The 55190-nt window shown below is 67.2% G+C and carries 57 protein-coding genes and 1 riboswitch (1 of these 58 only partly in view); of the genes, 31 read left to right on the forward strand and 26 right to left on the reverse strand.

Annotated features, from left to right (window positions below; genetic code table 11):
- Positions 1-1077: the 3' portion of an MFS transporter gene (locus J7I89_RS15170; protein ID WP_308159926.1), read on the forward strand. The gene continues 237 nt to the left of window position 1, outside the view; the window shows 1077 of its 1314 coding nt (coding positions 238-1314); its start codon lies beyond the left edge, outside the window; it ends in the stop codon at positions 1075-1077.
- A 6-nt stretch (positions 1078-1083) separates the two neighbouring features.
- Here J7I89_RS15170 and J7I89_RS15175 read toward each other — a convergent pair whose 3' ends face one another.
- On the reverse strand, positions 1084-1329 hold the full coding sequence (locus J7I89_RS15175; protein WP_308159927.1) for a hypothetical protein: 246 nt from the start codon (positions 1327-1329) through the stop codon (positions 1084-1086).
- 152 nt (positions 1330-1481) lie between these two features.
- Here J7I89_RS15175 and fdxA point away from each other — a divergent pair, with 152 nt between their 5' ends.
- The 3 genes from fdxA to J7I89_RS15190 all read left to right on the forward strand — a co-directional run bounded on the left by fdxA (position 1482) and on the right by J7I89_RS15190 (position 4500).
- Positions 1482-1808: a ferredoxin gene (gene fdxA / locus J7I89_RS15180; protein WP_056636113.1), complete on the forward strand. Its 327-nt coding sequence runs from the start codon at positions 1482-1484 to the stop codon at positions 1806-1808.
- Between the two features lie 13 nt (positions 1809-1821).
- The gene (dapC, locus tag J7I89_RS15185) at positions 1822-2970 is read left to right on the forward strand and encodes a succinyldiaminopimelate transaminase (protein WP_214971912.1); all 1149 of its coding nucleotides are present in this window, start codon (positions 1822-1824) and stop codon (positions 2968-2970) included.
- Positions 2971-3216: 246 nt separating this feature from the next.
- Entirely contained in the window at positions 3217-4500 is a 1284-nt protein-coding gene (locus J7I89_RS15190; RefSeq protein ID WP_078028110.1) for a citrate synthase, read from the forward strand.
- Between the two features lie 123 nt (positions 4501-4623).
- On the opposite strand, the gene galE is transcribed toward J7I89_RS15190, so the two are convergent.
- Positions 4624-5637: a UDP-glucose 4-epimerase GalE gene (gene galE / locus J7I89_RS15195; RefSeq protein ID WP_214971915.1), complete on the reverse strand. Its 1014-nt coding sequence runs from the start codon at positions 5635-5637 to the stop codon at positions 4624-4626.
- 117 nt (positions 5638-5754) lie between these two features.
- Here galE and J7I89_RS15200 point away from each other — a divergent pair, with 117 nt between their 5' ends.
- Together J7I89_RS15200 and J7I89_RS15205 are read left to right on the forward strand one after the other, a co-directional pair.
- Entirely contained in the window at positions 5755-6438 is a 684-nt protein-coding gene (locus J7I89_RS15200) for a TetR/AcrR family transcriptional regulator (RefSeq protein WP_214971918.1), read from the forward strand.
- A gap of 89 nt (positions 6439-6527) precedes the next feature.
- The gene (locus tag J7I89_RS15205; protein ID WP_214971920.1) at positions 6528-7139 is read left to right on the forward strand and encodes a hypothetical protein; all 612 of its coding nucleotides are present in this window, start codon (positions 6528-6530) and stop codon (positions 7137-7139) included.
- Here J7I89_RS15205 and J7I89_RS15210 read toward each other — a convergent pair.
- Both J7I89_RS15210 and dapD read right to left on the reverse strand, forming a co-directional pair.
- Entirely contained in the window at positions 7136-7987 is an 852-nt protein-coding gene (locus tag J7I89_RS15210) for a hypothetical protein (protein WP_214971923.1), read from the reverse strand. The two genes, J7I89_RS15205 and J7I89_RS15210, sit on opposite strands and share 4 nt — an antisense overlap.
- Positions 7988-8049: 62 nt before the next feature.
- Entirely contained in the window at positions 8050-9078 is a 1029-nt protein-coding gene (gene dapD, locus J7I89_RS15215) for a 2,3,4,5-tetrahydropyridine-2,6-dicarboxylate N-succinyltransferase (protein ID WP_214971926.1), read from the reverse strand.
- A gap of 125 nt (positions 9079-9203) precedes the next feature.
- Here dapD and dapE point away from each other — a divergent pair, with 125 nt between their 5' ends.
- A complete protein-coding gene (dapE, locus tag J7I89_RS15220) occupies positions 9204-10325 on the forward strand; it encodes a succinyl-diaminopimelate desuccinylase (protein WP_214971929.1) in 1122 nt (373 codons plus the stop codon).
- Between the two features lie 115 nt (positions 10326-10440).
- Here the strand turns inward: dapE and J7I89_RS15225 are convergent, their stop codons facing one another.
- The 4 genes from J7I89_RS15225 to J7I89_RS15240 all read right to left on the reverse strand — a co-directional run bounded on the left by J7I89_RS15225 (position 10441) and on the right by J7I89_RS15240 (position 13727).
- Positions 10441-11280: an amino acid ABC transporter permease gene (locus J7I89_RS15225; RefSeq protein ID WP_214971931.1), complete on the reverse strand. Its 840-nt coding sequence runs from the start codon at positions 11278-11280 to the stop codon at positions 10441-10443.
- Positions 11277-11927 (reverse strand): amino acid ABC transporter permease, encoded by a 651-nt coding sequence (locus J7I89_RS15230; RefSeq protein ID WP_056636138.1) that lies wholly within the window; start codon positions 11925-11927, stop codon positions 11277-11279. The genes J7I89_RS15225 and J7I89_RS15230 overlap by 4 nt, the downstream gene beginning before the upstream one ends.
- Positions 11928-12025: 98 nt before the next feature.
- Positions 12026-12913: a glutamate ABC transporter substrate-binding protein gene (locus tag J7I89_RS15235; protein WP_214971934.1), complete on the reverse strand. Its 888-nt coding sequence runs from the start codon at positions 12911-12913 to the stop codon at positions 12026-12028.
- Positions 12914-12971: 58 nt separating this feature from the next.
- Positions 12972-13727 (reverse strand): amino acid ABC transporter ATP-binding protein, encoded by a 756-nt coding sequence (locus J7I89_RS15240; RefSeq protein ID WP_214971942.1) that lies wholly within the window; start codon positions 13725-13727, stop codon positions 12972-12974.
- Between the two features lie 106 nt (positions 13728-13833).
- Between J7I89_RS15240 and J7I89_RS15245 the strand changes: the two genes are divergently transcribed.
- The 4 genes from J7I89_RS15245 to J7I89_RS15260 all read left to right on the forward strand — a co-directional run bounded on the left by J7I89_RS15245 (position 13834) and on the right by J7I89_RS15260 (position 16814).
- Positions 13834-14619, forward strand: coding sequence for a TIGR00730 family Rossman fold protein (locus J7I89_RS15245; RefSeq protein WP_214971944.1), 786 nt, complete (start codon positions 13834-13836; stop codon positions 14617-14619).
- A 23-nt stretch (positions 14620-14642) separates the two neighbouring features.
- Positions 14643-15050, forward strand: coding sequence for a DivIVA domain-containing protein (locus J7I89_RS15250; protein ID WP_214971946.1), 408 nt, complete (start codon positions 14643-14645; stop codon positions 15048-15050).
- A gap of 95 nt (positions 15051-15145) precedes the next feature.
- Positions 15146-16411, forward strand: a complete 1266-nt coding sequence (locus J7I89_RS15255) for a hypothetical protein (RefSeq protein ID WP_308159931.1) — start codon at positions 15146-15148, stop codon at positions 16409-16411.
- Positions 16412-16646: 235 nt separating this feature from the next.
- Complete coding sequence (locus J7I89_RS15260; protein ID WP_009357720.1) at positions 16647-16814, forward strand: DUF3117 domain-containing protein; 168 nt, start codon at positions 16647-16649, stop codon at positions 16812-16814.
- 44 nt (positions 16815-16858) lie between these two features.
- Here J7I89_RS15260 and J7I89_RS15265 read toward each other — a convergent pair whose 3' ends face one another.
- Positions 16859-17491, reverse strand: coding sequence for an O-methyltransferase (locus J7I89_RS15265; RefSeq protein WP_214971948.1), 633 nt, complete (start codon positions 17489-17491; stop codon positions 16859-16861).
- Positions 17492-17811: 320 nt separating this feature from the next.
- Between J7I89_RS15265 and sigE the strand changes: the two genes are divergently transcribed.
- The 3 genes from sigE to J7I89_RS15280 all read left to right on the forward strand — a co-directional run bounded on the left by sigE (position 17812) and on the right by J7I89_RS15280 (position 19999).
- Positions 17812-18429 (forward strand): RNA polymerase sigma factor SigE, encoded by a 618-nt coding sequence (sigE, locus tag J7I89_RS15270; protein ID WP_214971950.1) that lies wholly within the window; start codon positions 17812-17814, stop codon positions 18427-18429.
- 8 nt (positions 18430-18437) lie between these two features.
- A complete protein-coding gene (locus tag J7I89_RS15275; protein ID WP_251045380.1) occupies positions 18438-19487 on the forward strand; it encodes a hypothetical protein in 1050 nt (349 codons plus the stop codon).
- A gap of 89 nt (positions 19488-19576) precedes the next feature.
- A complete protein-coding gene (locus J7I89_RS15280; protein WP_214971952.1) occupies positions 19577-19999 on the forward strand; it encodes a Sec-independent protein translocase TatB in 423 nt (140 codons plus the stop codon).
- 26 nt (positions 20000-20025) lie between these two features.
- Here J7I89_RS15280 and J7I89_RS15285 read toward each other — a convergent pair whose 3' ends face one another.
- Genes J7I89_RS15285 through J7I89_RS15295 form a run of 3 tightly spaced genes read right to left on the reverse strand, consistent with a single transcriptional unit; the run spans position 20026 to position 23160 of the window.
- Complete coding sequence (locus tag J7I89_RS15285; protein ID WP_214971955.1) at positions 20026-21153, reverse strand: Mrp/NBP35 family ATP-binding protein; 1128 nt, start codon at positions 21151-21153, stop codon at positions 20026-20028.
- Positions 21154-21164: 11 nt separating this feature from the next.
- Complete coding sequence (locus tag J7I89_RS15290) at positions 21165-21896, reverse strand: DUF1003 domain-containing protein (RefSeq protein ID WP_214971958.1); 732 nt, start codon at positions 21894-21896, stop codon at positions 21165-21167.
- A complete protein-coding gene (locus tag J7I89_RS15295) occupies positions 21877-23160 on the reverse strand; it encodes a magnesium transporter MgtE N-terminal domain-containing protein (RefSeq protein WP_214971960.1) in 1284 nt (427 codons plus the stop codon). The genes J7I89_RS15290 and J7I89_RS15295 overlap by 20 nt, the downstream gene beginning before the upstream one ends.
- A 76-nt stretch (positions 23161-23236) precedes the next feature.
- Here J7I89_RS15295 and J7I89_RS15300 point away from each other — a divergent pair, with 76 nt between their 5' ends.
- On the forward strand, positions 23237-24181 hold the full coding sequence (locus tag J7I89_RS15300) for a general stress protein (protein WP_214971963.1): 945 nt from the start codon (positions 23237-23239) through the stop codon (positions 24179-24181).
- Between the two features lie 83 nt (positions 24182-24264).
- On the opposite strand, the gene J7I89_RS15305 is transcribed toward J7I89_RS15300, so the two are convergent.
- Positions 24265-25842: an aminopeptidase P family protein gene (locus J7I89_RS15305; RefSeq protein ID WP_214971966.1), complete on the reverse strand. Its 1578-nt coding sequence runs from the start codon at positions 25840-25842 to the stop codon at positions 24265-24267.
- Positions 25843-25945: 103 nt separating this feature from the next.
- On the opposite strand from J7I89_RS15305, the gene J7I89_RS15310 reads away from it, so the two are divergent.
- Positions 25946-26791: a PHP domain-containing protein gene (locus J7I89_RS15310; RefSeq protein WP_214971970.1), complete on the forward strand. Its 846-nt coding sequence runs from the start codon at positions 25946-25948 to the stop codon at positions 26789-26791.
- 70 nt (positions 26792-26861) lie between these two features.
- On the opposite strand, the gene J7I89_RS15315 is transcribed toward J7I89_RS15310, so the two are convergent.
- From J7I89_RS15315 to J7I89_RS15325, 3 genes are all read right to left on the reverse strand, one after another.
- Entirely contained in the window at positions 26862-27734 is an 873-nt protein-coding gene (locus J7I89_RS15315; protein WP_214971972.1) for a site-specific DNA-methyltransferase, read from the reverse strand.
- Between the two features lie 8 nt (positions 27735-27742).
- Complete coding sequence (locus J7I89_RS15320; RefSeq protein ID WP_214971975.1) at positions 27743-29485, reverse strand: DEAD/DEAH box helicase; 1743 nt, start codon at positions 29483-29485, stop codon at positions 27743-27745.
- Between the two features lie 301 nt (positions 29486-29786).
- On the reverse strand, positions 29787-31316 hold the full coding sequence (locus J7I89_RS15325) for an RNB domain-containing ribonuclease (RefSeq protein ID WP_214971978.1): 1530 nt from the start codon (positions 31314-31316) through the stop codon (positions 29787-29789).
- Positions 31317-31357: 41 nt separating this feature from the next.
- On the opposite strand from J7I89_RS15325, the gene J7I89_RS15330 reads away from it, so the two are divergent.
- Complete coding sequence (locus tag J7I89_RS15330) at positions 31358-32044, forward strand: ferritin-like fold-containing protein (protein WP_214971981.1); 687 nt, start codon at positions 31358-31360, stop codon at positions 32042-32044.
- A 61-nt stretch (positions 32045-32105) separates the two neighbouring features.
- Here J7I89_RS15330 and thiE read toward each other — a convergent pair whose 3' ends face one another.
- Positions 32106-32810, reverse strand: coding sequence for a thiamine phosphate synthase (gene thiE, locus J7I89_RS15335; protein WP_214971984.1), 705 nt, complete (start codon positions 32808-32810; stop codon positions 32106-32108).
- 27 nt (positions 32811-32837) lie between these two features.
- Positions 32838-32959, forward strand: a riboswitch (TPP riboswitch).
- Between thiE and thiO the strand changes: the two genes are divergently transcribed.
- From thiO to J7I89_RS25800, 4 genes are all read left to right on the forward strand, one after another.
- The gene (thiO, locus tag J7I89_RS15340) at positions 32952-34277 is read left to right on the forward strand and encodes a glycine oxidase ThiO (protein ID WP_214971986.1); all 1326 of its coding nucleotides are present in this window, start codon (positions 32952-32954) and stop codon (positions 34275-34277) included. Its footprint overlaps the riboswitch before it by 8 nt.
- Positions 34274-34510, forward strand: a complete 237-nt coding sequence (thiS, locus tag J7I89_RS15345) for a sulfur carrier protein ThiS (RefSeq protein ID WP_056633019.1) — start codon at positions 34274-34276, stop codon at positions 34508-34510. Before thiO ends, thiS begins: the two co-directional genes overlap by 4 nt.
- Before the next feature lie 5 nt (positions 34511-34515).
- Positions 34516-35331, forward strand: a complete 816-nt coding sequence (locus J7I89_RS15350; protein ID WP_285290228.1) for a thiazole synthase — start codon at positions 34516-34518, stop codon at positions 35329-35331.
- Between the two features lie 71 nt (positions 35332-35402).
- Positions 35403-36068, forward strand: a complete 666-nt coding sequence (locus tag J7I89_RS25800; protein ID WP_214971989.1) for a 4a-hydroxytetrahydrobiopterin dehydratase — start codon at positions 35403-35405, stop codon at positions 36066-36068.
- A gap of 42 nt (positions 36069-36110) precedes the next feature.
- On the opposite strand, the gene J7I89_RS15360 is transcribed toward J7I89_RS25800, so the two are convergent.
- Genes J7I89_RS15360 through J7I89_RS15370 form a run of 3 tightly spaced genes read right to left on the reverse strand, consistent with a single transcriptional unit; the run spans position 36111 to position 37390 of the window.
- Positions 36111-36413, reverse strand: a complete 303-nt coding sequence (locus J7I89_RS15360; RefSeq protein WP_214971992.1) for a hypothetical protein — start codon at positions 36411-36413, stop codon at positions 36111-36113.
- Positions 36414-36421: 8 nt separating this feature from the next.
- A complete protein-coding gene (locus tag J7I89_RS15365; protein WP_214971994.1) occupies positions 36422-36646 on the reverse strand; it encodes a DUF3107 domain-containing protein in 225 nt (74 codons plus the stop codon).
- Between the two features lie 57 nt (positions 36647-36703).
- On the reverse strand, positions 36704-37390 hold the full coding sequence (locus J7I89_RS15370) for a TetR/AcrR family transcriptional regulator (RefSeq protein ID WP_214971996.1): 687 nt from the start codon (positions 37388-37390) through the stop codon (positions 36704-36706).
- Between the two features lie 66 nt (positions 37391-37456).
- Between J7I89_RS15370 and moeB the strand changes: the two genes are divergently transcribed.
- The gene (gene moeB, locus J7I89_RS15375; RefSeq protein WP_214971998.1) at positions 37457-38656 is read left to right on the forward strand and encodes a molybdopterin-synthase adenylyltransferase MoeB; all 1200 of its coding nucleotides are present in this window, start codon (positions 37457-37459) and stop codon (positions 38654-38656) included.
- Positions 38657-38800: 144 nt separating this feature from the next.
- On the opposite strand, the gene J7I89_RS15380 is transcribed toward moeB, so the two are convergent.
- Positions 38801-39478 carry a hypothetical protein gene (locus J7I89_RS15380; RefSeq protein WP_214972000.1) on the reverse strand — a complete coding sequence of 226 codons (678 nt, stop codon included), beginning with the start codon at positions 39476-39478 and terminating at the stop codon, positions 38801-38803.
- Positions 39479-39575: 97 nt separating this feature from the next.
- Positions 39576-40925, reverse strand: a complete 1350-nt coding sequence (locus J7I89_RS15385) for a glutamyl-tRNA reductase (protein ID WP_214972002.1) — start codon at positions 40923-40925, stop codon at positions 39576-39578.
- 158 nt (positions 40926-41083) lie between these two features.
- Between J7I89_RS15385 and hemE the strand changes: the two genes are divergently transcribed.
- Both hemE and hemG read left to right on the forward strand, forming a co-directional pair.
- The gene (hemE, locus tag J7I89_RS15390; RefSeq protein ID WP_214972005.1) at positions 41084-42178 is read left to right on the forward strand and encodes a uroporphyrinogen decarboxylase; all 1095 of its coding nucleotides are present in this window, start codon (positions 41084-41086) and stop codon (positions 42176-42178) included.
- A 4-nt stretch (positions 42179-42182) separates the two neighbouring features.
- A complete protein-coding gene (hemG, locus tag J7I89_RS15395) occupies positions 42183-43640 on the forward strand; it encodes a protoporphyrinogen oxidase (RefSeq protein ID WP_308159928.1) in 1458 nt (485 codons plus the stop codon).
- Positions 43641-43767: 127 nt separating this feature from the next.
- Here hemG and J7I89_RS15400 read toward each other — a convergent pair whose 3' ends face one another.
- Positions 43768-44592, reverse strand: coding sequence for a hypothetical protein (locus J7I89_RS15400; RefSeq protein ID WP_214972015.1), 825 nt, complete (start codon positions 44590-44592; stop codon positions 43768-43770).
- A 182-nt stretch (positions 44593-44774) separates the two neighbouring features.
- Between J7I89_RS15400 and hemQ the strand changes: the two genes are divergently transcribed.
- Genes hemQ through hemL form a run of 7 tightly spaced genes read left to right on the forward strand, consistent with a single transcriptional unit; the run spans position 44775 to position 52128 of the window.
- Entirely contained in the window at positions 44775-45476 is a 702-nt protein-coding gene (gene hemQ, locus J7I89_RS15405; RefSeq protein ID WP_214972018.1) for a hydrogen peroxide-dependent heme synthase, read from the forward strand.
- On the forward strand, positions 45473-46714 hold the full coding sequence (locus J7I89_RS15410) for a ferrochelatase (protein WP_214972021.1): 1242 nt from the start codon (positions 45473-45475) through the stop codon (positions 46712-46714). Before hemQ ends, J7I89_RS15410 begins: the two co-directional genes overlap by 4 nt.
- On the forward strand, positions 46711-47709 hold the full coding sequence (gene hemC, locus J7I89_RS15415; protein WP_214972023.1) for a hydroxymethylbilane synthase: 999 nt from the start codon (positions 46711-46713) through the stop codon (positions 47707-47709). Before J7I89_RS15410 ends, hemC begins: the two co-directional genes overlap by 4 nt.
- A gap of 20 nt (positions 47710-47729) precedes the next feature.
- Positions 47730-48704 (forward strand): uroporphyrinogen-III synthase, encoded by a 975-nt coding sequence (locus J7I89_RS15420; RefSeq protein ID WP_214972026.1) that lies wholly within the window; start codon positions 47730-47732, stop codon positions 48702-48704.
- A gap of 10 nt (positions 48705-48714) precedes the next feature.
- A complete protein-coding gene (gene hemB, locus J7I89_RS15425) occupies positions 48715-49695 on the forward strand; it encodes a porphobilinogen synthase (RefSeq protein ID WP_214972027.1) in 981 nt (326 codons plus the stop codon).
- Positions 49695-50783, forward strand: a complete 1089-nt coding sequence (locus J7I89_RS15430; protein ID WP_214972028.1) for an LLM class flavin-dependent oxidoreductase — start codon at positions 49695-49697, stop codon at positions 50781-50783. The genes hemB and J7I89_RS15430 overlap by 1 nt, the downstream gene beginning before the upstream one ends.
- A 13-nt stretch (positions 50784-50796) precedes the next feature.
- Complete coding sequence (gene hemL, locus J7I89_RS15435; protein ID WP_214972029.1) at positions 50797-52128, forward strand: glutamate-1-semialdehyde 2,1-aminomutase; 1332 nt, start codon at positions 50797-50799, stop codon at positions 52126-52128.
- Positions 52129-52244: 116 nt separating this feature from the next.
- On the opposite strand, the gene J7I89_RS15440 is transcribed toward hemL, so the two are convergent.
- The 3 genes from J7I89_RS15440 to J7I89_RS15450 all read right to left on the reverse strand — a co-directional run bounded on the left by J7I89_RS15440 (position 52245) and on the right by J7I89_RS15450 (position 54970).
- Positions 52245-53087, reverse strand: a complete 843-nt coding sequence (locus J7I89_RS15440; RefSeq protein WP_214972030.1) for a MetQ/NlpA family ABC transporter substrate-binding protein — start codon at positions 53085-53087, stop codon at positions 52245-52247.
- Between the two features lie 144 nt (positions 53088-53231).
- The gene (locus J7I89_RS15445; RefSeq protein ID WP_214972031.1) at positions 53232-53903 is read right to left on the reverse strand and encodes a methionine ABC transporter permease; all 672 of its coding nucleotides are present in this window, start codon (positions 53901-53903) and stop codon (positions 53232-53234) included.
- Positions 53900-54970: a methionine ABC transporter ATP-binding protein gene (locus J7I89_RS15450; RefSeq protein ID WP_214972033.1), complete on the reverse strand. Its 1071-nt coding sequence runs from the start codon at positions 54968-54970 to the stop codon at positions 53900-53902. Before J7I89_RS15450 ends, J7I89_RS15445 begins: the two co-directional genes overlap by 4 nt.
- Between the last annotated feature and the right edge of the window lie 220 nt (positions 54971-55190).

Below are 55190 nucleotides of genomic sequence, written 5' to 3' on the forward strand. Positions count from 1 at the left end.
GCGTTCCTTATTGTCGGACTTCCGGTCGGCGCGTGGGTGGACCGGTGGCTTAAGCGGCGAACCATGATCATCGCCGATCTGGCCCGGATGGCGGCCATGGCTGCTGTGACTTTGCTGTGGTGGGGCGGCATCCTGGAAATCTGGCACCTTTACGCCATTTCTGCCCTCGTGGGCACGGCCACGGTGTTCTTTGACGTCTCGTACCAGAGCTACGTGCCCGTCCTTGTGGGGTCCCCACATGTCACCGAGGCCAATTCCAAACTCGAATCCACCGCGCAGATAGCCAGGATTGGCGGACCCGCAGCGGGAGGGGCGCTCCTCACCGTTGTGTCGGCCCCGGTGCTGTTCCTGGGGGAGGCCGCCGGGTATCTCCTCTCGGCTCTCTTCCTCGCCCGGACCCGCGACAGCGAGGAACGCGCGACTCCGGCGGACAGGCGTCCGCTCGGCACCGAGATCAAGGAGGGCCTCGCGTTCGTTGTGAGGCACCCTTTGATCAGCCGCATCGCGGCCTGCACCGCGGGCATGAATTTCTGCGGCACACTGATCTTCACCCTCACGCCCGTGCTGGTACTGAGGGACCTCGGACTCGGACCCCAGGGCGTGGGATTGATCATGGCCGCCGGCGCAGCCGGTGGCCTCCTGGGCGCCGTGGCCGCGACGCGGCTGGCAGCCCGGATCGGCGAAGGCGCGGTGATACCGCTCTGCGCCGTGGCCAGTTCGGTGTTTCTGGTGCTCGTTCCGGCTGCCGCCGTCGTCGACCAGCCCGCTGTCTCGCTGGTGTTTCTGGTCATTTCCGAATTCGGCTTCGGCGTGCTCGTCTACAACATCATGCAGCTCACCATGCGCCAGCGGGTGTGTCCGCCCCGGCTGCTGGGCAGGATGAACGCATCCATCCGGTTCGCCGTCTGGGGCGTGATGCCGCTGGCGGCGCTGGCCTCCGGGTTCCTCGGCGAGCACATCGGCCTTGTTCCGGCCATCTCGATCGGCGCGGGGTGCAGCTTCCTCGCGGCCCTCCCGGTGCTGTTGTCGCCGCTGCGGGGAATGCGAAGGCTTCCGGACCAGGTGCTCGAAGCCTGATGGCTGTCAGCCCCCGGTGCGCGCCCTCCGCCGCGGCGGGGCCGGCGGCACCTGTTTGGCGGCCACCACCAGCTCCAGGGCAATGACGACGTCGGCACTCCGCGTCCGCACGGTGCACTCGCCTTCGCCGCACTCCAGGAGGTCTCCCAGCGCGTCCGTGAATCCGCCGTCGACCCTGTAACGCACCACCACACGGGTCCCGGACGGTGCGGCGGCCAGGAATTCCCGGGGCGAAGGCGTTGTCAGGCTCACGGGTTCATCGTATGACGCTTCCCCGAGTGTGACGCGCCGCTTCGTTCGCGGTGCGGGCCTGGGAGATAATAGGCTCGGAACCCGATAGTCCGGCAGCAGGCCGGAAGCAACAACCGGCCAGCCGCCGGAACCAACGTGGAGAGGCAAGGGACGTGACGTACGTAATCGCGCAGCCGTGTGTAGATGTCAAGGACAAGGCATGCATTGAGGAGTGCCCCGTCGATTGCATCTACGAAGGCGAGCGCTCCCTCTATATCCATCCCGATGAATGCGTCGACTGCGGTGCCTGCGAACCGGTCTGCCCGGTGGAAGCCATCTACTACGAGGACGACACCCCCGAAGAGTGGGCCGACTACTACAAGGCAAACGTGGAGTTCTTTGACGAGCTCGGTTCCCCGGGCGGTGCCGCGAAGGTGGGCAACACCCACACGGACCACCCGATGATTGCAGCACTGCCGCCGCAGAACCAAGACCACTGAGGCGGGCGCGTAGGTGACAACAGCTGTGCGTAGCTTCGGCCTGAGCCTTCCCGATTACCCGTGGGAGGCCATGGCGCCTTACCTCGCCAGAGCGGCGGAGCACCCGGGCGGAGCTGTCAACCTGTCCATCGGAACGCCCGTGGATCCCACGCCCGCGGTCATCCAGGAGGCACTCCGGGCTGCTGCGGACGCCCCCGGCTATCCCACGGTCCACGGCACTCCTGCGCTGCGGGAGGCAATCGCCGGATGGTTTGCACGCCGCCGTGGCGTTGAGGGGCTCGACCCCCGGGACGTCATGCCCACCGTCGGTTCCAAGGAGCTGGTGGCGTGGCTGCCGTTCCTGCTCGGCCTGAAGACCGGCGACGTCGTAGTCCGTCCCACGGTTGCGTACCCCACCTACGACATCGGCGCCACATTTTCCGGAGCCACCGCGGTGGCCGCGGACGACCTTGATGAACTGGACGCCGCCACCCGTGCAAAGGTCCGGCTGGTCTGGGTCAACTCCCCGGGCAACCCCACCGGCAGCGTCCGGGACGCTGCCTCCCTGAGGAAGATCGTGGACCAGGCCCGTGAAATCGGTGCCCTCGTGGCCTCGGACGAGTGCTATGCCGAACTTGGCTGGGGGGAGTGGGACGTGCAGCGCGGGGGAGAAGCTGTTCCGAGCATCCTTGATCCCCGGGTGGCAGGCGGCTCCCACGACGGTCTCCTCGCCGTCTATTCGCTGAGCAAGCAGTCGAACGTCGCAGGCTACCGGGCGGCATTCGTAGCGGGGGATTCAGCCATCATGGCCAACCTCGTCAACAGCCGCAAGCACGCAGGAATGATCGTCCCCTACCCAGTCCAGGAAGCCATGCGGGTGGCCCTGGGCGACGACGGGCACGTGCAGGCACAGAAGAACCTCTACCGCGGGCGCCGCGAGCGGATCCTGCCGGCCCTCGAAGGGTTCGGGCTGAAGATCCACGAGTCCTCGGCCGGCCTGTACCTGTGGTGCACCGCCGGCGAAGCAACCTGGGACACTGTCGCGCGCCTCGCGGAGCGGGGGATCGTCGTGGGACCGGGAGTGTTCTACGGCGACGCCGGCAACGGCTATGTGCGCGTGGCACTCACCGGATCCGATGAGCGCATCGACGCTGCGGTGGCCCGGCTGGCCGGGGCCGTGTAACAGCCGCCCCGTAACAATGGTGTGACACGCGCCACAAGTGGGGCGTTTTCGGGGCATTTCGGCACTACCGGATTAGTGCCACCTTGCCTAGGAGCTGTACTTTTTAACTGACTATCAATGGTGGCTTTCTACAAGAAGGTAGCCCGGCCGTTGGAATCCCTGTCCATGCAGGGTCCTCGGGCGGCTTCACCAGATGTTGGATCAAGCTTTCTACAGAGAGGCCCCGACGCCTCATGAGGAGACTCCATGACTGAGACCACCAGCGCAACCCTGCGCCATGCGGGCGGCGAACTCGAACTCCCGCGCATTAAGGTTGTAGAAGGAAACGAAGGCTATGACGTTTCCAAACTGCTGAAGCAGACAGGCGCCGTCGCCTTTGACCCCGGCTTCATGAACACCGCGGCCACCACTTCGGCGATCACCTACATCGACGGCGACGCCGGCATCCTGCGGTACCGGGGCTACCCGATCGAGCAGTTGGCGCAGCACTCCAGCTTCCTCGAAGTTTCCTACCTGCTCATCTACGGGAACCTGCCCACGCCCACCGAGCTGGATGCCTTCGACCAGCGGATCCGGCACCACACCCTGCTGCACGAAGAGCTCAAGGGCTTCTTCAGCGGCTTCCCGCGAGACGCCCACCCCATGCCGGTGCTGTCCTCGGCCGTGTCCGCCCTGTCGACCTTTTACCAGGATTCGCTGGACCCCTTCAACGCAGAGCAGGTGGAGGTCTCCACCATCCGCCTGATGGCCAAGATGCCGGTCATCGCCGCCTACGCGCACAAGAAGTCCATCGGTCAGCCCATGCTCTACCCGGACAACTCCCACAACCTCGTGGAGAACTTCCTGCGGCTGAGCTTCGGCCTGCCTGCCGAGCAGTACGAGATGGACCCGGTGATCGCCAAGGCACTGGACCTGCTGCTGATCCTGCATGCCGACCACGAGCAGAACTGCTCCACCTCCACGGTCCGGCTGGTCGGTTCCTCCAACGCCAACCTCTTCGCCTCCGTCTCCGCCGGCATCAACGCCCTCTTCGGCCCGGCCCACGGCGGCGCCAACGAGGCCGTCCTGAAGATGCTGCGCCAGATCCAGGCCGACGGCATCAAGCCGGAGGACTACATGGAGAAGGTCAAGAACAAGGAAGACGGCGTCCGCCTCATGGGCTTCGGGCACCGTGTCTACAAGAACTACGATCCGCGGGCCAAAATCATCAAGGCGACCGCGCACGAGGTCCTCAGCAAGCTCGGCGGCAACGACGAACTCCTGGACATCGCGATGCGCCTCGAAGAGAAGGCCCTGGGGGATGACTACTTCATCCAGCGCAAGCTCTACCCGAACGTGGACTTCTACACCGGCCTGATCTACAAGGCCATGGGCTTCCCGGAGAAGATGTTCACCGTACTGTTCGCAATCGGCCGCCTGCCGGGCTGGATCGCGCAGTGGCGTGAAATGATCAGCGATCCCAACACGAAGATCGGCCGCCCGCGGCAGCTCTACACAGGAGAGCCCGAGCGGCACTACCCGGCCCGCTAACTCCGAACGACGACGGCGGCCGCTCACCTTCCGAGGTGAGCGGCCGCCGTCGTACTTTTGTCATCGATTGCTCCGTACTTGCCCTTTTCCCCGCTCTAAAGGGCAGCTACGGAGCAATCGATGCTAGCCGTTGTAGCCGTGCGGGTTGTTTTTCTGCCAGCGCCAGTGGTCCTCGCACATCTCGTCGACGGTCTTGGTGGTGGACCAGGAGAGATCGGCAAGGGCCGAGGTCGCGTCCGCCCAGAAGGCGGGCAGGTCCCCGGCGCGGCGGCCCGTGACCTCGTACGGAAGCGGGTGGCCCACGGCTTTTTCGAAGGAGCGCAGGACCTCCAGCACGGAGGAGCCCTTGCCTGACCCGAGGTTCCAGCGGAACACGCCGTTGCGGCCGGCGATGTGGTCCAGCGCGGCGACATGGCCCTCGGCGAGGTCCACCACGTGGATGTAGTCGCGCAGGCACGTGCCGTCCTGGGTGTCGTAGTCGCCGCCGAACACCATGAGCTTCTCGCGCCGGCCGACGGCCACCTGGGCGATAAACGGGACGAGGTTGTTCGGAATGCCCTGCGGGTCTTCACCGATGCGGCCTGACGGGTGGGCGCCCACCGGGTTGAAGTAGCGCAGCAGTGCTATATGCCAGCGGTCGTCGGCGGCGCCGAGGTCGGACAGGATGTCCTCGATCTGCTCCTTGGTGCGGCCGTACGGGTTGTTCGCGCCGATTTCCATCTTCTCCACGTAGGGGACGGCATTGTGTTCGCCGTAGACGGTGGCGGAGGAACTGAAGACGATCGAGCGGACGCCGTGCCGGTCCATGGCCCTCATGAGGTTCAGGGTGCCGACAAGATTGTTGTGGTAGTACTTCAGCGGCTCGCGGACGGATTCGCCCACGGCCTTGAGGCCGGCAAAGTGGATGACGGCATCGATGCCGTGCCGGTCGAAAACGGCGTCGACGGCGGGCTCGTCCAGCAGGTCCACGTTGTGGAAGGCCGCTTCCTTCCCCGTGAGTTCGGCGACCCGGCGCAGGGACTCCTCGCTCGAGTTCACCAGGTTGTCGATGACAACCACCTCATGGCCGGCTTCCTGCAGGGACAATACGGTGTGCGAACCGATGTAACCGGTGCCGCCCGTGACCAGAATTTTCATGCTCCAACGTTATCCCAACCGCATCGGCGATTACCGACTGTGTCAGGCCCTGGCCGGGACGCCGGGGGCCGCGGCGGGCCTCCCCGGCGTCAGGGCACAAGCGTGCTAAAAACAGGGGTGCCCAAAATTGTGGATGCCGCGGCCCGGCGCCAGGAGATTGTTGACGCCGTCTGCCGGATCATCGCCACGGACGGGCTGGAACGGGCGTCCCTGCGCGAGGTGGCTGACGAGGCAGGCCTAGCCGTGGGCTCCGTGCGGCACTACTTCGCCAGCAGCGAGGAGCTGCTCGCCTTCAGCTTCTCGGCCGTGGTGGACCGCATCCTCGCGCGCCTTGCTGCTGCCCTTGCCGGAGTGTCCCGCACATCCGGCCCCGAGGAGCAGCACGAGGCCGTATTAACCCTGCTGAGCGAGTTCCTTCCGCTGGATGAAGAGCGCGCCCTGGACGCCTGTGCGTGGCTCGCCTTCAAGAATGCGGCGCGGATCAGGCCCTTCCTTGCCGCCGAGGCTGACCGGAGCCACCGGGCGGTGGCCGCCGTCGTCGGGCAGTTGATCACCCGCCTTCTGGCGGGGGACGATGTGGCAGGGAATGATCTGGCAGAGGATGCTCGGACAGGGAACACCCTGACGGCGGACGACGGCGGGGAGCATCTGGTCACCGAGGCGGAGCGCCTCCTTGCCACCCTGGACGGGCTGACGATGCACGCGCTCCTGCAACCGGCGTGGCTGACCCGGGAAATGTGCCGGGATGTGCTCGAATCGCATCTGGCGGGGCTTCGCAGGACCGCCGGCGCCAGCCATTAACCTCCCCGGGCTGGGGGAATAGACTGAAAGCCGGAGAGCGGGTTGCCGGTAAGCGGGGGCGGAGATCAAGATGCCAAGGAGGCATGCGGATGCAGCACACAGGCGGTCCAGGCTGGCGAATCACGATGGACACGTCAGGGCCCATGCTCATTGCCCTTTACATACGTGACGTCTCAGGCTTGGACGGTGCAGGCTTTCCGGCCCTTTCCCATGCCGCGCCCAAAGTCCGGCACGCCGATCACTCCCACCTGACCGCGGAGGTGGGTGGCATCAGCGCGCTCAAGACCGAGTGGGAAGCCTGGTGGGAGCAGCTCCTGAAGGCACATCCGCAGATGTCCCCGGAGATGTCGCCGCCGGGCTTCAGGTCCTTCGCCAATTCCCCTGCGCTCCGTCGGGTCCTGCAGGCGCACTTCGGGGCCGCCCTGACGTGGGCCCGGGAGCGCCGGACGGAATACGCGGAGCTGGAAGCCGAACGCGTGGCCGGGGGGTCCACGCACCTGCTGGAGGACATCGTGGAGGACCGGCTACTAGAGGTCGGCCGGAATTCCCGGGACTTCGCGCTGACCATCATCGAGCTCCCGCTTGATGAGCAGCGCGCCTGGTACCTGGAGCCGGACAAGATCATCATGAGCCACTATCTGCTGTCCCAGCCGGAGGTGTTCCGCAGCTACGTGCAGCCGGTAGTGGAAATGCTCGTCTAGGCCGGGGCTTCGGCAAAGGTGATGACCACCTTGCCGTCGGAGGCGTCCGAGTTCTGCCACCCGTTCCGGGCCTGCCGGTCCCAGCTCTGACCGTCCACCTGAACCCGGGTCACAGCGAACTCCTTCGCGTTGGCCACCGCCCAGTGCGCCAGCGACCATGCCAGATTATCCGCAGCCTCCAGTTCGAGGGTCCGGCCGGACGCCGTGGCGGGAATGCCCCCGTATGCTGACTCCGCCTCGGCGAGCAGGGCCCCGGGGTCACCGGCGGCGTCGGGAGCGCGGAGCGTGCAGTCAAGGGCACCGTGGGTCTGGCCGCTCAACACCGAGGCGAAGGAGCGGCCCATGGCCTCGTGCTGGGCGTAGGCGCGCGGGTACGCCGAACGCTGGACCCGTTGCGCGGCTTCGGTGATCTCAAGCGTGACGTAACCGGGCACCTCCACGAGGGCGTCGTAAAACGCATTCGTGGCGTGGTTCGGATCCATCACCTGTTCCTGCGTGCCCCAGCCTTGCGACGGGCGCTGCTGGAACAGGCCCCTGGAGTCCGGTCCCGCCAGATCGCCGTGGCCGATGTTCCTCAGCTTGGACTCCTGCATGGCCGTGGCCAGGGCGATGCTCGCCGCGCGCGGCGGCAGCCCGCGGCGCACCGACACGGCGGTGATCAGGGCCGCGTTGGCCGCCTGGTCCGTGGCCAGTTCCGCACGCTGCGTACCGACGACGGCGGTGCATCCTTCCGTGACCAGCTGCTCCGAGCGCTGCAGCAGCACCGTCGCAGTGTAGATACCGCCGGCGACGAGTACGAGGGAGAGGACCACAACGATCGCTCCGCGCAGCTTACGTCTGCGTGTCACGTACTTACTCCCTCAGGCCTTCGTCAGGTCGGTAGATGCCGGTGCCGGCTGCACCCGGACGGTCAGTTGGCGTGCAGGGCGACGTTCAGCTCCACGGTCTGGCCCTGGCGCGGCAGGACTTCCACTTCACCGGTGCTGGAGTTGCGGCGGAAGAGCAGGTTGGGCACGCCGGAGAGCTCCACGGCCTTAACGATCTTGGAGGTGTCTTCGCCGTCGGCGTCTTTTGGACCGACCACGCGGACCCGGGTGCCGGCGGTGACGTAGAGTCCGGCCTCCACCACGGAGTCGTCGCCGATGCTGATGCCGACGCCGGAGTTTGCGCCCAGCAGCACCCGCTGGCCCAAAGCAATCTTTTCCTTGCCTCCGCCGGAAAGGGTGCCCATGATTGAGGCGCCGCCGCCGACGTCGGTGCCGTCGCCCGCCACAACACCGGCCGAGATGCGGCCTTCCACCATGGAGGTGCCCAGCGTGCCGGCGTTGAAGTTGACGAAGCCCTCATGCATGACCGTGGTGCCTTCGGCGAGGTGGGCACCGAGGCGTACGCGGTCGGCGTCGGCGATGCGGACGCCCGCCGGGACAACGTAGTCAACCATGCGGGGGAACTTGTCGACACCGTAGACAGTCACTGCCCCGCGCTTGCGGAGCTTGGCGCGCGTCAGCTCGAAACCGTCCACGGCGCAGGGGCCGAAGTTGGTCCAGACGACGTTCGGGAGCTTGCCGAAGATGCCGTCGAGGTTGATGGTGTTGGGCTTGACGAGGCGGTGCGACAGGAGGTGGAGGCGGAGGTAGGCATCGGCGGTGTCGGCCGGTGCTTCGTCCAGATTGATCTGCACGAACACGACCTTCTGCTCGGTGCCGCGGTCCGCATCTGATCCGTCTGCGGCGATCGCGGCCAGGGATTCGTCGGCGTTTTCGATGGCGCGGAGGTTTTCGGCGGCCACGCCGAGGGCCGGGGCCGGGAACCAGACATCCAGCACCGTGGCATCACCGTTCCGGGTGGCGATGGTGGCCACCCCGAATCCATAGGCCGACCGGGAATCGTCGGACAGCGTCTGGGCAGCGGGCACGGCAGAAGAAGCGGTTTCAGTCATGGCCCCAGTGTATCGAGACGACGTGCAAGCACTGAAACCTGCCGCCTCCCGACCGGGTCGCAATTGACGCCGGGAACGGCGTCAGCTGTGCCTTAGCCGGGAGCGTGCGGCGATAGAGTTGGAGGGTGATTGCCGAAACTGCCCCCTTAACCCTTGATCTGCGCCAGGATGTGGCCCTGCTGACGGCTGCCCTCATCGACATCGACAGCGTGTCGGGCAACGAAAGCGCGCTTGCCGACGCAGTGGAGTCGGCGCTCCGCCAGCTTCCCGGCCTCAAGCTGGTCCGGGACGGGGACGCGATCATCGCCCGCACGGACCTCGGCCGGGCGGAGCGCGTGATCCTGGCGGGCCACCTTGACACGGTGCCCCTGCCCGTGACGGAAGGATCGCTGGGAACGGTTCCGTCCAGCTGGCCCTCAGGCATTCCCGGCGAGGGAGTCCTTTACGGCCGCGGCGCCACCGACATGAAAGGCGGCGTGGCGGTGCAGCTCGCACTCGCCGCGTCCATGTTCGACGGCGGCGCGGAGCCGTCCAAGGACGTCACGTTCGTCTTCTACGACCACGAGGAAGTGGAGGCCGTCAAGAGCGGCCTGGGCCGGCTGGTCCGCAACCACGGGCACCTGCTGGAGGGCGACTTCGCCATCCTGCTGGAACCGACCGACGGCACCGTCGAAGGAGGCTGCAACGGAACCATGCGGCTTGAAGCCACCACGGCGGGGGAAGCCGCCCATTCGGCTCGTGCCTGGATGGGCCGCAACGCCATCCACGCCGCGGCTCCCATCCTGGAACGGCTCGCAGCGTACCGCCCGCAGACCATCAACGTGGACGGCCTGGACTACCGCGAAAGCCTGAACGCCGTGAAGATCCACGGCGGCACCGCCGGCAACGTCATTCCCGACCGCTGCGTGGTGGAGATCAACTACCGCTTCGCGCCGGACAAGTCGCCCGACCAGGCGGAGGCCCACGTGCGGCAGCTGCTCGAAGGATTCGACGTGGTCCGCACGGACAGCGCCGCCGGCGCGCGGCCCGGACTGCACCACCCCGCCGCCGCGTCCTTCGTGGCCGCAGTGGGAGCCGAGCCCAAACCAAAATACGGCTGGACCGACGTCGCGCGTTTCAGCGAGCTCGGCATCCCGGCAGTGAACTTCGGGCCGGGTGATGCGCTGTTGGCGCACAAGGACAACGAACACGTGGCGGCCGAGGCCGTCCGGGCCTGCCTCCGCGCACTTCAGGCCTGGCTTTCCTGATCCGCTGTTTCGCCTGAAAGACTGACCAGTCGCAATGCAGAAGGTCCGCAACCAATCGGTTGCGGACCTTCTGCATTGCCCCCGCGGACTTAGTTCGCGGGTCTACTTCGTACGTCTACTTCACCACGGTGGAGACGCCGGCCGTGGGGGCCTTCGCCACGCCGCCGGCAGCCTTCTTTGAACCACGGCGCTCGATCCAGATGGCGAGGCGGGACACCGCCAGGTTGATGGCGATGTAAATTGCCGCCGCGACGAAGAACACCGGGAACAGGAACTGCGGGCCGAGGAAGTCCGCCATCACCTGTACGGCGCGCAGCAGCTCTCCGTAGGCCACGATGTAACCCAGCGACGTGTCCTTCAGCAGGACCACGAGCTGAGCCACCAGGGAGGGCAGCATACGCCTGATGGCCTGCGGCAGTTCAACGCTGAGCCGGGACTGGAAGCTGGTCAGGCCGATCGCCAGGCCGGCTTCGCGCTGGCCTTTGGGCAGGGACTGGATGCCTGCGCGGATGATTTCGGCGAAGATGGCCGAGTTGTAGAGGACCAGGCCGGCAACGACTGCAACGAACGAGCTCGTGGCGAACACGAGCAGCACGAACAGCATCATCAGGACCACGGGCATGCCGCGCAGGAATTCCAGCACGATTCTGGTGGGAACCCTGATCCAGGCGATATCCGAAATGCGCATGAGGCACAGGAGCAGGCCCAGCGGGAAAGCGATGACAGCTGCGATGGCGGCGGCACTCAACGTGGCGCTCATGCCGCTAAAGAGCAGCGACCAGACGTCCGCCTGCCCGAAGATCGCCCACCGCTGTGCTTGGAAGATTCCCTGCTGGGCGAGCGTGACAATGGCAAGCGCGAGCAGGCCGCCGATGACGACGACGCCGACGATCGAGCCGATCAGGGAGATTCTGCGGGCTTTGGGGCCCGGGACGTCGTAGAGAACAGAAGTCATCGGGCGATCGCCACCTTTCGTTCGACCTGGTGAGCGACGTAGCCCAGCGGCACGGTGATCAGGAGATAGAAGAATGCCACGCCCACGAGAACCCACATGACGGCGTCACCGTGGTCGTTAGCCAGCTGCTTTCCGTAGCCGAACAGCTCCAGGACGAAGAAGGCGCCGGCCACGGAGGAGTTCTTCACAAGGGCGATCAGGATGTTGATCAACGGCGGAACCACCGTGCGCAGGGCCTGCGGCAGGATGATCAGGGACAGCACCTGGCCGAACGTCATGCCGATGCTGCGCGCGGCCTCGGCCTGGCCCAAGGGGACGCTGTTGACGCCCGAGCGGACTGCTTCGGCGATGAAGGCAGCCGTATAAGCGCTCAGCGCGATGATGGCGGCGACCTCGAACTGCTGGAAGGTCACGCCCAGCCGGGGCAAGACGACTGCCGCAAAAAAGAAGGCGATGGTCAGCGGGGTGTTACGCACCACCTCCACGTAGGCCATGCTGAATCCGCGGAGGGCCGCCACGGGTGAAACGCGGGCGGCGGCCAGGAGTGTGCCCACTACAAGGGCAATGATGCCGGACACGACGGCCAGGAACAGGGTTCTGAGAAAGCCGTCCCAGTACTGCGGGAGGCTTTCAATGATGACGTCCATAGGGTCCTTCAGCTGCGTTCGTGGGAAATGATCGGAAAACGGAAGCGGCGGTTACCGGGGCCGTGGAATGCACAGCCGCAGGTAACCGCCACACCGGTTTAGTAGCGGTCGATCGCCGGGAGCTCCGGTGCCGTCTTGATGACAGCGCCGGCCGTGGCTTCCCAGGCCTTCTTGTAGGAGCCGTCCTTGGCGAAGCCTTCCAGCTGGTCGTTGATCCAGTTGCGGAATTCGGTGTCGTCCTTCTTCACTCCGATGCCGTAGGGCTCCTTCGTGAACGTCTCCTCGGAGGCCAGCTTGAAGGCGTCCGGTTCCTTGTTGACGAAGCCGGCCAGGATCACGTTGTCGGTGGTGATTGCTTCAACCTGCTTGTTCCGCAGCGGCTCAAGGCAGGCCGAGTAGGTGGCCGCCGGCACCAGGACCGCGCCGTACTTCTCCACGATGGTGGAGGCGGGAGTCGACCCGGTCACGGAGCAGACGTTCTTGCCCTTGACGTCCTCGGGCTTGGTGATGGACGTGTTGTCCTTGTTCACCATGAGCGCCTGGCCTGCCTCGTAGTACGGGCCGGCAAAGGCCACTTCGGTCTTGCGCTTGTCGTTGATGGTGTAGGTGGCGACGATCAGGTCCACCTTGCCCTGCTTGATGAACTGCTCGCGGTTGGCGGAGACGGTTTCGACCCATTCGATCTTGTCAGCGGCGATTCCCAGCTTGGCTGCGATCAGCTTCCCGATTTCCACGTCAAAGCCCACCGGCTTGCCGTCAAGGCCCTTCTGGCCGAACAGGGGCTGGTCAAACTTGGTGCCGATGGTCACCTTGCCGGCAGAAGAGAGCTTTTCCATCGTGGAGCCAGCGGCGAAGCTCGGCTTTTCAACGGGGGAGGGGCTGGTGCCAGTGCCGGCGCCGCCGCCGCCGCAAGCGCTCAGCGTCAGGGCAAGGGCTGCGGATGCTGCTACCAGAAGGGATTTCCTTCGGGTCAAAAATGCCTTCATGACATTCCTTTCATTGGGCGGCCGTCCTGGACGGCCTGGGGTGCGGACTGGGGAGTCGTCAGTGCGTGAGGAGCTTGGAGAGGAAGTCTTTGGCGCGGCTGCTCTGGGGATTGGTGAAGAACTGCTCCGGCGTGGCGTCCTCCACGATCTGGCCGTCCGCCATGAAAACCACGCGGTCCGCGGCCTTGCGGGCGAAGCCCATCTCGTGGGTGACCACGATCATGGTCATGCCTTCCTTGGCCAGCTGGATCATGACGTCCAGGACTTCGCTGATCATCTCCGGGTCCAGCGCCGAGGTGGGCTCGTCGAAAAGCATGACCTTGGGCTTCATGGCCAGGGCGCGTGCGATGGCCACGCGCTGCTGCTGACCGCCGGAGAGCTGGGCCGGCAGTTTGGGTGCCTGGTGGCCGACTCCGACGCGCTCCAGCAGGGCCATGGCCTCCTTGTCAGCCTCCGCCTTGGACATTCCCTTTACCTTGATGGGGCCGAGGGTCACGTTTTCCAGGATGGTCTTGTGCGCGAAAAGGTTGAATGACTGGAAAACCATTCCGACGTCGGCACGGAGGTGTGCGAGCTCCTTGCCTTCTTCGGGAAGCTTCTTGCCGTCAATGGCGATATCGCCGTCATCAATGGTCTCGAGGCGGTTGATGGCCCTGCACAGAGTGGACTTACCCGAGCCTGACGGCCCGATGACCACAACGACCTCGCCCTTGCGGACTTGGAAGTTGATGTCCTTCAGAACGTGCAGCTGGCCGTAGTGCTTATTGACGGCATTCAGGGAGACGAGGGCATCGCCGGGCACTTGAGTAGTCATGACTACGAATCTAGCGAACATTTGTCATATATGACCGCAATCACTCCAACTTCCTGCGGATCGTAATTCAAGAGATACCTGCTGGTCAGCAGGTTAGCCTTAGGTGATGAGCATCAACGCAGATCCGTCAAAATCCGTTCAGCCCCGCCGCAAGGGGCCCCTTGAGCTCCGCCGCAAGCAGGCTGCGGTTGAGATGTCGGACCAGCGGCTGCTCGACACCAAAGGCCCCGGGCATTTCATCCACACGGACCCGTGGAGGGTGATGCGGATCCAGAGCGAGTTCGTGGAAGGCTTCGGGGCGCTGTCGGACCTGGGCCAGGCCGTCAGCGTGTTCGGTTCGGCGCGCACCAAGCCGGGCAGCCCGTTCTACGAGATGGGTGTTGAGGTGGGACGCAAACTGGCGGAAGCCGGCGTGGCGGTCATCACCGGAGGCGGCCCGGGATCGATGGAGGCAGCCAACCGCGGAGCCGTGGAAGGCAACGGCGTGTCCGTCGGCCTTGGCATCGAGCTGCCGTTCGAGCAGGGGCTGAACCAGTGGGTGGACCTGGGGATCAATTTCCGGTACTTCTTCGCCCGTAAGACCATGTTCGTGAAGTATGCGCAGGGCTTCATTGTCCTGCCCGGAGGACTCGGCACCCTCGACGAGCTCTTCGAGGCCATGGTCCTGGTCCAGACGCAGAAGGTGACTTCATTCCCGATCGTCCTCCTGGGCAAGGACTTCTGGGGTCCGATGATGGAGTGGATCAAGGGGACACTGGTTGCCGAGGGCATGGTGTCCGAGAAGGACATGGACCTGGTCCAGCTGGTGGACGATCCGGAAGAGGCCGTCAACCTGGTCCTGCACGGCCACGTCCGCCCGCCGTCTACCAACGGGGACCAGCGGCCTGAGTAGCAGCGGCACCGGCGTCTGGCACGATGGGTGATGTGAGTTTCTTCCTCGTTTTCCTTGCCATCGTGCTGATTGGCGCAACCGCCCTGATCGGGACCGACATCGGGGCAGGCCTCATGCGGAAAAGGCGCTCCCGAAACGAGCTGATCGACGACGGTTTCGATGAACCGGTGGCGTCGCTGCCCCCGGTCCTGCTGCCCGCCGATGCCAAACCCGCCGACGTCGACCATGTCCGGTTTTCGCTGGGCCTTCGCGGCTACCGGATGGACCAGGTGGACGAGGTGCTCGATGACCTCCGCGACCAGCTCGCTTCCAAAGACGACCAGCTCGCGGCCAAGGACGCCGAGATCGCGTCCAGGGACGCCGAGCTCGGGCGGCTCCGGGAGCAGCTCCGGACCAATGTCCTGAGCGCTTCGTCCGAGGACCTGCCTTGAACGGTCATGCCCCCGGTCCCGGCTCTGCTTCAGGGTCTGCTCCCCGCAGGTCCGAGGCACCGTTCCGGGACCTTCGGCCGGCTCCGGCCGGCGTCATAACCGGCGCGCTGGGTGCGGTCTCGTCGTCGCTTGCCGCGAGGGCGGGCCGCTGGCCGTGGTGGGTCCAGGCGGCGGCGATCTATGTATGTGCCCGGCTGCTCAGCGCCTGCATCTTCATGTCCGCGGCGCTGCACCAAGGCGTGAACCCCTGGTTCCCGGCCAAGCCCGACTACTGGAACTTCATCAACATCTGGGACGCCCGCTGGTACGGCGAGGCCATTGCCGGAGGGTACCCGTCACAGTTGCCGGCGGATGATGCCGGGAACATCCAGGAAAACACCTGGGCCTTCTATCCGTTGTTCCCCGCACTGGGGCGGATGCTGTCGGGCGTTTCGGGGATGAGCCCGGCCGCCGCCCTAACGCTCATCGCGATGCTCGCAGGCCTCGCCGCATCGCTGGTGATCTATGCGCTGTTCCGGCACAGGGCCGCGCACGGGACGGCTCTCTGGGGCGTGGCGTTCGTTGCGACCTTTCCGGTGTCTCCGGTGCTGCAGGTTCCATATGCGGAGTCCCTGAACATCCTTCTGCTTGCCTCAGCCCTGCTGCTGGTGGTGCGGCGGCAATATCTGTGGGCCATTCCCGTGGTTGCGGCAATGTGCCTCTCCCGGCCCACGGGCGTGCCGTTCGCCGCGATGGCCGGGATCCTGTTCCTTTACCGCGCGGCGGAGGCGTGGCGGCACAGCCGGAACAAGGCAGCTGAAGCTGCCGAGGGCGCCGCAGTCCCGGAAAGGCCGCAGCGGTTCCACAGCCGCACGGAGCTGTGGTCGCTCGCGGCGCTGACCGCGGCGAGCGGAGCAGCCGCACTGCTGTGGCCTACCATCGCGTGGGCAACAACGGGGGACATCGAGGCGTACACCAAGACCGAAACGGTCTGGCGCGGGCACGACCTGGTGCCGTTCAAGCCCTGGTTCGACACCGGCGTGCTGCTCTTCGGCCCCGTTCTGGGCATCGTGGCGCCGTTCGTCTTCGTGGCCATATTCGCCCTGCTCATGATGTCCCGTCCGGTGCTGCGGCTGGGAACGGAACTCAGGCTCTGGTGCGTGTGCTACATGGGGTATCTCGTGGTGTTCCTGCATCCGCAGACCAGCACGTTCCGCATGCTGCTCCCGCTGTTTCCGCTGGCTTTGGCCGCCGCGCTGGTGTCGCGGTCGCGGGCCTATCGGGGCGCGGTGGTCACCATGTTCGTCCTGCTGCAGATCGTGTGGGTCGTGTGGCTCTGGGCTTGGGCCCAACTCCCCGGAGGAGGGGACTATCCGCCCTGATCGCTGCGGAGACACGCCGTGCGGCGACGCGGGGAATCTGCAGTCGCACGGAATGTCCATCGATTAGCTACAGACGGGTAATTACAGGATAATAGAGGATAAGCAAGGACAAGAAGCATACGAATTGTTCAGCCATGGCGGCTGCCGAACCGGCCGCCATAGCGGCTTGTTTGACCATGCGGACTCAGCCCGGCCGGGCTGCTCAGTCCTGGGACTACTGGAGGGGATATTCCTCATGGCGGCTATGAAACCACGCACCGGCGACGGCCCTATGGAAGTAACCAAGGAGGGCCGCAGCCTCATCATGCGTGTGCCGCTCGAAGGCGGAGGGCGGCTCGTGGTTGAACTCAATGCCGCCGAGGCGGCCAACCTCAAGGAATGCCTCGTCGGCGTCACCGAATAACGTGCCGGGCAGGGTCCGCAGCCAGCAGGCTGCGGACCCTGCCTTTACTTCTTAACCGCTACCAGCAGCCCGTCTCCGGTGGGCAGCATCGCGGAGGACAGCCGGTCGTCGTCGCGCACGGACTTGCCAACCTGACGCAGCACAACGGTGGTCGCGTCGCGCGCCGTGGGGTTGGATACGCGGTCCTTGTCCAGGGCGTCGTTGACGATCAGGAGGCCGCCGGATTTGAGCAGGCGGACGGCCTGCTCCACGTAGCGGGGGAAGTTGGGCTTGTCGCCGTCGATGAAGACGAGGTCGTAGGCGGCATCGGTCAGCCTCGGCAGGACATCGCCTGCGCGGCCCGAAATGGTGCGCGTCCGGTTGGCAGGGCTGCCGGCTTCCTGGAATGCCTCACGCGCGGCCTTGAGGTGCTCGACGTCCACATCGATGGTGGTCAGCACGGCCTGCGGGCCGAGCCCGCGGAGGATGCACACGCCGGACACCCCCGCGCCCGTGCCGATCTCGACGGCGGTCTGCGCCTTGGAGGCGGCCGCCAGCACGGTCAGCACGGCCCCGACGCCGCGTCCGATGGGGGTTACGCCCAGCTCGAAGGAACGTTCCCGGGCGCGCAGCAGGACTTCATCCTCGGCAGGCAGATCTTCTGCATAGGACCAGCTCGTGGACTTATCGGCGCTCATGGGTATTCGCTTTCTGGGCGGCAGGGGGCATGTTTCTTACAGCGTACTTGGTCGGGCCGTGCGCGGCGGGAAGGTGACGGCGGGGTGGCCTGTGATGGCGGATACTGCCGGGGCTCCCGGGTGCGTCGCACCCGTCCATGCGGCGCCGGAAACCCCCTGAAGCCTCCGTTGTTGCGCTTTTGGCTAAAGGGGGCCCCGCCATCAGGAAATTCCCAGCCATCTTTGAAATGATGGTTATCCGCTCATCCAAGTGGTGATCGGCGCCGAACCAATGATGTCAACCACATCAGGCGTTAGTACATCCACGAGGGGAGTGGACGATGTCAGGATCAGTTGTGGCACCTGTCCCTACAATTGAAGAGCCCGCAGCCGACTGGGTCATGCCCACGTGGGAGGAAGTGGTGACCAACCACTCCGCCAAGGTCTACCGGCTTGCGTACCGGCTCACCGGCAACAAGTACGACGCCGAGGACCTCACGCAGGAAGTGTTCGTCCGGGTCTTCCGTTCGCTGGCGAACTTCAAGCCCGGAACGCTGGACGGCTGGCTGCACAGGATCACCACGAACCTGTTCCTGGACCAGGCCCGGCGCAAGAGCCGGATCCGTTTCGACGCCCTGGCGGAGGACGCCGAATCACGGCTGCCGGGCCGGGAGCCGGGGCCGGAGCAGAGCTTTGAGCTGAACAACCTTGACCTCGATGTCCAGGCCGCGCTGGAGGAACTCCCGCCGGACTTCCGCGCCGCGGTAGTGCTGTGCGACCTTGAGGGCTTGTCCTACGACGAGGTTGCCGAGGCGCTGGGCGTGAAACTCGGCACCGTGAGGTCGCGTATCCACCGCGGCCGGACCATGCTGCGGGAGAAGCTCGCCCACCGCGATCCGCGGCCCGCGCAGTCCCGCAAGCCGCGGTTGAAGTTGCCCCGCATCGCCGGCGTTCTCTGATCGGCGCCATGGGTCATCTGCATCGCTTACTGGGGGGGCTTAAGGACAAAACGGCATCTCTGCACGTCGCGGCGGTGCGTCACCCGGGGACAACAGATCATGTCCGCCAGTGCGCTGATTGCTCTGCCGCGCTCAGGCGGCAGCGGCAGTACCTTGAAAGGCTCCGCGGTGCCGCCATCCCGGCGGCCAGCGACGAACTGACGGCGCGGCTGCTCCTGCAGACGCAGCAGCTTGCCATGGCGCCCGCTGCGGACGCTCCACGGCCCAGTGCCCTTAGGCTCGCAGGACTTGCCGGCGGCGTTGCCGTCGTGGCCGCCGGAGCCGTCGCTGCGGGAGCGTACCTGTCTGCCGGTGAACCCCCGCAGTATGCGGCCGCCGCCGGGTCAGCTTCCGTTTCCGGAGCGTCCGGGCACACTGGCGCCGGTGGCGGTCCGGGCCGGGACGATTTGCCCGTGACCGGTGCGGCCGGGAATGGGTCGGCGGCCAGCGAGGCGGAAAGCCGGCTGGCGACCCTGCGATCCCATGGCTGGGCGTGTCCGGACCTCAAGGCCATGGGATTCCGGATTGTATCCGCAACGACGACCGAGCGGGGCGGCCAACGCGCCGTTGAACTGCTGCTCTCGGACGGCCGGCATCTGGCGACGATCCTGGAACAGCACTCCGCCGCGGTTCCCGCCGAAGGCCAGGACCCGGCCGCATCACCAACCGCTCCGGAGTCACCGGTCAACCCCCTGACGGGTCACCCGGCAAGGCTCGACGGGTTCGTCCCCGTTGGCGCTGCCGGCGGTGAGGCGGCGGGACGGCTCTGGATCAAGACGGCGGCGCCCTGGAGCGCGATCTACCAGGCTTCCGGGACCACATTCACCTACGTGTCCGACCTGCCGGCGGATGCTGCCGACGACGCCGTGGCGGCGCTGGCGGCGGCAGGCTTGGCGACGCACCCCGGAATCGTGGCAACCTCACGGTCGGAAGCGGGCGAGGACAATCCCGGCGCCGAATCCATCCTCGACCGCATGGGGCGCGGACTCCGCAAGATAGCACGGCATTTCCCGAATTGACATGCGTCCCGGCTGTGCCGGCGGGCGGAATCCGGCCATGACCGGCACGAAATCGTCGCCACGTCCCAGGAGAGGGTAATCTTCCTAAAGTGTTTGGAATCAACGGCCCGGAGTTTCTGCTTCTGCTGCTCATCGGCATTCTGGTGATCGGTCCCCAGCGGCTGCCCGAATACACCCAGAAGCTGGCAAACCTGGTCCGCGAAGTTCGCCGCATGGCGTCCGGGGCACGGGAGCAGATCAAAGAAGAAGTCGGCATCGACATCGACGACGTCGACTGGAAGAAGTACGACCCCCGCCAGTACGATCCGCGCCGCATCATCAAGGAAGCACTCCTCGATGACGACACGAAGCCGGTCAGCCCGGGAGCGCCTTCCAGCGGTACCGCTTCCACCGCGGCCGCCGTGGCCGGTGCGGTGGCGGCGGGAGAATCGTCGCCGGAATCCCGCACCAGGCCGCTGCTTGAGCGCCTGCCCGACGGCGTGCCCGCACCTTTCGACACGGAAGCCACCTAGGCCCTGCCGTCACCTAGGTCCTCAGGTCAGCGGGGCTGCAGCCCCAAGGACATTCCGGTAAGGCCGCGGGGTTTGGCCGCAAGTTGTCCGGCGATCCCGGACAGCGCCGCCGCTGCGGGCGTTTCGGGACGGCCGAGCACGATGGGCTGGCCCGTGTCCCCGCCTTCGCGCAGAAGTATGTCCAGGGGGATCTGGCCCAGCAACGGCACATCCTTGCCGGTGGCGGCGCTCAGCCGTTCGGTGAGCGACTGCCCGCCGCCGGTTCCGAACAGAGCCATCCGGCCGCCGTCGGGCATTTCCAGATACGACATGTTCTCGATGACCCCCGCCACTGTCTGCCCCGTCTGGGTGGCGATGGCACCTGCCCGCTCCGCGACATCGGCCGCGGCCGCCTGGGGAGTGGTGACCACCAGAATCTCGGCCTTGGGAAGCAGCTGCGCCACCGAAATGGCGATGTCGCCGGTGCCGGGAGGCAGATCAAGGAACAGGACGTCCAGGTCGCCGAAATAGACGTCGGTGAGGAACTGCTCGAGTGCCCGGTGCAGCATCGGTCCGCGCCAGGCCACCGGCTGGTTGCCCGTGACGAACATGCCGATGGAGATCACCTTCACCCCGTAGGCCACGGGCGGAAGGATCATGTCGTCCACCCGGGTAGGCGGCTGCGTGATGCCCATCAGGGCCGGAACCGAGAAGCCGTAGACATCCGCGTCCACGATACCCACCCGCAGGCCCTGGGCCGCCAGGGAGCAGGCCAGGTTGACGGTCACGGACGACTTTCCCACGCCGCCTTTGCCGCTGGCCACGGCAAACACCTTCGTCAGCGATCCCGGCTGGTTGAACGGGACGCCCCGCTGGCCGCCGGGACCGCGGAGCTGCTCCTTCAGGGCGTCGCGCTGGGCCTGGGTCATGACCTTCAGGTCGACGTCGACGGCGGTGACGCCGGGAACGGCCAGCAGCGCGGCCTCCGAATCCCTCGTGATGGTGTCCCTGAGTGGGCAGCCCGCGATGGTGAGCAGCACCGCGAGGCGCACGGTGCCGTCGTCGGAAATCGCCACGGAATCGATCATGCCCAGTTCCGTGATGGGTCGGCGGAGTTCCGGATCGATGACGGTTGCCAGCGCAGCGTTGACTGCCTCGACGAGGGCGGTGCTCATGCTGTGGGTACTCAGCTTTCGGGAGAGGTGGGACGCGGCTGGGCCGAACGGCCCTGGCGCGTCTTGTCCGGCTTGACCTTGGGGATCTGCTGGGTCCGCGGGTTGCGTTGCCGCTCCCGCTTTTCCTTCAGCTTCTCCCTGACCAGTTCGCGGGGGGACTCGTGGCTGCCGGGCCCGGTGGCTTCGTGGGTGCGCAACTCCTCCTGGGCCTCCAGCAGGTCTTCGAGCATGCTGCGGAGTTCAGCCCTGACGTAATCGCGGGTGGCCACTTCACGCAGCGCGATGCGCAGCGACGCCAGCTCGCGGGTCAGGTATTCGGTGTCGGACAGGTTGCGCTCCGCACGCTGGCGGTCCTGCTGAAGGGAGACGCGGTCCCGGTCGTCCTGGCGGTTCTGTGCCAGCAGCAGCAGCGGCGCCGCGTAGGAGGCCTGCAGGGAGAGCATCAGCGTCAGGAGTGTGAAGCCGAGCTCAACCCTGTCGAACTGCCAGGCGGTGGGCGCGAACGTGTTCCAGACCAGCCAGAACAAACAGAACACGGTCATGTACAGCAGGAACTGCGGCGTGCCCATGAAGCGGGCAAACCCCTCTGTGGCATGGCCGAAGGCATCGGGATCCGGTTTGAACTTGGGCAGTATGCGCTGCCGGCCGCTCAGCGGGGTGTCCAGGCTCCCTTTGCCCGCGGCCTTTCCTGGCGTCCGCGGACCGGCGCCCTTTGTATCTTTTTCAGCCAATGCGGCCTCCAAGCCTTCTGATGGGAGCTTCGCCGTCGTTGGCCCGCCAGTCATCCGGCAGCAAATGATCCAGGACGTCATCAACGGTCACGGCCCCCACCAGCCGGCCGGCCTGGTTGACCACGGGCAGCGAGTTCAGGTTGTAGGTGGCCAGGGTGCGGGCCACTTCGCTGATGTGCGCCTGGTCCGACAGCGGCTCCAGGTTCTTGTCCACGAGGTTGCCGAGCGGCTCGAACGGCGGATAGCGCAGCAGCTGCTGGATGTGCACCACGCCAAGGAAGCGGCCGGTGGGAGTTTCCAGCGGCGGCCGGGCGATGAAGATGGACGAAGCCAGGGCAGGGGACAGCTCTTCGCGCCGGACGTGGGCGAGTGCCTCGGCCACTGTGGCCTCGGGCGGCAGGATGACCGGAACAGGGGTCATCAGGCCGCCGGCCGTGTCTTCGTCGTATTCGAGCAGGCGGCGGACGTCTTCCGCACCTTCGGGCTCCATCAGCTGCAGCAGTTCCTCGGCCTGCGCGGAGGGTAGTTCACCGAGGAGGTCGGCGGCGTCGTCGGGGTCCATCTCCTCCAGGACATCGGCCGCGCGCTGGACGTCCAAGGCGGAGAGGATCTCCACCTGGTCGTCTTCCGGCAGCTCCTGCAGGACGTCGGCGAGGCGTTCGTCCTGGAGTTCGCTCGCGACTTCGAACCGCCGCTTGTCGCTCATCTCCTGCAGTGCCTCTGCAAAGTCGGCCGGTTTGAGGTCCTCGTGGTTGGCGACGAACTGGGTGGCGGCCTGGGGCTCGGTCTTGGCGCCCTGGTTCGCGTCCGCCCAGTCGATGATCATGGTTTCGTTGCGCCGGAGCCTGCTCAACGGGGCCAGCGAATGGCCGCGCCGGACGAACAGCTTGCTGACGAACCAGTCGCCGGAGCGGTGCTGGTCCATCGCGATGTCCTCGATGGTGGCGTCGCCGCTGCCGTCCCGCAGCGTGACGCGGCGGTCGAACATCTCGGCCACCACCAGGGTCTCGGCGCCGCGCTGTTCGAAGCGGCGGAGATTGACCAGGCCGGTGCAGATGACCTGGGTCTGGTCGATGGAGGTAATCCGCGTCATGGGGACGAAGACGCGCTTCTTGCCGGGCACCTCGACGACGATGCCCACCACATGGGGGGCGCCGCGGGTCCCGCGCGAGAGCACTACGACGTCGCGCAGCCGGCCCAGACGGTCGCCCAGGGGGTCGAAGACGTCTAGTCCCAGAAGGCGTGCAACGAAGACGCGGGTAGGATTTGTGCTCACCACTACAGGCTACCGAGTCTGCTCTCTTTTAGCTGAATTTCAGCTCGCACACATCCTTATAGGCAAGAATGGGTGTATGTCAAACATTTTTGGTGGTCCCAAGGCTGGTGTCCCGAACGGATCCGACGAGTCACGCACAGTCCCCACGGGGGATACCGTCGGCACGTATACCTCCTACCTGGACGCCCAGAAGGCCGTCGACTACCTCGCCGACCAGCAGTTCCCGGTGCACATGGTGTCCATCGTGGGCAATGACCTGAAGATGGTGGAACGGGTGACCGGACGGCTCAGCTACCCCCGCGTGGCACTGTCGGGTGCCCTGAGCGGCATGTGGTTCGGTCTCTTCGTCGGGGTCATGCTTTCCTTCTTCACGCCGGCCGGCGGGACGTTCTCGATCATCAGCTCCGTCCTGATGGGCGCTGCGTTCTTCATGCTCTTCGGGATTGTCACCTATGCCACGCAGCGCGGCAAGCGTGATTTCACGTCCACCAGCCAGGTCGTGGCGACCAACTACGACGTCGTGGTGTCCTTCGAGGCCGCACATGAGGCCCGCCGGCTGCTGCAGCAGCTGCCGATGTCGCCGTCGGACGCCTCGGGCGGAGCCCGGCCCGCGACATACACGCAGCGCGACTACCAGGGCCAGCCGTACCAGCAGCAGCCCGGCCAGCACCCCGGGCAGCAGGGCCAGGCGCCGCAGCGGCCCGCCGGGTGGAATGACCCCTATGGCCAAAGGGCCCAAGATGCCCAGGGGCAGGACGCCCAGGGCTCTCAAACTCAAGGTTCCCAGACTCAGGGCCCCCAGGTTCCGGGCGCGCCGGTCGCGGGTGCACCCCAGTACGGGGTCGTCGATGGTCAGCCGGGCCAGACCCCGGACGGCCAGACCCCGGACGCCGGGCAGCGCGCGGGCCAGCGGCCTGCGGCGGTCCGTTACCCGGACCTGCCGGACGGACGCCCGCAGTATGGCGTGCGGGTGAGCGATCCCAGCCAGGTGCCGCAGCGCAAGGACGACGAGCAGCACTAGCAGCCCGAGGGCACGAATAAGGCAGGGCCACCGGACGGTGGCCCTGCCTTTATTCGTTGCCGGGCCGCGCAAACCGCCGGGGGCTAACTGCGGCCGAGCTCCTCGTAGATTCCCGCCATCCATGCCTCGACGTCGTCGGCGGTGCGGGGCAGGGCGGCGCTGAGGTTGACGGGGCCGTCGGCCGTCATCAGGATGTCGTCCTCGATGCGCACACCAATTCCGCGGTACTCCTCAGGGATGGCCAGGTCCTCATTCTTAAAGTACAGGCCGGGTTCGATCGTGAAGACCATTCCCTCGGCCAGCACACCGTCAAGGTAGAGTTCCCGCTTGGCCTGCGCGCAGTCGTGGACGTCCAGGCCGAGGTGGTGGCTGGTGCCGTGCGGCATCCAGCGGCGGTGCTGCTGCCCCTCCTCACTGACGGCTTCCGCGACCGGCACCGGGAGCAGGCCCCACTCGGCGAGGCGTTCCGCCAGGACGGTGGTGGCCGCGGTGTGGATGTCGCGGAACTTGGTTCCTATCTGTGCTGCGGCGAATCCGGCGTCGGCAGCGTCAAGCACTGCTTCGTAGACCCTGCGCTGGACCTCGGAGAAAGTGCCGTTGGCCGGGAGCGTGCGGGTGATGTCCGCGGTGTAGAGGGAGTCAGCCTCGACGCCCGCGTCCAGCAGGAGAAGCTCGCCGGCATTGATTTTGCCGGTGTTCCGGGTCCAGTGGAGCACCGTGGCGTTGTTGCCCGAGGCGGCAATGGTGTCGTAGCCGAGTTCGTTGCCTTCCTCGCGGGCCCGTGCGAAGAAGGCGCCCTCCACGACGCGCTCGCCGCGGAAGTGGGTCAGCGCGCGGGGCAGCGCCTTGACCACTTCGGTGAAGCCCTCGGCCGTGGCGGCCACGGCGATCCGCATCTGCTCGACTTCCCACTCATCCTTGATCAGGCGGAGCTCGGAAAGGGCCTCGGAGAGCTTCTCGTCCAGGCCGTCCAGCACGCCGAGGTCCAGATTGTCCGGATCCTTGGCCGTGTTGTAGCGGGCGGTGTCCACGAGGGCATCAATGTTCTCGTCCACCTTGCGCACCAGCCGGATCGAAATGCCGCCGATTTCCGGGGCGCCCACGTTCTTGGTGATTGCCATCTCAAGTTCGTCGATGTGCGATGTCGGGAGGCCAAGGCGTGCCTCGAACTCGGCCAGCGTGGGGCGTGCGCCGATCCAGAATTCGCCGGACCGCGAGTCGGCGTAGAACTGCTCGGTGTCCCTGCCGGCCAGCGGGCGGAAGTAAAGGGTGGCGCGGTGGTTCCCGCCGTCGTCGCCGGTGCCTTCCTCGACCGGTTCGAAGATGAGCACGGCATCGGGCTCATGATCCAGGCCGAGGCCGGTGAGGTGCGCGAAACCGGAGTGCGGCCGGAAGCGGTAGTCGCAGTCGTTGGAGCGGACCTTCAGCGGACCGGCCGGCACCACCAGGCGTTCACCTTTGAACTGTTCGGAGATGGCGCGGCGCCTTCGGGCGGCGTGGTCAGCCACGGCGTCGCGCGCAGGGGTCACCTGCGGGGACGGCGCCCAGTTGCTGGCCATGAAGGCCTTGAAGGCTTCGGAACTGGGCCGCTGCGAGCGGTTGTTGACCCGCTCTTCGAGAGGCTGGGAAGCGGAGTCTGGGGTGTTTTCTGCGTCGTTCACCGTCCCATAGTCTCACCAGCCATGCGGCTTAGGCCAACACAGCCCCGCGTAGGGAAACCGGCCTGTCCGGCCGCATCGGCCGCGCATCTACTAGGCTGGGCAGGTGAGGATAGATCTGCACGCCCACTCGAACATCTCGGACGGCACGGAAGCGCCGGCCGCGGTGATGGCAGCCGCGGCTGCGGCGGGCCTGGACGTCATCGCCCTGACTGACCACGACTCCACCGACGGGTGGGCCGAGGCGTCCCGCGCGGCTGTCGAAAACGGCGTGGCGCTGGTGCCCGGCATGGAGATTTCCTGCCGGACGGACCAGGGGATCAGCGTGCACCTGCTGAGCTACCTGCACGACCCCACCCACGAGGGGCTCCTCGACGAGATCACCAAGGCCAAGGACGCACGCCTCACCCGGGCCGAACGCATGGTCACGCTGTTGGCCGAGGACTACCCCCTGAGCTGGGACGATGTGATCCACCACGTGGCGCCCGGGGCAACCCTGGGACGGCCGCACATCGCCGACGCCCTCGTGGCGGCGGGAGTGGTCGCGGACAGGTCCGAAGCCTTCACCTCCATCCTCACCTCCCATTCGCGGTACTTCGTGCAGCACTATGCGCCGGAGCCGGCCCTCGCCGTCGAGCTGGTCCGCGCGGCAGGGGGCGTCCCGGTCTTCGCGCATCCGGTGGCGTCCGCACGGGGGCGCGTCGTGGGGGAGCGCACGTACCGGGAGATGATCGACGCCGGCCTCGCCGGCCTGGAGGTTGATCACCGTGACAACCCGGAAGAGGGCCGGGACTTCCTGCGGCGCCTCGCAGCGAAGCACGGCCTCCTCATGACGGGGTCGTCCGACTACCACGGCACGGGCAAACCGAACCGGCTCGGGGAATACCTGACAACGCCGGAGGTCTTCGCGAGGATCGAGGAGCTCGGCTCCGGCACGCCCGTCGTCCGCTGACCCGCGTCCCCGGCCCAACTGACTCGCAGTTGTGGTCGTTTTGAGGCTTCAAAACGACACCTAGTGCGAGTCAGTTGGGCGGGTAGGAGGCGAACTCGGCGTGCGCGCCCAAACGCTTCGCCATGACGTCGATGGCCGGCTGGTTCTGGTCCACGCAGACGAACCTGCGGCCCAGCTTGGCCGCAACCGCGCCGAGCGTGCCGGAGCCGGCAAAGAAATCCAGGCACCAGTCGCCGGGCCGGCTTGAGGCGGCGACCACGCGGCGCACCAGGCCTTCGGGCTTCTGCGTGGGATAGCCCGTCTTCTCCTTGCCCGTGGGGGAAACGATGGTGTGCCACCAGACGTCCGTGGGGAGCTTGCCCAGCTCACGCTTGGCGGGCGTCACGAGCCCCGGCGCCATGTACGGCTCCCGGTCCACTTCGGCGCTGTTGAAGTGGTATTTGGCCGGGTTCTTCACGTAGACAAGGATGTTGTCGTGCTTGGTGGGCCAGCGGTATTTGGCGCGCGCCCCGTAGTCGTACGCCCAGATGATCTCGTTCAGGAAGCATTCCCGGCCGAAGATGGCGTCCAGCATGACCTTGGCGTAGTGCACCTCGCGGTAGTCCAGGTGCAGATAGAGCGTGCCGTCGTCAGCCAGCAGGCGCCATGCCTCGACCAGCCGCGGCTCCAGGAAGGACCAGTAGTCGCTAAAGGCGTCGTCGTAGCGGTGCAGGGCGCCTTTGATCGTGTCATAGGACCGGCCCTTGAAGCCGACCCGGTCACCGTCGCCGCCGGCGTTGAGCACCATCTTGGTTTCCTGGCGCTGCTGGGCCCGGCCGGTGTTGAACGGCGGGTCCACGTATATGAGTGTGAAGGCGCCGTCCGGCAGCGTGGGGAGGAACTGCGCGTTATCCGCGTGTACCACCAGGTTGCTGCCGTCCGGCGCCCAGACAGTTTCAGTCATTGAGGCTTTTAGGCCTCGGTGCCGCTGGGCTGTGAGCCGGTTGCCGCCGACTCACTGCCGGCCACCACTTCACCGTTGCGGCGGCGGGTGCGCGTGCGGTTGCGGCGCGCGCGCGACGGCTGCTCGGCACCCGTTACGGCGGAGCCGGTGGCGGTTGCGGCGGAACCTGCTGCGGGGCCGGTTCCTGCATCAGCGGCGGGCTCGGTGGAACGACGACGGCGGTCTCCCGAACGTCCGCCCGATTCGGCGCCGCTGCGGCGGCTGCCTTCCCTGCTGCCGGAGCGGCCGGCGTCGCGTCCGCCTGAACGGCCGCTCTCGCGTGCGCCGTCCCGTCCGCCGCTGTCCCGTCCGCTGACGCGGGTGTTCTTCTTGCCGGTTTCGCCCAGGTCCTCCAGGACCTCGGCATCGACGCCGGCCAGCGTGCGCTTGCTGCGCGGGAGCCGGCCCTTGGTGCCTTCCGGGATGTCCAGGTCCTCGAACAGGTGGGCCGAGGAGGAGTACGTTTCGACGGGCTCGGGAACGCTCAGCCCCAGCGCCTTGTTGATGAGGCCCCAGCGCGGCATGTCGTCCCAGTCCACGAACGTGACGGCGGTGCCCTTGTTGCCGGCGCGGCCGGTGCGGCCCACGCGGTGCAGGTAGATCTTCTCGTCCTCGACGCACTGGTAGTTGATGACGTGCGTGACGTCGTCGACGTCGATGCCGCGGGCGGCGACGTCGGTGGCGACAAGGACATCCACCTTGTTGTTGCGGAAGGCACGCAGGGCCTGTTCGCGGGCACCCTGGCCGAGGTCGCCGTGGATGGCGGCGGCGGCGAACCCGCGGTCCACGAGTTCCTCGGCAACCTTCGCGGCAGTGCGCTTGGTCTTGGTGAAGATGATGGTGCGGCCGCGGCCGCGGGCCTGCAGGATGCGGGCAACAACCTCGGTCTTGTCCATGCTGTGCGCACGGTAGATGAGCTGACGGATGTCGCGCTTGGTCAGGCCTTCGTCGTCCGGGTCCGCGGCGCGGATGTGGGTGGGCTGCGTCATGTACCGGCGGGCCATGGCAATGACCGGGCCGGGCATCGTGGCCGAGAACAGGAGCGTCTGGCGGACGGCCGGAGTGCCGGCGATCAGGGTCTCGACGTCCGGAAGGAAGCCGAGGTCCAGCATTTCGTCGGCTTCGTCCAGCACCACGATCTTGACGTTCTTCAGAACCAGGTGCTTCTGCTTGTAGAGGTCAATCAGGCGGCCGGGGGTACCGACCACCACCTCCACGCCCTTCTGGAGTGCCTCGATCTGCGGCTCGTAGGCGCGGCCGCCGTAAATCGTGGCGATCCGGGCATTGCGCTTGCGTGATGCGTTCTGGAGGTCGTTGGCAACCTGCACGGCGAGCTCACGCGTGGGAACGATCACCATCGCCTGCGGGGCACCCGGGGCGGGCAGCTTGTCGAAGCCGGCGTCGTCCGGGCCCACCACGCGCTGCAGCGCGGGAATGCCGAAACCGAGGGTCTTGCCCGTGCCGGTCTTGGCCTGGCCGATGATGTCGTGGCCGGACAGCGCCACGGGCAGGGTCATCGCCTGGATGGGGAAGGGGTGGGTGATGCCGGCATCGGCGAGGGACTCGACGATATCGGCCCGAACGTTGTAGTCCGCAAAGGACTTCTCCGCTATTTCGTGGGGTTTCTCATCCGAGATGATGGTTTCTTCCGGCTCGATGGTCTCGGTTCCGGAGTCATCAGAGAGAAGCTGGTGGGTATGCAATTCACTCACAGGGGAGTTTCCTTATTCATTTGGGCATTGGCACCGCCTGCTCAACGGGGGCGGCCAAAAGGGGCCGATCCGGAGCACGCTCAGGCGCGCAAGCAAATCCAGTGGAAGCCGATCGCGGGCTATCTAAATGCTGGCACTGGGGACCAGCGGGTGTGTCTCAAGATCGCGTAGGGGCGGGCTTGTTGAATTCAAAATCAAGGAAATCAACGACCGGGCATCCATTACTACCCCTTCAGTCTAGCTGGCAAAACGGGATTCACTGACTGGCGCGGCCGTGCACCGGCAGGAATCAGCCGCAGGATCAGTCCACGAGCTCGAGGTGGACCTCGCGCGTGGCGATGTCCGAGGAGATGAGCCGCACCCTCACCTTGGTGCCGGGTTCCATTTCTCCGGCGCACCTGGCTGTGACGGCCGGCTCCGCAATCTGGACGACGCCGGAGGGGCCGTTGCCGTTGGACGCCTTGCCGTTGGAGCCCTTGCCGTTGCCGTTCCCGTTGCCGTTGGAGCCCTTGCCGTTGCCGTTGCCGTTGCCGTTCTTGGCGGGTTTCGACCCGGAGATCACCACGGCGTCGAATTCCTGGCCGACGTGGTTGATCAGCAGGGCGGCCTCCACGGTGTCCAGGGCCAGCCGCTCCATCTTCGAAGCCAGCTGGTCCGAGGCCGCCATGATGTCGGGCAGGGAAGGCAGTGCCTGCCGGGCCCATGCCGGTACGGTCCGGTTGTTGCTCAATGCCTCGCAAATGACCAGGACGAAGCGGTCCACGAGCCGGCGCAGCGGCGCCGTGGTGTGTGCGTACGCCGTCCCGATGGCGGACTGGATGGCGTCATCCGGGACGGTTCCGTCGAAGTGCGTGTACCCGGCTCCGCGGAAGAGCATGCTTGCCGAATGCATGATGGCCAGCTGCCGGTGATCGGTGGGGTCCAGCGTCCGAAGGTAATCCCCGTAGCTGGCCTTTCCGTCCCACGGCTTCCCCAAGGCGGCGGTCTGGCGCCTGAAGTGGCTGAGGGAGCGTTCGTCAGGTGCCGGCATGGTGCGCAGGATGCCCACTTTGCCCTCAAGCATCATGGCGGCCGCCGCCATCCCTGTCATGAGGGAAATCTGGGCGTTCCAGTCCTCCACCGGAAGCTGCGGCGCCGCCACGATCCGGTAGCCGCCGTCGGGAAGCTGCACGATTTCCTGCTCCGGCATGTTCAGGCTTGCCCCGCCGCGGGCCCGTTCAAGCTCCACCCGCTTCAGCCCCACCTCACGCAGGAGCACGAGCACCGGCGCGGCCGTTCCGGCGTCGAGTTCCGCCTGGACGCCCTTGTAATTGAGCTTGGCCCGGCTGCGGACCATCGCCCGGCGCACCAGCACGGACGTCACCTCGGCTGCGGCATCGAGCTTGAACTCCCACACGAACGCCGAACACAGCTGCCCGGCGAGCAGGCTGCCGGCGTTCTCGCTGATGACTTCCGGGTGCAGCGGAATGCGGCCGTCCGGGGCGTAGAAGGTCTGTCCGCGGCGGCGGGTCTCGGCGTCGAGGGCACCGCCCGGCGCGACGAAGGACGGCACGTCCGCGATGGCATACAAAATCCTGTAGCCGTCCCCTGAGCGTTCGATGAAGAGCGCCTGGTCCAGGTCGGTGGACGACGGCGGATCGATCGTTAGGAACTCGACGCCGGTCAGGTCCAGCGCCGGCAGCTGCCGTTCCGCCACGGCCGCTTCCGCTTCCTTGAGCACACGCTCCGGGAATTCTCCGGGCAGTTCCAGCTCCGTCCGGAGCGCGCTCAGGGCGTCCGCAAGCGCACTGGGCTGCTCGTGGACGCTGGGGGACAAGCGATGATGTGACACGAAAATCAGGTTAGCCCGAATTGCGCCGTTAGTCTTGGATTATGGGCACATCCTCGGCTGACACCGCTCGGTACGACCGCTTCGTCGCAGATCTGTTCGGCGTCATGGCCTACGGCGAGCTTTCCGCCTTCGAACGGCTCTCTTCTGATGCCCGCTATTCGCCCACTCTGCACGACCGTGCCGTGCTCGGCAGGATCGCCGTCATAGAGTTCCAGCACTACGAGATCGTGAGTGCGAAGCTCGCCGCCATGGGCGTGGACGTCGAGGATGCAATGCTCCCGTTCCAGGCCGCCGTGGACCACTTCCATGAACGGACCCGCCCGGCGGACTGGTACGAATCCCTGATGAAGGCCTACGTCGTGGACACGGTCTCGGCGGACTTCTACCAGATGGTGGCCCGGTACGTGGATGCGGAAACCCGGGACGTCATCGAGCAGATCCAGTCGTCGGAGGAAGCGACGGCCGTTCTCCGGGAACGCCTCAAAGGGGCCCTCTCGGATGATCCCCGGCTCGCCTCGCGGCTGGCGCTGTGGGGCCGCCGGCTCCTCGGCGAGGCGGTCACGCAGGCCCAGCGGGTGGGCTACGAACACGCCTTCCTGAGCGGGCTGCTCACTTCAGCAGAGAGCGGTGCAAACGATGCCGCGGCGCGGGAGCTGGTACGCAGCCTCACGGCGGAACTCGCGGACAACCACTCGCGCCGGATGGTGCAGCTCGGACTGAGCGGGTAGCCGCCCGCCCGTCCGGCCACGGCTGCGGGCCTGCTCGGTGTACTCAGCTAGACGCACTCAGCTACGACGCGGCGGCCGCCGGCTCCGCCGCATCCAGGGCGGTCAGCAGCTCGGCTGCCGCGCCCTCCGGATCCGGGGACTCGGTGATGGCGCGCACCACGACGATCCGGCTGGCCCCCGCCGCCAGGACCTGTTCCACGTTGCTGAGATCGATCCCGCCGATGGCGAACCAGGGCAGGAGCAGGCCGCCGACTCGTTCCTCATCCGCCTTCCGGACTGCCTCCGCCGCATACCGGACAAGGTCAAGACCGACGGCGGCACGTCCCGGTTTCGTGGGGGTGGCCCACACCGGGCCCGCGCAGAAGTAGTCCAGCCCGGTGCGGCCGTGGGTGGCGGCGATGGCGGCATCCACCTGCTCGGTGGTGTGCGTGGACAGCCCGATCACCGTGGCGGCGTGCAGCAGCTTCCGCGCCGAGCGGAGCGGCAGGTCCTTCTGGCCGATGTGGAACACCGGGGCCCCGGACAGCGACGCGATGTCCGCACGGTCGTTGACGGCCCAGAGCCGGCCGTGCCTGTGGGCTGCCTGGCGCAGGACGTCCAGGAGTTCGAGTTCCTCGGCGGCCTCGATGCCCTTGTCACGGAGCTGGATGATGTCCACGCCGCCGGCAAAGGCAGCGTCGACGAAATCGGCGAAGTCACCGCGGTCCTTGCGGGCGTCGGTGCAGAGGTACAGGCGGGCAGTGGTGTGGACGTCATGCGCGGTCATGGCACCCAGCCTAGTTCCTCTAAACTGGGCAGGTACCGCGGGAGCCCGCTGCAGCTGTCACAAAACGGCGCAGGGCTGAGAGGGCGTAAGAGCCGACCGCTTGACCTGATCCGGTTAGTACCGGCGTAGGGAAGGATTTCCATGAACCCTGCATCCGGCGGGAACACTCCTGCCACGGCAACACTGCAAGCCGATGTGGCCGTCATCGGCGGCGGCGTGGTGGGCCACGGGATTGCCTGGGAGGCAAGGCGCTCGGGACGCTCCGTGGTCCTCATCGATGAATCGCCCGGGACGGGTGCCAGCTGGGCGGCCGCCGGGATGCTGGCACCGGTCAGCGAACTGCACTACCAGGAAGAGGAACTCCTGGAGCTGATGCTCGAGTCCTCGGCCCTGTGGCCGGCCTTCGCCGGCGCGCTCGCCGACGGCGGACGGGACACCGGGTATCTTCCGACGCCGACCCTTGCGGTCGGTGCGGACCCCGCCGACCGCCGCGCCCTGATGGACCTCCGCGAAGTCCAGCGGGCGAGCGGGCTCGTCGTCGAACCCCTGACCATCCGGGAAGCACGCTCCCGGGAGCCGCTGCTGAGTCCGGGCATCTCCTGCGCCCTGGACATCCCCGCCGACCACCAGGTGGATCCGCGGCGGCTCTTGGAAAGCCTCGCCGCTGCCCTGGCCGAGCACACACCCGGGTCCCGGACGGCCGTCACCGGTGCGCGGCAGGGGTACGGGGTGAGGGAACATGCCGCTGGCCTGCTGTGGGACGGCGCGGGTGTCTGCGGAGTCCGGCTCACCGGCGGCGGGACTGTCCGGGCCGCCGAGACGGTGGTGGCCAACGGCCTTGGTGCGGGATCGCTGGAGGGGCTGCCGGAGGGGCTCAGGCTTCCGCTGCGGCCGGTCTACGGCGACATTCTCAGGCTCAGGGTTCCGGAGCACCTCCGTCCGCTGCTGACGGCCACGGTCCGGGGCATGGTCCGCGGTGCGCCCGTGTACCTGGTTCCGCGCCGGGACGGCACAGTGGTGATCGGTGCCACCCAGCGGGAAGATGACCTGTCCGGTCCCAGCGCCGGCGGGGTTTATCAGCTGCTGAGGGATGCGCAGTCGCTGGTGCCTGCAGTGGCGGAGCTTGAGCTCCTTGAGTCCACGGCCAGGGCGCGGCCGGGAACGCCGGACAACGCGCCCCTGCTGGGCCGTGTCCCAACCGGCTGTGTCCCAACCGGCTGTGTCCCGTCCGGCAGCGGCAGCGGCTCCGGGACAGCGGTGGCGGGGCTCATCATCGCCACCGGGTTTTTCCGCCACGGCGTGCTCCTGACCCCGGCAGCCGCAGTAATCTGCCGCGAGCTGATGGACGGCGTCGAGGACGGGCGCTGGGATGCCTTCCGGCCAGGGAGGTTTTCGCCGGAACTATCAGCATCGTGCTCTCCCACAGCCGGCACAGTCACATTTGACCAGAACAAGGAATCAGCATGAACATCACACTGAACGGTATTGAACAGGCGGTGGGCGCAGGCGCCTCCGTCACCACACTCGTCAGCCAGGTCACCGGGCGTAAACTTGCCGCCAACGGACAGGCCGCTGACGGCCAGCGGCTCGGCGTGGCCGTGGCACGCAACTCAGAGGTGGTGCCGCGAAGCCAGTGGCACAGCACCGCCCTGGCGGAGGGCGACGACATCGAACTCGTCACAGCGGTCCAGGGAGGATGAGGACGATGACCGAAACAACAACGGCTGGAGCGCAGCCGGGGACCGGCATGGCCGACCCCCTCGTCATTGACGGCGTGGAACTGACCTCGCGACTCATCATGGGCACAGGCGGGGCTCCCAGCCTCGACGGGCTCGGTGCGGCGCTGCTTGCCTCCGGCACCGAGCTGACCACCGTGGCCATGCGGCGCTACTCGCCCGCAGAAACGGGGTCCCTGTTCCAGCTGCTCCTGGACAACAACATCCGGGTGCTGCCCAATACAGCCGGCTGCTTCACGGCACGGGACGCCGTCATGACGGCGGAGCTGGCACGCGAGGCCCTGGAGACCGACTGGGTAAAGCTCGAAGTCATCGCTGACGAGCACACACTCCTGCCGGATGCCGTGGAACTCGTGGACGCCACCGAGCAGCTGGTCAACCGCGGCTTCAAGGTCTTCGCCTACACCAACGATGATCCCGTCCTGGCGCTCCGGCTCGAAAACCTGGGGGCGGCCGCCGTCATGCCGCTGGGGTCACCCATCGGGACCGGGCTGGGAATCCTCAATCCGCACAACATCGAGCTCATCGTGTCGCGGGCCTCTGTTCCGGTGGTGCTGGATGCGGGGATCGGCACGGCGTCGGACGCGGCGCTGGCCATGGAGCTGGGCTGCGACGCCGTACTGCTGGCCACTGCCGTGACCAGGGCCCAGAATCCGTCGCTCATGGGCGAAGCCTTCAAACACGCTGTTATCGCCGGTAGGCTGGCGAAAGCGGCCGGGCGGATCCCGCGCCGCGAGCATGCACTGGCGTCATCGGCCATGGAGGGCCGGGCAGAATTCCTGTAAGCCCGGGACACACCCCCGCGGAGACCATGGCGGCGCGGCAGGCTCACAGGATCCCCTCTTAGGAGTCAGCCGTGGCCACCAGGGACGCTGTCCTCACCCGCCCCCAGATCGATGACGCGCTCGCCGGCCTGCCCGACTGGCGCTACCGGCTCGGCGGCCTGGTCACCGCCTACAAGGCGCCGACGGCGGCCGCCGCGCTTGAGCTGATTGCCGCCGTCGGGCGCATTGCCGAAGAGAGCGACCACCATCCCGACCTCGACTGGCGCTACAACCGCGTGTTCATCCGGTTCAGTTCCCACGACGCCGGCAGTGAGGTCACGCCGAGGGACGTCAACGCGGCGGCCGCGGTCAGTGAGGCAGCCGCCGGGGCGGGTGCCCAGGCGGAGCCGGGCCTGTACCGGACCGTGGAGATCGGGATCGACACCGCGGACGTGGCGGGGATCTCGGAGGTCTGGCGGGTCGCCCTTGGCTACCGGAAGGGGCGGCACGGGGGCCTGGCGGACCCGTACGGCCGCGGGCCGGGGCTGTGGTTCCAGGAGACCGACACTCCGAGCGAGAACCGCCTGCACGTGGACATCTACCGGTCCAAGGCCGAATCGGCGCCGGCCCTCGAGAAGACAGCGGCCACCGGCGCGTTAATGAACAGTGACCACGCACCCGGCTGGGTGGTGGTCACTGACACGCAGGGGAACCGGCTTTGCCTGTGCACCGAGGAAGGCACCGGACCGGATCTCTAGGACCGGTTCTCGAGGAGTGCCGGACCTCGGGGGCACCGGCAGCTAGATCTTGAGGGCAGCCGTTAGCCGCTGGGTGTCATGCCTTGCGCGGACCCTGCCCAGGTATACGGCCACGGCCGCAGCCGCAGCGGTGCCAGCCACCATTGGAACGATCCATGGAATCCACGTGAGTCCCGGCTGGTAGCCGAGCCCCGCTGCCATGCAGACAATCCAGGCGAGCATGCCCACCACGGCGGCCACGCCCGCCGGGAGGAGAATGCCGTACTTGGCGTGCCGTTTGTCATTGGCCCAGACGATGAAGCCTGCGGCAACGGCCACCAGGAGCACGATAACGAGGGACAGCACGGTGCTTCCTACAGTGCGCCGAAGCCGACCCGGCGGACTTCCTCGGCGCCGATTTCGACGTAGCCCAGGACGTTCGCGGGGATGATGATCTGACGGCCCTTTTCGTCGCTCAGCCGCAGCTCCGTGCCTTTGGCGAGGGATTCCGATACGACCTTGGCCACGGAGTCTGCATCCTGGGCCGATTCCAGCACAATTTCGCGGCCGATATTCTGAATGCCGATCTTTACTTCCACAGCAAGGCCTCCCAGCCAATCAAAGTTGAAATTTCAAAGGTGTTCTCCCTTTGTAGTCTAGGACTCTTTGGGGAAGCGAGAGATTCCGCGCCAAGCTAAACGGTAGATAAGGTCACTGGCGACATCCAGATCAAGATTGCCGTCCGTCTCGAGCCAGTAGCGTGCGCTGACCTGCGCCATGCCGGCGAGGCCCCGGCCGAGCAGCTGCGCCTCCAGGAGCGGCAGCTTGGTGTCTTCGGCGATGACCCGCGCGATGGCGTCGGCGAAGGCCTTGTTGAAGGTCTCCAGGCGCGCGCTGACGTCCGGATCGTTGACGAGGTCGGACTCGAACACGAGGCGGTGCGCCTGGTCGTCACTGTCGATGAACCGGTAGTAGGCGCGCATGACGGCCTGGACGCGCTCCTTGTTGTCGGTGGTGGAATTGAGCGCCCCCATCATGAGATCGGTCAGGGTCCCGAGATGGCTGTCCAGGAGCGCCAGGTAGAGCTCGCGCTTGGAGGGGAAGTGCTGGTACAGCACCGGTTTGCTCACATGTGCCGTTTCGGCGATCTCGTCCATGGCGGCACCGTGGTAGCCATTGGCGACGAATACCTCCTGGGCGGCAGCCAGCAGCTGGGCCCTGCGCTCATCCCGCGGCAGCCTGGCGGATCGCTGCCCGGCGGCGCGGGGGGTGCCGGCAGGGGATTGCGCGGCCTGAGTTCGATCAACGTGTGCATGATGAACCACGGTTGGCCTTCTTTCCATTGCTGTTAACTTCACTTTACCCGGGGGTAATATGACCGCGCGGTATCTTCAGGCATACATTGAAGTATGGCTTCTACGTCCACCGCAAATGCAGCTCTCACCTCACTGGACCCCCTGGTTGATCCGGCGCCCGGACTCTCGCCCGAGGAGGTGGAGCGGTACTCCCGGCACCTCATCATTCCGGAGATCGGCGCGCTCGGCCAAAGGCGGCTGAAGAACGCGCGCGTCCTGGTGATCGGCGCCGGCGGACTCGGCTCTCCCGCCCTGCTCTATCTGGCCGCGGCCGGCGTCGGAACCATCGGCATCATTGACGACGACTCCGTTGACCTGAGCAACCTGCAACGCCAGATCATCCATGGCGTCCAGGACGTCGGACGCCCCAAGATCGAATCGGCGCGCGATGCGATTGCCGCGCTCAACCCCCTCGTCGACGTTCGGCTCCACAACGCCAGGCTGGACGCCTCCAACGCCCTGGAGCTTTTTGCCGGCTACGACCTCATCCTTGACGGGGCGGACAACTTCGCCACCCGCTACCTGGTCAACGACGCCGCGGCCATCCTCGGCAAGCCCTACGTCTGGGGGTCGATCTTCCGCTTTGACGGCCAGGTCAGCGTGTTCTGGGAACAGCACGGCCCCACCTACCGCGACCTGTACCCGGAGGCGCCACCGGCGGGTTCCGTGCCGTCGTGCGGCGAGGGCGGCGTTTTCGGGATGCTCTGCGCGGCTGTCGGATCCCTGATGGTGACGGAGGCCGTCAAGCTGATCACCGGCGTCGGGCGTTCCCTGCTCGGCCGTGTGGCGCTGTATGACGCCCTGGGCGGCAGCTGGCGCGAGATCAGGGTGGCCAAGGACCCGGCGGCCCCGCGGATCACGGAGTTGACGGATTATGAGGCGTTCTGCGGAATCACGCCTGCGGAAGCCACGGACAAGGAACACACCGTCACCGCAACCCAGCTGGCAACAATGCTCGCCTCGCGCGATGCCGGGCTGAAGGACTTCGAGCTCGTGGACGTCCGCGAGACGGGGGAGTACGACATCGTCCGGATTGACGGCTCCGTCCTGATTCCGCAGGGCCGGATCCTCGCGGGCGAGGCCTGGGGGGAGCTGCCGCAGGACAAGGACATCGTCTTCCACTGCAAGGCCGGGACGCGGTCCGCCGCCGTGCTCGCCGCCGCACAAAAGGCCGGCTACCAGCGGGTGAGCCATCTCGACGGCGGCATCCTCGCCTGGGTCAGGGACGTGGAGCCGCAGAAGCCCGTCTACTGACTGTGGCGCAGGGTTTTCGGTCGGGAACGTCATATCACGCCGCGATGACCGGGATTCGGTCCCCGAATCCCCGATGGTAGACGCGTGAACCGTCCACCATGGGCAGGAAGCCGTCGTTAATGTGCAGGTCCAGAGGGCTCATGGCTACGCCCGGCTTGCGCTCAGCGGCGGCAGGGCCAGGCGCAGGGTCCCGTCCAGCTCCGGCTCCGAATACTCCACCTCCATGTCAAGGGAATCGTGGGGCGCCAGGTAGCTGATCCAGAGGTGCTCCGTTGCGCCGCCCGCTATGGCGCCGGGGCCCCTGTTGAAGTCCTGGGGCGTGACTGTGGTGCCGGACGGCACCAGCTTCAGGCGAAGCTGCCCCGGGGCGAACAGGGCAGGCCCGGGCCGGGTGTTTCTCAGGGCCACTTCGAGGAGGACGATGTCGCCCCACGTGAGGTTGGCAGGCTGCGGCCAGCCGTCCTGGGGGAGGACATCCGCGTCATGGCCGTGGGAATCGGTTGAAGCACGCTGGATAGTGGCGGCCTGGCCTGCAGCGGTCACGTGTCCGGCGCCGGACGTCCCGAGGAGCCGGGTGGCTGCAGCCGCCACGGACCGGAACGCCGGGCGGCCTTGTGCATCCAGCCGGGCGAGGCGGCCGGCCCGGACCACGGACAGGGAGCCGAACGCGGTAGCAACCGGTCCGGCGCCGTTCGATGTGCTTCGCGAGACCACGCCGTAGGTGCCTCCGGCCGCGAGCAGCAAGGCCCCGCCGCCCGCGATGAGGCCGAATTGCCGGCGGCTCAGGACAGGGACGGTTACTGCAGGCCGAGTCAGCTTCATGGTCGCACCCCTTAAAAGGATTCACGGACAGGTTCAATGCTGTCCGTGCAACCTATGGAAAGGTTGGGCGTGCGGCGCTCTGATCGGGTGGAAGAAGTTAGGCGGAGTTCCGCCGCGCCCCGGCCTCGGGGATCGTGGCCGGAGCCAGCTGGCTGTGATCGACGGGGCACTCGGCCTTTGCCGCGGCCGTCGGCTGTTCCACCGTGATGCCGTAGAGGGTTTCCAGGGCGGCAACGTAGTCGTCCTGCTGGCCGTTCGACGCCAGCTCCCGGGCCCGGACGGTGGGGACGTGGAGGAGCTGCTTGACCATGCGCCGCAGCGCAAATTCAACCTCTTCGGCCGCTGCCGTGCAGCCGTGGCGGGCGCGCACCTTTTCCATTTCCGCGTCCAGGACGTTCATGGTGTGGCGGCGCAGGGCCACGATGGCCGAATCCACGGACCGGGCCTCGCGTTCCTGCTCGAAGGAGGAGGCTGCGCCGGACACCAGGCTGCTGGCTTGCGCGAGGGACTCCGCCTGCTCCTGGGGAGCCGCCAGGCGCACGGACTCCAGCGTGAGGAGTTCCACGCCGTCGAGCTCTCCCACGGCGGGGTCGAAATCGTGCGTCAGCGCCAGGTCGATGGCGATCAGGGGCTGCGGGGAGTTTGCGCGGACCTGGGCGAGCTCGGCCGCTTCCACCCTGGCGTCCGAGCCGCTGCACCCGATCATGACGTCCGCGGCTGCCACAGCGGCATCAAGAGTGTCGCCGTCGAGCGCCGTGCCGCCGCGGGTGGCAACGAACGTTGCCGCGCGTCCTGAGGAGGAGAACACCGAGATGTCGCGGCAGCCGCGCTCGCGCAGCAGGGCCATGGTGGCTCCGGCGTAGGCGCCGGTGCCGAACACCACAACCTGCTTCTGCGACCAGTCGGTTTCCTCGGAAAGGTCTATGGCGAGATCGAGGGCCACCGAGACGATGGACAGCCCCCTGGAGCCGAGCGCCGTCTGGGCGCCGACGTCCTTTGCCGTCTTGGATGCGGCCTGGAACAGGCGGACCAGGCCGGAGCTGGCGGTGCCCTCATGCTGGGCGGTGATCAGCGCGCGCCGCACCTGTCCCGCGATTTCGCGTTCGCCGACCACGGCGGAGTCGAGGCCCGAGCTGACGGCGAAAAGGTGCTGGCTGACTTCGGGGCCCGTGTGCGTGCTGAATGACCGGGACACGAGCTGTTCACTGAGCCCGCTCGTCTCGCTGATCTGGCCGACCAAGGCGGCGCGGGCGGCTTCGACGTCGTCCGCGTGCGGCGCCTCGCCGTAGATTTCGTAGCGGTTGCAGGTGGCAAGGACAATCGCACCCGTCACTGCCGGCGATCCGGCGAGGGCGGATGTTGCGATGCCTGATGAACCGTTGCTTAGCTGAGCGACGGTTTCGAGGTCGATGTCGGCGTGAGTCGCCACCAATGAAAAAAGAACCACAGCAGGACAATCATAGCTTTTTCGCAGCGGCGTAGAACAACCCCCCGCCGGGTTCGCGGGCCTCCGGCGCCGTGATTCCTGCCACGCGGGGTCTGTCCGGTCCCGGGATGACAGGCTGTCGTTATCTTTTGGGGCCGATTTTCGGCACAATCAAAGGCATGACTTCTAGCGCTGCAACTTCAGCCGGCACCGTTCTTGATGCAGGCCATCCGCTCATGGACGGGCGCACCGCCGACTCGCCGCTCATCACGGCTTACCGCGGCGGCAAGCCGAGCCGCCGTCCGGTCTGGTTCATGCGGCAGGCCGGCCGGTCCCTGCCTGAATACCTGAAGGTCCGCGAAGGCGTGGCCATGCTGGACTCCTGCCTCCGCCCCGAGCTGGCCTCCGAGATCACGCTGCAGCCTGTGCGCCGGCACGATGTTGATGCGGCGATTTTCTTTTCCGACATTGTCATTCCGCTCAAGCTGGCCGGCGTCGGTGTCGACATCGTGCCGGGCATCGGCCCCGTCTTGGACAAGCCCGTCCGGACCGCCGCCGATGTCGCAGCCCTGCCCAAACTCACGTGGGAGGCGCTGGAGCCGATCCGCGAGGCCGTCCGCCTGACAGTGGCGCAGCTGGGCAAGACGCCGCTCATCGGTTTTGCCGGCGCGCCCTTCACGCTGGCCGCCTACATGGTGGAGGGCAAGCCGTCCCGCGACCACCTTGGCCCCCGCACCATGATGCACGCCGATCCGGAAACCTGGACGGCGCTGGCCAACTGGGCCGCTGATGCGTCCGGGATGTTCCTTCGGGCCCAGCTGGAGGCGGGCGCCTCTGCCGGGCAGCTCTTCGATTCCTGGGCGGGCTCCCTTGGCCTGGCGGACTACCGGCGATTTGTAGCGCCGGCATCCGCCCGTGCTCTGGACCATGTCCGGCACCTCGGCGCGCCGCTGATCCATTTCGGCACCGGAACCTCCGAACTCCTCGTTGCCATGCGCGACGTCGGCGTGGACGTAGTGGGTGTGGATTACCGTCTCCCGCTCGACGAAGCGAACCGCCGGCTCGGCGGCACCGTGCCGCTGCAGGGCAACATCGATCCGGCGCTCCTCTCGGCCCCGTGGGACGTGCTCGAGGCGCACGTCCGGGAGGTCATTGCGTCCGGCGCGGCGGCGCCCGGCCACGTCCTCAACCTCGGCCACGGCGTGCCGCCGGAAACCGACCCGGACGTTCTGACGCGCGTCGTCGAACTTATCCACTCCATTTCTCCGGAGTAGGGCGGTGGCCGCGGGCAATCCTTCGGCTGCCGGACGGACGGCCCTGGTGGTCGGGGGCGGTATCTCCGGCCTCATTGCCGCGAGGGAACTGGCCCAGGCGGGCCTCCGGACCACGCTCCTTGAAGCCACTGATGCGTGGGGCGGCTGCGTGGGCCGCCACGAGGTTGCCGGACTGACGCTGGACAGCGGCGCCGAGTCCTTCGCCACGCGCTCCAGCGCTGTGGCTGACCTCGCCGCGGAACTGGGTCTTGCCGGAAATATTGTTTCCCCCCATCCCGGCGGGGCGTGGGTGCAGCTCCCGGACGGTCCGCGCGAGCTTCCCAAGACCGGCGTGCTCGGCATCCCGGCGAATCCATGGGATCCGGAGGTGCGCCGGTCCCTGGGGCTAAGCGGCTCCCTTCGCGCCTCGCTGGATAAGTTCCTGCCGTCCTCCGTGGGCACCACGGCTGACGTCTCGAGCGTCTCCGCCCTGGTGCGGGCGCGAATGGGCCGCCGCGTCCTCGAACGGCTCGTCGAGCCCGTGGTGGGCGGGGTCCACTCCGCCGACCCCGGACTGCTGGATGTCGACATGGTTGCTCCGGGGCTTCGCGCGGGGATCACCCGGCACGGGTCGCTGGCCGCCGCCGTCGCCGCCCAACGCAAGGGGGCCGGCGTGCAGCCTTCAGGCGTGCAGGGGGCTGCCGCCAAGGCGGGTTCCGCCGTCGCCGGTTTGACGGGCGGCATGCATACCCTGGTTGCCGCCCTCGTGGCAGATCTTCGCCGGAGCGGCGTGGAGCTGGTGCCCGGCACGCGTGCCGACGCCGCGGCGCGCACGCCCCGCGGATGGCGGATTGCGGCGGGGGAGGAAACGTACGACGCCGATGTGCTGGTGATCGCCCTCGACGGGCCCTCCGCCGTCGGGCTCCTCGAGAATGCCGTGCCGGCCCTGGCCGGCCACCGGCCCGGCCCGGGGCCGAAGGTCAAGCTTGTGACACTTGTTGTGAACGTCCCTGAACTGGACGCGCGCCCGCGGGGAACCGGAATCCTGGTGGCCCCGCAAACCGCCGGAATCCGGGCCAAGGCGCTCACCCACGCCACGGCCAAATGGGACTGGCTTGCTGCCGAGGCGGGGCCGGCCAGGCATGTGCTGAGGCTGTCGTACGGGCGCCGGGACAGTTCCTCCCCGGCCGGACAGGCGCCTGCGGAGGGATCTGACGCTGCCCTGCTTGACATCGCTTTGCAGGACGCGTCAACCCTGCTGACCGTTCCTGTCAAGGCTGGGAACCTGGCCGGATGGGATGTGGTCTCCTGGGCCGGCGCCCTGCCGTTTGCGGCAGTCGGGCACCGGCAGCGAGTGGCGGACGTCCGAAGGATCTGCTCCGGCACTGAGGGTCTGCTGATGGTGGGCGGGTGGCTCGCAGGCAACGGCCTCGCGGCCGTGGTGGCCGACACCCGGCAGCAGCTGCAGGCATTCCTGCAGTAGCGCCGACCCCCGAGAGGATTCTGTGCCCTCCAGCCCACTTCATTGCCGCCCGCCATACCTGCTCGCGGGCGAGTCCGCAAGTTTTCCCCTGCGCGATTTTATGTCTAGGGTCGATAACTATGGTCAATCAGAAGTCCGATAACTTTCGTACGCTGACTGGTTTCCATGGGGGTCTTCGGCGCGGCACGGCAGCAGCTGCGCTCGGAGCGGTGCTGGTCATGTCCGCAGGGGTTCCTGCATCCAACGCTCTTACGCCTGACCTGCCGGTAGGCCCGGACAGCGGCACCTCGGCCACAACAGGACTGAGTGCCAGTGTCTCCGGAGTGGCCGACCTCGAAGCTTGGGCGGCAGCCGCACTGACAGCCGAGCCGGAGCCGTCCGAAACGCCGGCCCCGACGCTGTCGCCAATGCGGTCACCGTCACCGTCGACTTCGCCTTCGCCTTCGCCGTCGGCAACGGCCACCGCCACCGCAACGCCTACGCCCACCCCGACCGCACCCTCGGTCACGCCACCCGCACCGTCGCCGACCGGCTCGCCGTCCGGGACCGCCGCGCCTGCGCCCGCACCTGCGCCCTCCGGCTCTGCCTCTTCGCCAGCCGCCGAAAACGGCGGCACGTCGGGAGCTGCAGGCTCCGGCCCGGCCCGTCCCCTACCCTCCGCTTCAAGCCAGTGGACCGCCCCGGCTCCGGCGTCATCCGGGGCAGGGACCGCCTCCGGCTGGGCCTCAAGCGGGGCCACCGGCGGGCCTGCGGCCGGCCCGGAGCCGTCCGGCAAGGCCGGTTCGGCTGCGGACGTCTCGGCGCTGACCGCAGCCTGGGGCTTCGGGGGACGTTCTGTCCCCGGAATCGCATCCGGGGTATGGGGCTCGGCCGGGTTGTCCGGCCCGATGAACATGGCCGGTGCCGACTCGCCGTACACCGCGCGCGGGCCAGCTGAGAGTGCTGTTCTCACGGCCACGCCCGGCGGCCCGGTCTCGCCGCTGGTCTGGTGGGGTGCCGGGCTGGTGATCCTGGCGGGCGCCGCGGGCCTTGCCGTTGTCAGGATCCGCCGGTCCCTGTGACCTTCCCCACTTCTACGCTCTGTAGAAGTGGGGTTTTTCGACTTGGGCGCACGGAAGGGGCAGTATGGTATTCATGAGCCACACTCCTGCCGAATCTGTCACCAAAACCGAAGAATCAGCCGAGCAGTTCTTCACCCTCTGGACCGTATTCAAGCGCTCCGCCGAGGTCCTCCGCAGCGCTGATGCTGCCGACGATTTCGACGCCCTGATTGCGCGCCTGGCCGAGGGCGGGGTGACCCACCGCGGAAGCTACGACGTCTCCGCCATGCGCGCCGACGCCGACGTCATGGTCTGGCTCCACGGCCCCAAGCCCGAGGCACTGCAGCAAGCCATCCGCGACATCCGCCGCAGCAAGCTCTTCGCGGCAACCGAACTCGTGTGGTCGGCCATGGGCGTCCACCGTGAAGCGGAGTTCGCCAAGAACCACACCCCGGCCTTTTCGCGCGGCGTCGAACCGGCGGAATGGCTGTGCGTGTACCCGTTCGTCCGGTCCTACGAGTGGTACCTCCTGCCGGAGGACGAGCGCGGCAAGATGCTGCGCGACCACGGCATGCTGGGCCGCGACTTCCCCCAGGTCATTTCCAACACGGTGTCCTCGTTCGCACTCGGCGACTGGGAGTGGATCCTCGGCCTGGAGGCCCCTGAACTCGTTGACCTGGTGGACCTCATGCGCCACCTGCGCTCCACCGAGGCCCGCAACCACGTCCGCGAGGAAATTCCGTTCTACACGGGCCGCCGGATCACAGCCGGGGAGATTGCCGAGGTCCTGGCATGAGCCCGCTGAATTCCTGGGGCTCAGCGGTGGCGGTGAACCCCGTGACCGAGGCCGGCAGGATGGCGCCCAAGGAATATGACGGCGTGCTGCTCGCCTCCTTCGGCGGCCCCGAGGGCCAGGAGGACGTGATCCCGTTCCTCCGCAATGTCACCCGCGGCCGCGGCATCCCCGACGAGCGGCTTGAAGAGGTCTCGCACCATTACCGCGCCAACGGCGGCATCAGCCCGATCAACCAGCAGAACCGGGAGCTCAAGGCAGCCCTCGAGGCCGAGCTGGCTGCGCGGGGCATCGACATGCCGGTGCTGTGGGGCAACCGCAACTGGGATCCCTACATCCCGCAGACCCTCCAGGACGCTTACGACGCCGGTCACCGGAAGCTGCTCATGGTCACCACGAGCGCCTACTCCTGCTACTCCAGCTGCCGCCAGTACCGTGAAGACATCGGCATGGCGCTCACTGAAACGGGCCTGGACGGCCGGCTGGAAGTGGACAAGGTCCGCCAGTACTTCGACCACCCGGGCTTCGTGGAGCCCTTCATCGAAGGCACCGCCGCGGGAATCGCCGAGGTCCGCGCGCAGCTGGCCTCTGCGGGAAACCCTGAGGCGCCTGTGCATGTTCTGTTCGCCACGCATTCCATACCGACGCGCGACGCCGATGCTGCAGGACGGTCCGCCGAGGAGCCCCGCCAGTTCGCCGAGGATTCCGCCTACGTGGCCCAGCACCTGGCCACCGGCGCCGAGGTCATGCGGCGGGTGGAAGCCGAATCCGGGCTCGCGGCCCCCTGGTCCCTCGTGTACCAGTCACGGTCCGGAGCTCCGCACGTGCCCTGGCTTGAACCAGACATCAACGACGCCATCGGGGACCTGTCCAAGCAGGGCGTCAAGGGCATCGTGATTGTGCCCCTCGGGTTCGTCAGCGACCACATGGAGGTGGTCTGGGATCTTGACACCGAGGCACTGGAGACCTGCCGCGAACTGGGCCTGGCCGCAACCCGCGTGCCGACGCCCGGAACGCACCGCCGCTTCGTTGAAGGGCTCGTGGACCTCATCTGTGAACGCACCGCCGCGAACAACATCGCCGACCGGACCCACATGACCGACCTCGGCCCCTGGTACGACGTGTGCCGGCCGGGCTGCTGCGCCAACTTCCGGGGGGAAAAGCCCACCATTGCGGGGGCCGACACCACGGTGGGTGCCGGTCACGACCCCTACCCCGCCGGGGGAGGGGACGCCCGATGACAGTCCGGATCGGTACCCGCGCGAGCAAGCTCGCCCTGACCCAGACGCAGCAGACGGCCGACCGGCTGGCCGCCGTCGGGGGTTTCCCGGTGGAACTCGTGCACATCAGGACCGACGGCGACGTCCTCACCGGATCGCTGTCCCAGATGGGCGGCACCGGCGTCTTCGTTGCGGCGCTCCGCGACGCGCTGCTACGCAACGAGTGCGATGTTGCAGTGCACTCGCTCAAGGACCTGCCCACGGGCTCCGCCGTGGGGCTGACTCTGGCCGCTACTCCCCGCCGCGTGGACGTCCGCGACGTCCTGTGCGCCCGCGACGGATTCAAGCTGGCTGATCTTCCCAAGGGCGCGCGCGTGGGCACAGGCTCGCCGCGCAGGGCGGCACAGCTCCGTGCGGTCCGGCCCGACCTGGACATCGTGGACATCCGCGGCAATGTGGACACCAGGCTCGGCCGTGTCCCCGGGCTGCCGGGCAACGTGACCGAGGCCGTCGTGGACGGAAAATCGTGCGACCTTGATGCCGTGGTGCTGGCTGCCGCGGGTCTCGAGCGCATCAGCCGGCTGGACACCGTCACCGAGTACCTCGAGACGGACATCATGCTTCCGGCCGCGGGACAGGGTTCGCTGGCCATTGAATGCCGCACGGCGGACGCCCCGCGCCTGGCCGGCTCCACTGAGGGCTCGCAGGGCGTGCTCGCGCAGGCACTGGCAGCATTGGACGATCACGACACCCGGCTCGCGGTCACCGCAGAACGGGCGCTGCTGGCGCGGCTCGAAGCCGGCTGCGCCGCTCCGGTGGGTGCGTACGCCTACCGGAAGGGCAGCATGCTCCACCTCGAAGCCGTGGTGTGCGCCGTGGACGGCACCGCGTCCGTGCGTGACAAGCGGGCCACTGACGGCCTGACCGAAGTGGGCGCGACGCTGCTGGGCATTGAACTGGCGGAGGCTCTCCTGGCCGCGGGGGCTGCGGATATCGCTGACCTGACCGCGTCCTGAGCGTCGGCGGCCATCGGCTTATGGGACAGACGAACCGGCAGGGTCCGGAAGGCAACCCCGCCGGACGCCCGGACGCGCGGCGCCCGCTGGAGGGCGCCCGCATCCTCATCACGCGGAGCCCGGACCGCGCGGAAGCCCTCGCAGCGGAACTCCGGCTGGCGGGGGCCGAGCCGCTCGTGCTGCCGCTCACCGACGCCGAACGTGCCCGTGACCAGGGCGCCCTCGACGACGCCTTCGACGCGCTGGGTGCAGGCCATTTCGCGTGGCTCGTGGTCAGCAGCGCCACGACCGTCCTGGCCCTGACAGAGAAAGCAGCGGAGCGGTCGGTGGCCCTGAGCGAGTGGATTCCGCTGTCAACCCGCGTGGCTGCAGTGGGACCGGCGACCCGGAGCGCCCTGCAGTCCGCCGGCGTCACGGTGCATTTTGTGCCGGAGCAGGAGCATTCGGCCGCCGGGCTGACGGCCGAGTGGCCCGGGGGGCCGGGCGAAGTGCTGCTGCCGCAGGCTGACATCGCAGCGCCTGCCCTGGCACATGGGCTCGAAGCGAAGGGCGCCCGGGTCCGGACGGTGGTCGCCTACCACACGGTGGATTATCCGGCCGCGCCGGACCGCCGCCTCGCCCCGGCCATCAACGCCTCGGCCATTTACGCCGGTGTCGGCTCCGCGAACGGCGTCCTGCCGGTGCTCACGCCGGACGCCGCCAGAGGCGCGGTATCGTCCGGCGAGCTGGCCGCCGTCGTCGCCGCTTCACCGAGCGCTGCGCGCCGTATTTCCGCCGAGCTCGCACCGCTCGGAGCCTGCCGGGTCGTGGCCATCGGCAAGGCAACCGCCGCCGAAGCAGAGGCCCGGGGCCTGACCGTTGCGGCCACGGCGCGGGAATCCACCCCGGAGGGCCTCGTGGCGGCCATCATCCGTGCACTGCACCCCCAGGCCGGCGACGCCCCGGCCGGCAGCCGAATTCCGGACATCCATTCATCAGCACCCGGCACCCAGTGAAGGACAGGACATGAGTTTTCCGCAGCACCGCCCACGGCGGCTCCGCACCACCCCCGCCATGCGCAGGCTCACGGCCGAGAACAGGCTCGCGCCCGCAGAGTTGATCCTGCCCGCGTTCATCCGGGAAGGCCTGACGGAACCGAACCCGATCGCATCCATGCCAGGCGTGGTGCAGCACACCACGGATACCCTCAAGCGCGCCGCCGCGGAAGCCGTGGAGCTCGGCGTCGGCGGCATCATGCTGTTCGGCATTCCTGCCGCCAGGGACGCCGAGGGAACGGCGTCCCTGGACCCGGACGGCGTGCTCAACAAGGCCATCCGTGACGTCCGGGCCGAGGTCGGCGACGACCTCGTGGTGATGAGCGACGTCTGCCTGGACGAGTTCACCGACCACGGCCACTGCGGCGTCCTGGACGCCAACGGCTACGTGGACAACGACGCCACCCTGGACATCTACGCCAGGATGGCGGTGGCACAGGCCGACGCCGGTGCGCACGTGCTGGGTCCGTCCGGAATGATGGACGGCCAGATCGGCGTCATCCGAGACGCACTCGAGGACGCCGGCCACGTGAACACCGCCGTCATCGCCTACGCCGCCAAATACGCCTCCGCGTTCTACGGCCCGTTCCGGGAGGCCGTCGATTCGCAGCTGAAGGGGGACCGCCGGACCTACCAGATGGATGCCGCCAACCGGCGCGAAGCCATCCAGGAGGTGGAGCTGGACCTCGCCGAAGGGGCCGACATGGTGATGGTCAAGCCGGCCATGAGCTACCTCGACATCCTGGCCGACGTCGCCGACATGAGCCCCGTGCCGGTGGCCGCCTACCAGATCTCCGGTGAGTACGCCATGATCGAGGCGGCGGCGGCCAACGGCTGGATCGACCGCCGCGCAGCCGTCACCGAATCGGTCCTTGGCATCCGCCGCGCCGGAGCAAACATGGTCCTGACGTACTGGGCGAGCGAACTCGCCGGCTGGCTCAAGGAGTCCTGATGCCGGAGTCCGCCGCGTCTCCCACCGCCCCGGTGGGGTCCGACGAGATTCTCCTGGGCCTGAACACGTTTGGTGACGTCGGCCTCGACAGCGACGGTGAGCCGAAGCCGCATGCCCGGGTGCTGCGTGAGGTGCTGAACCAGGCCATGTTGGCGGACGCCGTCGGGCTCCATGCCTTCGGCGTGGGGGAGCACCACCGCCGCGATTTCGCCGTGTCCGCTCCCGAGGTGTTCCTCGCCGGCGCCGCAACGCGGACCTCCCGGATCAGGCTGGGTTCCGCGGTCACCGTGCTGAGCTCGGACGACCCGGTCCGGGTCTTCCAGCGGTTCGCCACCCTGGATGCGCTCTCCGGCGGACGGGCGGAAGTCATGCTGGGCCGCGGTTCGTTCATCGAATCGTTTCCGCTGTTCGGACTGGACCTGGCCGATTACGACGTCCTGTTCGAGGAAAAGCTCGAGCTCTTCGACAAGGTGCGGGACCAGAAGCCCGTTCACTGGGAGGGGCGCACCCGGCCGCCCTTGAGCGGGCTGAGCGTATTCCCTCCCCTGGAGCGGCACCTGCTGCCGGCCTGGATCGGCGTGGGCGGCACGCCGGAGTCCGTGCTTCGCTGCGCGGAGTATGGCTACCCGATCATCTTTGCCATCATCGGCGGCCAGCCCCGCGCCTTTGCCCCGCTGGTCAACCTGTACCGCGAGGCGATGGCCAAGTACGGCCACCCCATGCAGCAGATCGCCACCCATTCACCGGGGTACATCGCCGACACTGACGAGGCGGCGCGCGAAGAGCTCTTCCCGCACTGGCTCGCGCAGCGGAACCGGATCGGAGCCGAGCGCGGCTGGGGTCCCGGCAACCGGGGGGAATTCGACGCCATGTGCGGTCCGGAGGGTGCCCTGTACGTGGGCTCACCTGAGACGGTGGCCCAGAAGATCGCACTGCTCAAACGGAACCTCGGCGTTGACCGCTTCGACCTCAAATACAGCAACGGGACCCTTCCCCACAGCTCCATGATGCGCTGCATCGAACTGTTCGGCACCGTGGTGGCGCCCCGGGTGGCCGAGCTGCTGTCCGGGCCGCGGCCCGCAGACTGAAAGAATAGGAACCATGACCTCCAGCACGCCTCGCAACGAGGAACTCTTTGACCGCGCCCGCCAGCTCATGCCAGGCGGCGTCAATTCCCCGGTCCGCGCCTTCGGATCGGTGGGCGGCACCCCCCGGTTCATGGTCTCGGCCAAGGGCCCGTACCTGACCGACGCCGACGGCAAGGAATACGTGGACCTCGTCTGCTCCTGGGGCCCGGCACTGCTCGGCCACGCCCACCCTGCCGTCCTCGAAGCCGTGCACGCGGCCGTTGACCGCGGCCTGTCCTTCGGCGCCTCGACACCCGACGAAGCGAACCTGGCTGCCATCGTCATGGAACGGGTGTCTGCCGTCGAGCGGCTGCGGATGGTGTCCACCGGCACGGAGGCGACCATGACGGCGATCCGGCTGGCCAGGGGCTTCACCGGCCGCAACCTGGTGATCAAGTTCGCGGGCTGCTACCACGGCCACCTCGACGGGCTGCTCGCGTCGGCCGGCTCCGGCGTGGCCACCCTCGCCCTGCCCGGTTCGGCCGGGGTCACGGCCGCCACCGCCGCCGAAACGCTCGTGCTGCCCTACAACGACCTCGGCGCCGTCGAGGCAGCCTTCGCCGAGCACGGACCCAACATCGCTGCCGTGATCACCGAGGCGGCACCGGCCAACATGGGCGTTGTCACCCCCGGCGAAGGATTCAACGCCGGGCTGTCCCGGATCACGGCCGCCCACGGCGCGCTGCTGATCGTCGATGAGGTCCTCACGGGGTTCCGCACCGGCTACTCCGGCTACTGGGGGCTCACGGGCGGGGCGGCGGATGCGGCCGAGAAGTGGACCCCGGACCTGCTCACGTTCGGCAAGGTGATCGGCGGGGGCATGCCGACGGCGGCCCTCGGCGGCCGTGCCGACGTCATGGACTACCTGGCGCCGATCGGACCCGTCTACCAGGCCGGCACACTGTCCGGGAACCCGGTGGCCATGGCCGCCGGCGTGGCCACCCTGACGCACGCCACGCGGGACGTCTACTCGTTCGTGGACGCGCGTTCACTCGAGCTGTCATCCGCCCTTTCCGCAGCCCTGGATGCGGCCGGCGTCGACCACTCGATCCAGCGCGCCGGAAACCTGTTCTCCGTGGCGTTTGGCACCTCGGAGCGGGGCGTCCACAACTACAGCGACGCGCAGAAGCAGGACGTTTTCCGCTACGCGCCGTTCTTCCACTCCATGCTGGACTCCGGCGTGTACCTCCCGCCGTCCGTCTTCGAGGCCTGGTTCCTGTCCGCGGCGCACGACGACGCCGCCATGAACCGGATCTTCGACGCACTGCCCGCCGCGGCGGAGGCAGCCGCCGCCACTAAGGCCTGACCCGCCGTCGTCCTTAAGTCCTGCATCGCAGGGGCGGAACGACCCGCATTAAATAACTCTGGCACCCGCCGCGGCGGGTGCCAGAGTTATTTAATGCGGGAGTTGCGCTGCCCGGCCTAGAAGGCGGGCGTCACGTCGCCGTTGGGCCATTCCTTCTCGATGAAGGCCTTGACCTCGGGGGAGTGGAGGAGTTCGTCAAGCTTCTTGATGCGGGGGTCGTCCTTGGACTCCGTGCGCCATGCCAGGAAGTTGGCGTACGGGTTGTTGTCCGTGGACTCCACTGCCAGTGCATTGTCGGTGCTGAGGCCGGCCTTGAGGATGAAGTTTCCGTTGATCAGGGCCAGGTCCACGGAGGGATCCTTCAGGTCGTTGATCAGCAGCTCAGGCTGGTTTTCCGAGAACTTGAGCTTCTTGGGGTTCTGCGCGTCGGTCAGTGCGATCACGGAGCTGTCGTCCTTGATGTCCTTGACCAGACCCGCCTTTTCCAGGACCTTGAGCGCGCGGACCTGGTTGGAGGGGTCGTTGGTGATGGCAACCTTGGCGCCGTCCTTGATCTCGCTGATGTCCTTGACCTTCTCCGAGAAGGCCGCGTACGGCTCGATGTGGACGCCGGCGCCGTGGCCGAAGTCGTAGCCCTTGGTCTTGACCTGATCATCGAACCACGGCTGGTGCTGGTAGTAGTTGGTGTCCAGCGAGCCGTCGCTCAGGGCGGTGTTGGGCGTCTGGTAGTCCTCGATCTCCTTGATGTCCAGCTTGAGGCCGGCCTTCGGAGCGAGGTCCTGGTTGATGAATTCGAGGATCTTGGCCTGCGGGACCGGGCTGGCGCCGACGCTGAGGGTTGCGGGCTTGGCCGGATCCAGGGTCTGGGTCTCGGAACTGGGCGCGGACGAACCGCCGCACGCGGTCAGTGCCAGGGCGGTGACAATGCCGGTGGCGAGGAGGGTGAGTGATTTACGCATCGGATGCGTTCCTTTCGAAATAGCCTGGATCCCGACGGCGTGGCCGGGGAGATCCGGTTCAGATGCAGTGAGCGGCTACTCGCTGCGTGAAGACTTGGCGGTGGTCCGTCTGGCGGTGGACCGTCGCTTAGCTGTGGTCCTCGCTTAGCGGTGGTCGAGGCTCCGGGAGATCCACTCACCCGTGAGCTGGATGACCTGGACCAGGACGATGATCAGCACGATCGTGACGATCATGACGGTGACGTCGAAGCGCTGGAAGCCATAGTTGTAGGCAAGTTTTCCCAGCCCGCCGCCGCCGACGAGGCCGGCCATGGCGCTGTAGCCCACGAGGGTCACCACGGTGGTGGTTGCGGCAGCCACGAGTGCGGGCAGCGATTCAGGCAGCATGACCTTGTTGATGACCTGCATCCTCGTGGAGCCCATGACCTGTGCGGCGTCGATCTTGCCGTGGTGGACATCGCGGAGACAGGCCTCAACGAGGCGGGCAAAAAACGGAATGGTTCCGATCGAGAGCGAGACCGAGGCTGCCACCGGGCCGAGGCTCGTGCCCACCAGGAGCCGGGCAAGGGGGATCAGGGCCACCATCAGGATCGCGAAGGGGATGGACCGCGTGATGTTGACCACGATGTCGCTGACAATCCTGTTGACCACGGGCATGGGACGGAGTCCGCCCGGGGCAGTGGCGTGCAGGAAGACGCCCAGCGGCAGTCCGACCAGGACGGTGAAGAACGCTGAGATCCCCACCATCTGCAGGGTTTCGACGATCGCCTCAGGGAGGGCCTTGGCGAGGACAGGGTTGCTGAAGATTTCGTTCACTTGAGGTCTCCCGTCTCGGCGGCGAAGCCAGGCGTTTCGGGTGCGAAATCCGCCGGGTCGGACGGAACGACGGCGGTGTCCACCACTTTCGCGCTGATCCCGCGGTCGCGGAGGTACCCCACGACGGAGTCATAATCGACGTTTTCGGCCAGCTGGACACGCAGGTGTCCGAACTGCTGCCCGGCCAGCGTTTCCACGCTTCCCGCGAGGACATTCAGATCGATGTCAAAGTGCCGCGCGACGCTGGTGAGAACAGGTTCTTTGGCGCTTTCGCCGGAGAACAGGATCTCGAGCACGGGGCCGGCCTGGAGGGCACCCTTGATCGGTTCAGAAGCCGGCAGCGGAAGGAGCGCCCGGGCCAGCTTGCTGTCCAGTTCGGCCGCCACATCCGCCAGCTCGCCGGCTTCGACGACCCGGCCCCTGGCCAGGAGCGACACCGAGCCGCAGACGCGCTTAACTACGTGCATCTCGTGCGTGATGATAAGCACGGTGAGCTGAAGGCGCCGGGTCAGGTCCTGGATCAGGTCCAGGATTTCATCGGTGGTGGCCGGGTCCAGGGCGGACGTCGGCTCGTCGCACAGCAGCACGTCGGGATCAGACGCCAGGGCACGGGCGATGCCCACTCGTTGGCGCTGGCCTCCTGAGAGCTGTGACGGGTAGGCGTTCTCGAAGCCCTCGAGCCCCACGAGCTTGAGCAGCTCGGCTACCTTTGCGCGGGTCTTGTCCTTGGGGGTCTTCACCAGCTCCAGCGGATGGGCCACATTGCCTGCCGCGGTGCGGGAATCCATCAGGTTCGCGTGCTGGAAGACCATGCCGATCCGGCGTCGCGCCGCACGGATTTCTGAGTCTCGCACCGAGCTGAGTTCGGTGCCGTCGATGTTGACCGAACCGGACGTGGGGCGGTCCAGCAGAGTCAGGCACCGTACCAGCGTGGACTTCCCTGCTCCCGAATGGCCGATGATGCCGTGGATGGAGCCTTTGGGGACCGAAAGGGTTACCCCGTCAAGGGCCACCACTTCCTTTTTCCCCTGACGGTAGACCTTGCGCAGGTCGGTAACTGTGATCATTTATCCTCAGGCGGTAGGACTTGGGCAGGGCATAGCACAAGCGCGCTTCTGAACTAAATTATGTCAGCGCCGGGAATCAGCCTCCACTTCCGAAGATTGTTCGGCACTGGACTCCTTGCGCCGCACCATCAACGGAGCGGCCGGTACTGCGGCGCGGTGATGGGCGGCCTGCGGCCCGCTTCCTGAATTGCTGCCGGGCCGTGAGACTCCTGGGGCTTGG

The organism is Arthrobacter sp. ISL-5 (genome assembly GCF_018613835.1).
Taxonomy (GTDB): Bacteria; Actinomycetota; Actinomycetes; order Actinomycetales; family Micrococcaceae; genus Arthrobacter.

What these genes read in the sequence shown, in the direction of transcription:
- J7I89_RS15190 (WP_078028110.1), top strand. Translation starts at nt 3,217, where the DNA reads ATGACTGAGACCACCAGCGCAACCCTGCGCCATGCGGGCGGCGAACTC.
- galE (WP_214971915.1), bottom strand. Translation starts at nt 5,637, where the DNA reads ATGAAAATTCTGGTCACGGGCGGCACCGGTTACATCGGTTCGCACACC.
- J7I89_RS15205 (WP_214971920.1), top strand. Translation starts at nt 6,528, where the DNA reads ATGCAGCACACAGGCGGTCCAGGCTGGCGAATCACGATGGACACGTCA.
- dapD (WP_214971926.1), bottom strand. Translation starts at nt 9,078, where the DNA reads ATGACTGAAACCGCTTCTTCTGCCGTGCCCGCTGCCCAGACGCTGTCC.
- J7I89_RS15225 (WP_214971931.1), bottom strand. Translation starts at nt 11,280, where the DNA reads ATGACTTCTGTTCTCTACGACGTCCCGGGCCCCAAAGCCCGCAGAATC.
- J7I89_RS15230 (WP_056636138.1), bottom strand. Translation starts at nt 11,927, where the DNA reads ATGGACGTCATCATTGAAAGCCTCCCGCAGTACTGGGACGGCTTTCTC.
- J7I89_RS15235 (WP_214971934.1), bottom strand. Translation starts at nt 12,913, where the DNA reads ATGAAGGCATTTTTGACCCGAAGGAAATCCCTTCTGGTAGCAGCATCC.
- J7I89_RS15240 (WP_214971942.1), bottom strand. Translation starts at nt 13,727, where the DNA reads ATGACTACTCAAGTGCCCGGCGATGCCCTCGTCTCCCTGAATGCCGTC.
- J7I89_RS15245 (WP_214971944.1), top strand. Translation starts at nt 13,834, where the DNA reads ATGAGCATCAACGCAGATCCGTCAAAATCCGTTCAGCCCCGCCGCAAG.
- J7I89_RS15250 (WP_214971946.1), top strand. Translation starts at nt 14,643, where the DNA reads ATGGGTGATGTGAGTTTCTTCCTCGTTTTCCTTGCCATCGTGCTGATT.
- J7I89_RS15260 (WP_009357720.1), top strand. Translation starts at nt 16,647, where the DNA reads ATGGCGGCTATGAAACCACGCACCGGCGACGGCCCTATGGAAGTAACC.
- J7I89_RS15265 (WP_214971948.1), bottom strand. Translation starts at nt 17,491, where the DNA reads ATGAGCGCCGATAAGTCCACGAGCTGGTCCTATGCAGAAGATCTGCCT.
- sigE (WP_214971950.1), top strand. Translation starts at nt 17,812, where the DNA reads ATGTCAGGATCAGTTGTGGCACCTGTCCCTACAATTGAAGAGCCCGCA.
- J7I89_RS15275 (WP_251045380.1), top strand. Translation starts at nt 18,438, where the DNA reads ATGGGTCATCTGCATCGCTTACTGGGGGGGCTTAAGGACAAAACGGCA.
- J7I89_RS15285 (WP_214971955.1), bottom strand. Translation starts at nt 21,153, where the DNA reads ATGAGCACCGCCCTCGTCGAGGCAGTCAACGCTGCGCTGGCAACCGTC.
- J7I89_RS15300 (WP_214971963.1), top strand. Translation starts at nt 23,237, where the DNA reads ATGTCAAACATTTTTGGTGGTCCCAAGGCTGGTGTCCCGAACGGATCC.
- J7I89_RS15315 (WP_214971972.1), bottom strand. Translation starts at nt 27,734, where the DNA reads ATGACTGAAACTGTCTGGGCGCCGGACGGCAGCAACCTGGTGGTACAC.
- J7I89_RS15330 (WP_214971981.1), top strand. Translation starts at nt 31,358, where the DNA reads ATGGGCACATCCTCGGCTGACACCGCTCGGTACGACCGCTTCGTCGCA.
- thiE (WP_214971984.1), bottom strand. Translation starts at nt 32,810, where the DNA reads ATGACCGCGCATGACGTCCACACCACTGCCCGCCTGTACCTCTGCACC.
- thiO (WP_214971986.1), top strand. Translation starts at nt 32,952, where the DNA reads ATGAACCCTGCATCCGGCGGGAACACTCCTGCCACGGCAACACTGCAA.
- thiS (WP_056633019.1), top strand. Translation starts at nt 34,274, where the DNA reads ATGAACATCACACTGAACGGTATTGAACAGGCGGTGGGCGCAGGCGCC.
- J7I89_RS15350 (WP_285290228.1), top strand. Translation starts at nt 34,516, where the DNA reads ATGACCGAAACAACAACGGCTGGAGCGCAGCCGGGGACCGGCATGGCC.
- J7I89_RS15370 (WP_214971996.1), bottom strand. Translation starts at nt 37,390, where the DNA reads ATGGAAAGAAGGCCAACCGTGGTTCATCATGCACACGTTGATCGAACT.
- moeB (WP_214971998.1), top strand. Translation starts at nt 37,457, where the DNA reads ATGGCTTCTACGTCCACCGCAAATGCAGCTCTCACCTCACTGGACCCC.
- J7I89_RS15380 (WP_214972000.1), bottom strand. Translation starts at nt 39,478, where the DNA reads ATGAAGCTGACTCGGCCTGCAGTAACCGTCCCTGTCCTGAGCCGCCGG.
- hemE (WP_214972005.1), top strand. Translation starts at nt 41,084, where the DNA reads ATGACTTCTAGCGCTGCAACTTCAGCCGGCACCGTTCTTGATGCAGGC.
- hemQ (WP_214972018.1), top strand. Translation starts at nt 44,775, where the DNA reads ATGAGCCACACTCCTGCCGAATCTGTCACCAAAACCGAAGAATCAGCC.
- J7I89_RS15410 (WP_214972021.1), top strand. Translation starts at nt 45,473, where the DNA reads ATGAGCCCGCTGAATTCCTGGGGCTCAGCGGTGGCGGTGAACCCCGTG.
- hemC (WP_214972023.1), top strand. Translation starts at nt 46,711, where the DNA reads ATGACAGTCCGGATCGGTACCCGCGCGAGCAAGCTCGCCCTGACCCAG.
- J7I89_RS15420 (WP_214972026.1), top strand. Translation starts at nt 47,730, where the DNA reads ATGGGACAGACGAACCGGCAGGGTCCGGAAGGCAACCCCGCCGGACGC.
- hemB (WP_214972027.1), top strand. Translation starts at nt 48,715, where the DNA reads ATGAGTTTTCCGCAGCACCGCCCACGGCGGCTCCGCACCACCCCCGCC.
- J7I89_RS15430 (WP_214972028.1), top strand. Translation starts at nt 49,695, where the DNA reads ATGCCGGAGTCCGCCGCGTCTCCCACCGCCCCGGTGGGGTCCGACGAG.
- hemL (WP_214972029.1), top strand. Translation starts at nt 50,797, where the DNA reads ATGACCTCCAGCACGCCTCGCAACGAGGAACTCTTTGACCGCGCCCGC.
- J7I89_RS15440 (WP_214972030.1), bottom strand. Translation starts at nt 53,087, where the DNA reads ATGCGTAAATCACTCACCCTCCTCGCCACCGGCATTGTCACCGCCCTG.
- J7I89_RS15450 (WP_214972033.1), bottom strand. Translation starts at nt 54,970, where the DNA reads ATGATCACAGTTACCGACCTGCGCAAGGTCTACCGTCAGGGGAAAAAG.